Here is a 53,402-nt window from a genome sequence, read left to right as displayed (position 1 = left end):
GAGGAAAAACATAAGTCCTTGTGTCCCCTTCGTCTAGAGGCCTAGGACACCGCCCTTTCACGGCGGTAACAGGGGTTCGAATCCCCTAGGGGATACCACCTCAACTAAGGTTAATCGCTAACGTTAGTTGAAGACAATAAACCATCGAAAGATGGTTTTTTTGTATCTATTATTTTATCGTGCCACAAGCCACAAGCCACAAGCCACAAGCCACAAGCCACAAGCCACAAGCCACAAGCCACAAGCCACAAGCCACAAGCCACAAGCCACAAGCCACAAGCCACACAAGCCACAACGTTTATTGGTTTCCTCTATTTCTATTGGGTTTAGACTTGCTTGCTGCATATTAGGGATAAAGTCTTGGAAAGATGTCTCGCTGTTAGTATGCAACAACACTATTTAGGACGGGGCAGAACAAAATAAAAAGGCGACTTAATGTCGCCTTTAAAATCAGTTCATTAAGTTACAACTCGACACTATTCAACCCCTAAAAATCCGCCAGTTTGGTGAGCCCATAACTGGGCATAGATACCGCCAGCAGCAATCAGCTCTTGATGGGTTCCTTGCTCGACGATACGTCCTTGATCGAGCACGATTAATCTGTCCATTGCGGCAATAGTCGATAATCGATGGGCGATTGCAATCACGGTTTTGCCCTGCATCAATTCGTATAAGCTTTCTTGAATCGCAGCTTCAACTTCAGAGTCCAAGGCGGAAGTGGCCTCATCAAGCAGTAAAATCGGCGCATTTTTTAATAGCACCCTAGCAATCGCGATACGTTGTCTTTGTCCGCCAGAGAGTTTCACGCCGCGTTCACCGACTTGTGCATCTAAACCATGATTGCCATTAGGGTCGGTTAGTTCATTAATAAAATCATGGGCCTGAGCTTGTTTAATCGCATGTTCGAGTTGGATTTCGCTCGCCCCTGGATTGCCGTACAGAATATTTTCACGAATCGTGCGGTGCAGTAGGGAAGTGTCTTGGGTGACCATACCAATCTGTGAACGTAGCGAATCCTGTTTGACGGACTTAATGTCTTGTCCATCGATACAAATTTGGCCTTTCTCAACATCGTAAAAGCGCATTAACAGATTGACTAAGGTAGACTTACCCGCGCCCGAGCGGCCAACTAGACCGACTTTTTCGCCCGCTTTGATCGTGAGGTTGAGTTCGTCGATTACGCCAGTATTTTCACCATAATGAAAGCTCACCTGATTAAAATCGATCCGACCTTGTTCCACTACTAAGGTGTTTGCATCTGGCGAGTCTTGAATGAGTGTCGTCTTGGAAAGGGTGTTCATCCCATCGGTGACTGTACCAATATTTTCAAATAATGAACTGATTTCCCACATGATCCACTGAGACATCCCATTGAGGCGCAGCGCTAAACTCACGGCAATTGCAATTGCACCCACCGAGATGGCATTGTCACTCCAGAGCGCGATTGATACGGCGGCAATGCTGAACGCGAGTAAGTAGTTAATGATTTGTACACTGACGCTGATCCCTGTGACGAGGCGCATCTGGCGATAAACCGTGTCGAGGAAACTGCGCATACTCGCTTTAGCGTAATCAGCTTCTTTATCCGTATGGGCGAAGAGTTTCACCGTGGTGATATTGGTGTAACTATCAACAATTCGGCCAGTCATCGTCGAGCGGGCATCGGCCTGTTCGGTTGAGACCGTTTTAAGCCGCGGCACAAAGTACCATTGCAGACCAATATAGAGCGCTAGCCAAATCAACATCGGGACCACTAGGCGCACATCGGCACTGGCCACCATCACCAGCATGGAGGTGAAGTACACTAAAATGTATACCAGTACATCGAGGAGTTTCATCACGGTTTCACGCACCGCAAGGGAGGTTTGCATCACCTTAGTGGCAATACGGCCAGCAAAGTCATTCTGATAGAAGGAGACGCTTTGCTTGAGCAGATAGCGGTGCGCAAGCCAGCGGATCGACATGGGATAATTACCCAGCAAGGTTTGATGCATGATCAGTGCATGAAATAGCACTAACAATGGCATCACCACTAGGACCATTACACCCATTAATATCAGCGTAGAACCTTCATCCTGATAGAGCGTCTCTGGGCTTTTTTTCACTAACCAATCGACTAATTGTCCCATAAAGCCAAAGAGTGAAACTTCGAGCATGGCGATGAAGGCTGTCAGCACTGACATTAATATCAGCGGTAATTCATAACCCTTAGTGTAGTGGCGGCAAAACGCATACACCCCTGTGGGCGGCTTGGTTGGTTCGCCATCCGGTAGGGCTTCCACCCAAGATTCAAATCGTTTAAACATGAATTGACTCTATTTTATTGAAAATAAGTAAATGGGGAAAAACGTCGAGGTGTCTAGCATATAGGATCTTGCACTTTAAAAGCACGCGATGATCCAGTTCCGTTTTCCGCGAGTGTGCTAGCATAGGGTGACGTACAGTAACCGACAAGTACAAAATTGTGAATAAGAGTGTCGGATAGCCAAATGAAGCAAACAGCCGTGAGCCAAAACTCAGCCCCAAAACCGCCATACGAGCCAGCATCAAGCGACTCGCAGGATTGCCAAATATCCGCTGGGATTTGCCGTGAAGCGCGCATGAGCCGTGATCCACGTTTTGACGGTAAATTCTTTGTGGGCGTGCTAAGTACGGGAATTTATTGCCGAACAGTGTGCCCAGCAGTGGCGCCGAAGGAAGAAAATGTGCGTTATTTTGACTCGGTCATTAAAGCTGCTCAGGCGGGACTTAGACCTTGTCTGCGTTGCCGCCCCGACAGTGCTCCAGGCTCAAATCCGTGGAAAGGCACAGGCACAACCTTAGACAGAGCTATAGGCTTGATTGAAGCTGGCGCCTTATCTGGCGAGCATGGATTAACGGTCGAGGCCTTGGCGGACAAATTGGGGATCAGCAGTCGTTATCTAAATAAGTTATTTACCGCTGGATTTGGCACTTCACCGAAGCAATTTGCCCTCTATCGTCAGTTAATGTTCGCAAAACAGTTGTTGCATCAGACGCAGCTGCCCATCACTCAGGTTGCGCTTGCTGCAGGCTTTAACAGTATTCGCCGTTTCAACGAGGCATTTCAGCAGTCGCTGCAATTAACGCCCACGCAGTTAAGAAAATCCAGTCTGAAGTCGACTGCCAAGTTAGAGGAAGGGGAGAGAACTAATAAGGCTAGTCCGCAGGAGATGCCAGCGCACAGTTTGAGTCTATATCAGTATTACCGACCGCCGCTCGATTGGCCGGCGCAGTTAGCCTTTTATCGCCTGCGCGCCGTGGCGGGAATGGAGTGGTTTAGTGAGGGGGCAAATCATGACTCCAACGACATGATGCCCCAAGATACACTTGAGTATGGTCGCACCCTGCAACTTGAGGATATCCGCGCAGTGGTGCGTATCGCCCATGAGGCACATTTGCATCGCTTTAAAATCACGCTGACATTAACGCCCGACTCGCCCTTGGCGGGCCTACAAAAACTCATCACCCAAGTGCGGCGCATTTTAGATCTCGATGCCGATATGCAGCTAATTGAGCATAAGCTACAGCGTTTGACCGATCTTAAGTTAATCCCTAAATCAGGTCTTAGGATCCCGGGAGCAGGATCTTTATTTGAGGCGGGTTGCCGAGCCGTTTTAGGTCAGCAGGTGAGCGTAGTGCAGGCCACTAAGTTACTCAATTTATTGGTCGAAGCCTATGGTGAACGCTTTAGCTTAAACGGGCAAGAGTATCGCTTGTTCCCTACACCGCAGGTGATCCGTCATGCCTGCCTCGATAAGCTTAAAATGCCTGGCGCGCGCAAACTGGCGCTCAATGCGCTTGCAGCGTTTATCTGTGAGCACCCAGAAGCCACAGCTGATGATTGGATTAGGGTAAAAGGCATTGGCCCCTGGACCATTGCCTATGCCAAATTACGTGGGCTTGGCGATCCAAATATCTTCCTGCACACGGATTTAATTGTGAAAAAGCAATTACTGGCGACTATGGGTGAGCAGACAGGGTTGGATACTGAAGCGCAAAAACAACTGGATTATTCAGCGATTGTTGAGCGGGTAAGTGCGGATATCGCCCCTTGGGGGAGTTATTTGACCTTCCTGCTGTGGTCCAATGCATAGGGCATTACAGGCCATGTTTATTGATTCAGTACCGAGGCTCTATATGAGAGCCACTATTTGAAACACAGTACGAAAACACTGTACTAAAGCCGTTGACGAGAACCACTATGAGCCCGAATTTATCGCAACTGATTAGCGCCCCAACGGCCAAAGATTATCAGCCCTGCGCTGTCGATATCTTAAGTACTCCTGTGGGCGTACTACAACTTAATGCCAATGCCTACGGATTGAGCCATTTAACTGTTGTGGGGTCTAGTCGTACCGAGATCCCCCTAAAGGTCGCAAGTGATGACGAACTCGCGCGGGCTAAAAGTCATATTGATCAGGCAAAGGCGCAGCTTCTGGATTATTTTCGCGGTGAGCTAACCCAGTTCCACTTAAGCTTAGCGCCCAAGGGAACCGAATTTCAGCAGCAGGTGTGGCAGGCCTTGGTGCAGGTCGGTTATGGCCAGAGTTGCAGTTATGGCGAGATTGCCCAGCGTATCGCAAGACCCAAAGCCGTTCGGGCAGTTGGCGCGGCCAATGGCGCCAATCCCATCGCGATTATTGTGCCCTGTCACCGTATCATTGGTAAAAATGGCCAATTAACGGGTTATGCCTATGGACTTACGATGAAACAGCAACTGTTAATGCTGGAATCGACAAGCAAGGGCGCGCATTTTACGTTAGAATAGCGGTCATATTTGTTATTGATGAGCCATGTAATTTTTTATGACCCAAGCTTCTTCCGCCGTTGCCAGCTTTGCCGAACTTGGCATTATTGCCCCCTTATGTAATCGACTCTCTGAGCTGGGTTATGTTTTTCCCACTCCGATACAAGCGGCTACCATTCCTGCCGTACTCAGTGGACAGGACGTGTTAGCAGGGGCGAATACAGGTTCTGGAAAAACCGCTGCTTTTGCAGTGCCGTTATTGCAGCGATTGAGTGAAGCGAAAAGTGCTGATAAGTCGGCAGGCCAAGTGCGTTGTTTGGTGCTCGTGCCTACGCGCGAATTGGCGCAACAAGTCGCCGACAGCTTTTTATCCTATGCATCCCATTTTAATGGCCAACTTAAGATAGTTGCGGCCTTTGGTGGCGTGTCTGTCAATCTGCAAATGCAAAGTTTACGCGCTGGCGCCGATGTGTTGGTCGCAACTCCTGGGCGTTTACTGGATTTATTAGCCAGCAATGCGCTTAAGTTAAATCGCGTCTCGGCCTTAGTGCTGGATGAAGCGGACCGCATGTTAAGCATTGGATTTACTGATGAATTAAATCAAGTGCTTGAGGCGCTCCCTGCCAAAAAACAAACCTTACTGTTTTCGGCGACATTCCCCGAAGAAGTTCGCGCGCTAACGACCCAATTACTCCATCAACCGCTTGAGTTTCATCTGCAAAGTGAGCAAGAAAGCACCATTGTTCAGCGTGTGATAACCGTTAACCGCGAACAAAAAACAGCGTTATTGGCCCATTTGATTAAACAGCATCAATGGTCACAGGCGTTAATTTTTGTCAGTGCTAAAAATACCTGTAACCACCTCGCGCAAAAGTTGTCAAAACGGGGAATTAGCGCCGAAGTCTTTCATGGCGATAAAGCTCAAGGTGCGCGGACTCGCGTCCTTGATGGGTTTAAAAATGGTGACATTAGTGTGCTGGTTGCGACGGATATCGCAGCCCGTGGTATTGATATTGATAAACTCCCCGTCGTGATTAACTTTGATTTACCAAGAAGTCCAGCCGATTATATGCACCGTATTGGTCGTAGCGGTCGTGCGGGCGAGGCGGGCCTCGCGGTGACTTTAATTTCCCATGAGGAATATCACCACTTTGGTGTGATTGAAAAGAAAAACAAAATCAAACTAGTGCGTGAACAAATCCCCGGATTTGAAGCCAATGCTGAAATACCGCTGGATGTGTTAGCGCAGGAAAAACCTCAGGCCAAGCCCGAAGGCTCTGGCAAGAAAAAGCGTAAACAGTTACCCGTGGCGAATGTTGAGTTTTGGGGTAAAAAGTCTTAATTCCTCAGGTGTGAGTTATGCTTAGCATATCTTCAGGTTGTTTCGAATTGGTTTGGTAGAGGCAGTATGCAGCATTTATTTTGGTTAGTTGAAGGTAAAATCGCGGGCCGCAGTGGTCCCAATAAGGACCCTTGGGATTTAGCAGAGCTTAAAGCATCGGGGATCCGCGCCGTGTTATCCGTTAATGGCGGAGAAGGCTGCGAGCCCGGTAGTTTTCAGCACCATGGTTTGCGTTATGAATGTATCCCGTTTTCCAGAAACGTGCCGCCACAGGAAGGGGATATCGCCATTTGTGTCGCCCAACTACCCAGAGCGCTAGCCTTTATTCAACAATGTGAAGCCGATGATTTACCCGTGTTAATCCATTGCCGTTCGGGAAAAGATCGTACCGGGCTCATTATGGCTTATTACCTCATGGTTAATGGTGCTGCGCCGTTGCATGCCGTTAGCCAAGTGCGCAGCATTCGCGACATTGCTTTTAGCGCTGAGGGGTGGGATCAGTTTGCCTTCGATGTGCTCTATGCTTTGCAGGATTAGTCCTTGAGAAGGGAAGATTGTTCCAAAGATAAAGTAATTGGCTGATTTGATCACATTTGACCTTAGTCATCACTTTTAAGGCATGTTAAGGTTAATATACTGGCAGTTTAATTTGAGTGAGCGCTTAGTTTTATCATGAAAAGTAAGGCAAATCAGTCACAAGGGCTACTCCTTTTTCGGTTATCTCAACATCAGGTATTTGCCTTAGGCACGCTCAAAATTCGTGAATTAGTGCCTTACACGCCGTTGAGTAAGATCCCTAAATCTCATCCGACAATCATGGGTGCCGCGACCATTCGTGGTCATACCATCCCGGTGGTGGATATGGCGGCTGCCATTGGTTATCGGCCAATCAGTGATGAAGAACGTAAACATTGCTATATCATCATTACTGATTGCCAGCGCATGATTATCGGCTTTTTAGTGCGCGCCATTGATAAGATTATTGAGTGCAATTGGCGTGACATTGAAGCGCCATCGGCAAATTTAGGGAGAAATGCCTTTTTAACTGGGGTGACGCGCTACGATAATCAGTTAGTGCAGTTACTTGACGTGGAGCTGTTACTGTCTAAGGTGTTCCCCGATGCACCCGAGGCCAATCGAGCAATCCTAACGGATGTGCAGCGGGAGAAGTTAAAACCCATGCGGATTCTGTTGGTCGATGATTCTAAGGTGGCCCGCAAGCAACTTTCCGATGCGCTCGATAGTATTAATATTCCCTATTTCGTGACCCCTGATGGAAGAGAAGCGCTCTCTATTATGGAGCAGGCGGCTGCCGAGCGTCACCCGATTGATATTTTAGTTAGTGACATCGAAATGCCGGGGCTCGATGGCTATGAGCTGGCATTTGAAGTCCGAGATAATCCACTGTTGGCTAATGCTTATATTATTCTCCATACCTCGTTGTCCAGCGAAATCAGCGTCAGCCAAGCCCATCAAGTGGGGGCAAATGAGGCGCTGACTAAGTTTGATGCCCATGAGCTTGTGGAAGCCATGCTACGGGGGGCTGATTTAGCGGCTAAGCGGTTAAATTAGAGCGTGTTGGATTTTTGTAAGGGTTTTGCAGGGACTGGGTAATTTAATTCGCTTATTTCCCTGCAAAGCTAGACAAGTTCCATCACATCCTATAAAACCTTATTTGCCTCAATTTTGAAGGTGTGGGATGGGGAAACTCAGCCGAAATATAATAACGATAGGTTAAGTAATGAAACAAGAATCATCTTTTTTAGCCAAGTTGGCTAATAGCAGTTTGGTGCTGCAAATTCTCGTCGGGATTATCGCTGGTGTCGCTTTAGCCAGTTTTTCACATGAATGGGCCAAACAAGTCGCTTTTTTAGGTAGTTTATTTGTTGGTGCATTAAAAGCGATAGCGCCTATTCTAGTCTTTATTCTCGTGGCATCCTCCATTGCGAATCAAAAGAAAAATACTCAAACGAATATGCGCCCAATCGTGGTGTTGTACTTATTGGGTACCTTTGCTGCGGCATTAACCGCAGTGATTTTAAGTATGATGTTCCCGACTAATCTGGTGTTAGTTGCGGGTGTTGAAGGCACCAGTCCGCCACAGGGAATTGGTGAGGTGATTAACACCCTGTTGTTTAAACTGGTTGATAATCCCGTGAATGCCCTGATGACGGGGAACTACATAGGTATTTTGGCTTGGGGCGTGGGTCTTGGCTTAGCCTTACATCATTCGAGTGATTCAACCAAACAAGTGTTTGCGGATGTGAGCCATGGTATTTCGCAAATGGTGCATTTTATCATTCGGTTAGCGCCTATTGGTATTTTTGGTCTAGTTGCTGCCACATTTGCTGAAACCGGTTTTGCGGCAATTGCGGGCTACGCTCAGTTATTAGCCGTATTGCTCGGTGCGATGGCTATTATCGCCTTAATTATTAACCCGCTGATTGTTTACGTTAAAATCAAACGTAATCCCTATCCACTTGTGATCCGCTGTCTGCGTGAGAGTGGTGTGACGGCATTTTTCACCCGCTCAAGTGCGGCCAATATTCCAGTGAATATGGCATTGTGTGAAAAGTTAAATCTGCACGAAGATACTTATTCAGTCTCTATTCCGTTAGGGGCAACCATCAATATGGGCGGCGCTGCGATTACGATTACCGTACTGACTTTAGCTGCGGCACATACTTTGGGGATTCAAGTTGATCTGCTGACTGCCTTGCTGCTTAGCGTGGTAGCTGCGATTTCTGCCTGTGGCGCATCCGGTGTGGCGGGTGGTTCGTTACTACTTATTCCGCTTGCTTGTAGCTTGTTTGGCATTTCTAACGATGTGGCGATGCAAGTGGTTGCTGTTGGTTTTATTATCGGCGTGATCCAAGATGCTGCCGAAACGGCACTGAATAGCTCTACGGACGTGATTTTTACCGCTGCTGCTTGTGAAGCCGCTGAAAACAAAGCTAAACTTGGATAAAGTGTGCTGTTGTTAGTGTAGAAGAAAGTATCATAGGAGCAGTCACTTCGGTGGCTGCTTTTTTATGGGAGTAGTTATGATCCTTTTCGATTTTAAAGAGTTAAATGCGGCAAAGTCTTGGTATGGTGTTAATGATACAGTGATGGGCGGTTTGTCACGCAGTAAGCTCGCCATCTCTCCGTTAGGCTATGGGATGTTTAGCGGCCATGTGTCACTCGCCAATGGTGGCGGGTTTGCCTCGGTGCGCTGTGAGTTTGAACCCAAAAATGTGAGTGAATTCACTGGGATTTATCTCGAACTCGACCGTGATAGAAGCAAGCACTACAAAGTGAATCTCAAAGATGCCGACACGCCGCAGAGTACGGTTTATCAAGCGCCGATGCCCGATGCTAAGCATCAGTCTTTTGGCGTTAATGGTGGCAGTATTATTCACTGGCAACGTATTGAAATCCCCTTTACGGCGTTTCATCCCCAGTGCCGTGGCAAGCCGATTGAGCGTGTTGAGATTGATTTGAGCCGTCTCACAAGTATTGGGCTAGTGATTGGTGCGCAGCAAAGTGGTGATTTTGCATTAAAAATTAAATCAATAGGCTGTTATTGAGTCATAAGGGGATAAGCTAATGCTTGTCCCCTTAATCTACTGTTACACGCTCAACTCAGCGCGATTTAGGCTCCCACAATCCCTAGGGGCTTAGCATGTTCCCATGCGCCGCGGGTAAAGTCGGGGAAGTTTACTGAGTTACTGCGGTTATTGAGTGATTGTTCACTTAAAATATTGACCACAGACCAAGCCGCACCATCATAGACATCCTGATCGAGTGCCTCGCCGTTACGTAGGCAATAGATCATTCGCCAAAGCATCACAAAATCCATGCCGCCGTGACCGCCGTTGATTTCGGCTTCTTTACCAATACGTTGCCACAGTGGGTGATCGTATTTGTCATACCACTTTTGCATGTCCATATCCCACTCGTGGTAACTCTGACCAAAACCCCCATTTTCGATTGCGATACGATTAGGGAAGCCAGCAAACACACCGTTAGTGCCTTGGATTAGATTATGGCGACTGTAGGGTCTTGGGGTGGTGGTATCGTGTTGAACCATAATGGTTCTGCCTTTCACGGTTTTAATCAGGCTAGTGCTCATATCGCCATTAATGTATTTGAGCTGATTACGTTCATGATCGGCGGGAAATTCTCGCTTAGCATATAAAGCACGACCTAAAGCTGGCGAACTCATGGAGGTCAGGTAATCGAATCTGTCACCACGGTTGATATTCATATACTGGGAAATAGGCCCTAAACCGTGAGTGGGATATAAATTACCATTGCGTTTAGTATGCCAATAAGTGCGCCATGAGCCGGTTTTATGATCAATTTCTTTCATTTGCCAGCGCAGTTCATGGATATAAGCGGCTTCGCCGTGGAGTAATTCGCCAAATAAGCCTTGGCGCACCATGTTAAGCACCATCAGTTCTTCACGACCGTAATTGACGTTTTCCATCATCATGCAGTTTTTCTGGGTACGCTCGGCGGTATCGATGATTTGCCAGCACTCTTCGACTGTGAGGGCGAGTGGTACTTCAACAAAGGCGTGTTTACCACTTTCCATAGTGTCGATAGCCATTGGAGCATGCCATTCCCACGGAGTGGAAATAATCACAATATCGATGTCATCACGGTTTAATAGCTCGCGATAGCTCAGATCATTGCCGGTATAGATCGCAGGTTTTGGCCGTTTTTGTTTAACGATATGCTCAACCGCTCTATCAATAACCGCTTGGTGCGTATCGCAAATGGCTTTTAGCTCCACGCCGTCTAAGTGACAAAACTGTTCGACATGGCTAAATCCACGCTCTCCCACACCGATAAAACCAACTCTAACCATCTCCATTTTAGGGGCAATGAGTCCAATAACTGATTTCCCGCGACTGGGTTTCGGGGCAACGTTACTGGCGGTAGCATCGAGGGCAATATTGGCCGTAACAAGGCCGGCAGTGACCGCGCCAGCGGCTTTCAGAAAATGGCGGCGATGAATATTGTGCATAGGCTTCCTGCTTTATTGTTGTTTATTTGTAGGGCGATTTTAATCCATCTTGTTATATCAGAATCTCACTGTAAGTGGACATTAAAAGATGTAACAAGCTCATTCATACGTAATTAAATAAACCGTATTGCAACAGGTTATTTATCTTTACTTTAGCGATAGGTAAATAGTGATAAAGATCGCGTTTTTATTTTCTAATTAAGCTACACTGCCCATTAATTAATCAAGCTAAATTATCTTTTAGTTTTTAAATGTTTAGCAAATTAAATTTAACCAAAAAATTACATTTTTTGGTGAGTTTGACGTAATTTGCGACTCGGGGGAGTAAAGCGGTAAATGGGTTCTATGCTTAATGTACTACCACAACTGACGTTCACTTTAGGTGATTGGGTATTGCATAAGGATATCAGGATGTCTGGGATTGAAAAACGCCGTCGCCTACATTGGCGGGAGACAGATATGCAAAATCGTGAAATTATTGGTCGTTGGTTAGATGAGCGTCCACTGCTAGGTGACAAAATTACGCTCTATAAAGAAGCAGATAAATATTATTTAGAAACTTGGTTCAGTGATGGCTGCCATAGCTTAGATGAAGTCAATTTAACTGATACACCACAGGGCAAAAAAGTAGAAGATGTAGGCGGTAATTTCTTCGGTGAGTATTTTATGGTAACGCCTAATATGCAACTGCAATTTTGCAACGAACAGGGCAGTTATTTTCAAGTAGATAAATTAGTTGCGGATATTGATTTTAATCAGCGCGTTGCTTAAAACGGTTGTGATTTTTTAATGGCAACTGAGTTGGGCGAATAATATTCCCTCTCAAGCTTATCCCTGTGTAGCGGGATGGTCAGGTTTGGTTAAAACAGAGGTCGCTTAACGCGACCTCTTGTATTTTTGCCGATTATTCATTGAAAGGATGCTGACTGAAAAAATGCATCCTTTTACCCGAATACGGATGGGTAAAGCTCAAGCTTTGGGCATGGAGACACAGTCTCGGTCTGGCCTTGATCACCTCAGCATTACCATAAAATTCATCCCCTAAAATGGGATGCCCAAGGGCGAGCATATGTACCCTAAGCTGGTGGGTTCGGCCCGTTTCTGGGGTTAATTCCACTAAGGTGCTGTTTTCGCGTCTTTCGAGCACTCGGTAATGGGTAAGAGCACTTTTCGCGCCAGCCGTCCCCGCCGCTTGCGTCTTTTGATAGGGGGGGTGCTCGGGATCGGGGGCGATAGCTAAATCAATCATACCTGCATCCAGCTCGACCAGTCCCATGACCTCGGCAATATACACTTTCTCACTTTGTCGATCTTGAAACTGGGTTTTTAAGTGGGATTCGGCTTTTTTATTGCGCGCAAAAACCATAATTCCTGAGGTGGCGCAGTCGAGTCTGTGCACCAGAATCGTTTCAGGATAAAGACGTTGCAGCCGAGTGAGGGCACAATCGAAGGTATGTGCGGCTCTGCCGGGATTAGACAATAAGCCCGAAGGTTTATTAATAATGATCACATCTCTATCTTGATAGCGAAGATCTAACCAAGGGACTGAAGGGGGCTGGTAATCAAATATCTGCATCGTATCCTCATCGTTTGCGCGGCCATACTAGCAAAATATCAGTTACTAAGCAGTATATTCTCAAACAGTGTATTGAGGAGTTGGCATTAAAACTGCGCTAACCATAATCTAAACTTTATCCCCCAGGTAGATGTTACTCCTGAGGTAACGTAACGAATATTTCCTTGCGTATCGATAACATAAATGGCTGGAAATGCCATCGCGCCCCAGAGAGCACTCTGCGTTCCACTATCATCATTAAGTACCGGAAAGTGATATTGATGTTCATCCATAAAGGTTTGAATCTCACTATCACTACCTGAAGCAACGGCGACTGAAATCACCCGATGATTTTGGCTGATGGTCTCAACCATAGGCGATGTTACGCGGCATACTGGGCACCAGGTTCCCCAGAAATAGACTAATGTTGGCTCAGTTTGGGCTGTATTAAGTGCAAACTTGCCGCCATCAATGGTAATACCGCTTAATACTGGCGCTTGGCCTGTGACCATATCCCGTTGTAAATAGAGGCTTACCCCATAGAGCAGTAGCGCCATAATGGTTAAATCCCTAAGCTGCTTTAGCCAAAATCGAGGGCTTTGCAGTTTTTGTTTCCATCCCTTTGGATGAGGTGATTGCTCCCTTGAGCTTGCTCTTATCACTGAGATGGTCTCCTCGGGATTATTCGGGTAAATAGTCACTCGGAGTTTTACGGCTCCAAATACGGGTATAGGCCATCAACTGGGGGTAGAAGGTACGAAAGGCGGTTTCTGTCTCAATCTGCATTTGGGCTAAAATTTTATCCGCACCGTTAAATAAGGCACTGTGCGGATGACCTTTGGCCCTTTGGGTTAATGCCTGTTGAATGCCTTTAGGCGTGGCGTAGCCGTTTAACCAATCTTGACGGCGCATATCGGCGATAATGTCTAGGCATGGCTGAGGGTGATACACATCGCTTTGCGCGGCAAATTCTGCCAATTCGCTATAGGCTTTTTGGCTAAAATCAGGCAGTGACAGATGATGATATTCTTCCCAGTTGAAGGCTAAATAATAATCGAAACTGATGAACATCAAATCTGCTGCTATGCTTGTTAACTGTTTAGGAAACAATGCGATGAGTTCTTGAGTCAACTCATGGGTCGCGCAGAGCTGATTGATTTCATGGTTTAACCACAGTCCTTGGCGTAGTGCTTGTGGGGCATTGTCTATCGACGCGGTAATAAAATTGCCTGCTAGATTGGCACCAAGGTGGGTTTTACTGATATCAGCCAGATGTAAGTGTGTAAGAATGTTCATTTTTTGTGCTTGGTTAATCGCGTTGGTTCACGTTATCATGGGCAGGCGCGCTGAGGAAAGTGCAAATAGGCAAAAATCGTGTGCTTTTGTAAGGTAGTGCTAGATTCAGCATTTCTAACAGGAGTGTAAATGCTGATGCTAAAGACAGAAAATGCGCTAATCAACTAACCTGTTAAGGATCATGGACGATGTGGAACTGGTTCATCAAAATGCTTGGTAAAGACGAGCGTCCCAAACGTAAAAAAATGCTGGTTGATATTCCCTATGAGCAACATAGTTTCAGCATCGATCATTTTGCCCGCACTCGGGCTAAATATGATGTAGATGACGCATTGAGCTCAAATACGCTCAATGAGCAGGATGCAGTGACCGATATGGATATCGTGAACAAGTAATCTTGATCTTATTGGCCTCTAACCATAGACTAGCCGCCGTTCTAAGCTATCTAGAGGCCTTTGCATGCGCGTAACAGACTTTTCTTTCGATCTTCCCGACGAACTTATCGCTCGTTATCCCATGGCGCAACGTACGGCGTCACGTCTGTTAACCTTAGATGGCAATACTGGCACGCTCGCCGATAAACAGTTTACCGATCTGCTGGAGATGATTAATCCCGGCGATTTAATGGTATTTAACAATACCCGGGTGATCCCTGCACGTTTATTTGGCCAAAAGGCCAGTGGTGGTAAACTCGAGATTTTAGTTGAGCGTATGCTCGACGATAAGCGTATCCTCGCCCATGTGCGCAGCTCTAAATCCCCGAAAGTAGATAGCATTATTCATCTCGACGGCGGTTATGAGATGAAGATGGCTGCGCGCCATGACGCCTTATTTGAACTCGAACTCTTATCCGATCTCACAATTTTAGAAGTGCTCGAAGCAGTAGGGCATATGCCATTGCCTCCTTATATCGACCGTCCCGATGAGGATGCCGATAAAGAGCGCTATCAAACCGTGTATAACCAGAACCCCGGTGCGGTTGCCGCGCCTACGGCGGGTCTACACTTTGATGATGTCATGCTTGAGGCATTAAAAGCCAAGGGCGTAAATATCGCCTTTGTGACTCTGCATGTCGGTGCCGGCACCTTCCAACCTGTGCGCGTCGATAATGTGCTCGAGCACAAAATGCATTCCGAGTGGGCCAATGTGCCGCAGGATGTGGTGGATTTAATTGCCCAAACGAAAGAGGCAGGCAAGCGTGTGGTTGCTGTGGGCACGACGTCTGTACGTTCACTGGAGAGTGCGGCCCGAGCAAGTGAAGGCGAACTTAAAGCCTTTAGCGGTGATACCGATATTTTTATCTACCCTGGGTATCAGTTCCAAATCGTCGATGCCATGATCACTAACTTTCACCTGCCGGAATCGACGCTCATCATGTTGGTTAGTGCCTTTGCGGGTTTTGATCATGTTATGGCGGCGTATCAACACGCAATCACGCAAAAATATCGCTTCTTTAGCTATGGCGATGCCATGTTTGTGACGAAAAAAGCTCACTAGACCAAGATTTTGTTTTAAAATAGCCGCCCACATTGAGTTTGGGCGGGTATTTTTTCAGCCAAAGGTTGAACCTTTTTGAACTGTCCCTATCTCTATTGTTAATCAAAATGGCGCTTGCCATTAAAAATGTAGTCAGACTGTTTATCTGGCGAGGTGAATGATGAAATTTGAACTTGACACTACCGACGGCCGTGCGCGCCGTGGTCGCTTGATTTTTGAACGTGGTACAGTGGAAACCCCAGCATTTATGCCTGTAGGGACTTACGGTACGGTAAAAGGGATGACGCCAGAAGAAGTGCGTGCTACTGGCGCCGATATTCTGCTCGGTAACACTTTCCACCTGTGGTTACGCCCTGGCGAAGAAATCATGCGTAAGCATGGTGACCTTCACGATTTTATGAATTGGCAGCGTCCTATTCTGACCGATTCGGGCGGTTTCCAAGTGTTCAGTTTGGGTGATATTCGTAAAATTACCGAAGAGGGTGTGCATTTCCGCTCGCCAATTAACGGCGAGAAAATCTTCTTAGATCCTGAAAAATCAATGCAAATTCAACATGCATTGGGCAGTGATGTGGTAATGATTTTTGACGAATGTACTCCGTATCCAGCAACCGAAGATGAAGCGCGCAAGTCTATGCAGATGTCACTGCGTTGGGCTAAGCGTTCACGCGACGAGTTTGACCGCCTGGAAAACCCCAATTCATTATTTGGGATTATCCAAGGCAGTGTTTATGAAGATTTACGCGACGAGAGCTTAAAAGGCTTAGTCGAAATTGGTTTCGACGGTTATGCCGTCGGTGGTTTGGCCGTAGGTGAGCCTAAGGAAGACATGCACCGCATTCTTGAGCATGTCTGTCCACAAATTCCTGCTGACAAGCCGCGCTATCTGATGGGGGTCGGTAAGCCAGAGGATTTAGTTGAAGGTGTGCGTCGTGGTATCGACATGTTTGACTGTGTGATGCCAACCCGTAACGCCCGCAACGGCCATCTGTTTACCAGTGAAGGTGTCATCAAGATCCGCAACGCGCGTCATCGTGATGACACTTCACCGCTCGATCCTAAGTGTGATTGTTATACCTGTAAAAACTATTCACGGGCATACCTTTACCATTTAGATCGTTGTAATGAGATTCTGGGGGCGCGTTTAAACACCATTCACAACTTGAGATACTATCAAATGTTAATGGAAGGTTTGCGCGGTGCGATTGAGACGGGTACATTAGACGCCTTTGTGAAGGACTTCTATACCAGTCAAGGTCGCGAAGTACCAGAGTTAGTCGATTGATTTTTTGCTAATAAGAAGAGAAAACTATGTTCATTTCAAATGCATATGCAAATGCTGGTGGCGCTCCACAGAGTGGTGGCACTATGGAATTGATTTTCATGCTGGTGATTTTCGGCCTGATTTTCTATTTCATGATTTTCCGTCCGCAATCGAAGCGTGTTAAAGAGCACAAAAACCTGATGTCATCACTTGGAAAAGGTGATGAAGTGCTGACCAGCGGCGGCATTTTAGGCAAGATTGCGAAGATCAGCGATGACAATGACTACGTGTTACTGAGCTTGAACGACACGACTCAAATTACAATTAAAAAAGATTACATTGCAGCTGTATTGCCTAAGGGCTCTATCCAGTCGTTGTAAGCCAAGAGGGCTCAGGCGTGTTAAATAAATACCCAATGTGGAAGAACATTATGGTGGTGCTTATCATCGCCATAGGTTGTTTCTATGCCGTACCTAACCTGTTCGGTGAAGATCATGCGGTGCAAGTAGTGGCGACTCGAGGTGCTGAAGTCACGGCATCTACCCAAGCCAGAGTGAACGAGCTGTTAGCCAGTAAGGGCATTGCGGTAAAGCGTTCTGAGCTTGAAAAAGGCCAATTGTTGGTTCGCGTACAAAACGCGGATCAACAGTTGTTGGCCAAGGAAACTATCGCCGAAGACTTAGGTGATAAGTTTACCGTAGCACTTAACCTTGCCCCTGCAACACCTAAATGGCTCGAGTCTATGGGTGGTAGCCCAATGAAACTCGGTTTGGACCTTCGTGGTGGTGTGCACTTCCTGATGGAAGTGGACATGGGCGAAGCCATTCGTAAGATGGAAGAAGCCAAAGTGGCTGATTTCCGTTCGCAATTACGTGAAGAAAAAATCCGTTACGCGGGCATTCGTATAAATGCCCAAGGTATCGAGATTAAATTCCGTGATGCTGAAAGTTTAGCCAGTGCAGAACGTTTCTTAAAATCTCGCAGCAACGATATGGTGTTCACCGATGTGAGCAAGGGTGAAGATTTTGCCCTGCAAGCTGTGATGAGCGAAATCTATCTCAAGCAGATTAAAGAAGAAGCACTGCAGCAAAACATTACCACTATCCGTAACCGTGTAAACGAGTTAGGGGTATCAGAGCCTGTGGTACAACGCCAAGGTGCTGAGCGTATTATCGTTGAGTTACCAGGTGTACAAGATACTGCTCGCGCCAAGGAAATTTTAGGTGCAACCGCATCGATTGAATTCCATATGGTGGACGATAAGGCTGACCCTAATGCGGCGCAATCTGGCCGTGTACCCGCGGGTTCTGAGGTGTATCAACGCCGTGAAGGCGGTCAAGTGGTGCTGAAGAAGGAAGTGATGCTAACGGGTGATCATATCACTGGCGCACAACCTAGCTTTGACCAATATAGCCGTCCACAGGTAAGCATTAACCTCGACGCTAAAGGCGGTACCATTTTTTCTAACGTGACTAAGGACAATATCGGTAAGCCGATGGCGACCTTATTCATTGAATATAAAGACAGTGGTGAACGTAACGCCGATGGCAGCGTCAAAATGCTGAAAATCCAAGAAGTGATTTCAGTAGCGACGATTCAAGCACGTTTAGGCCGCAACTTTGTGATCACTGGGTTAAGCCACGGTGAAGCACAAAACCTCGCGTTATTGCTACGTGCAGGTGCTTTGATCGCGCCAGTATCGATTGTGGAAGAGCGTACCATTGGTCCAAGCCTAGGTGCGGAAAACATCGAAAGCGGTATGCAAGCCATGATCTGGGGTATGGCAGTCGTGCTTATCTTCATGTTGGTTTACTACCGCAGTTTTGGCTTTATCGCCAACTTGGCCCTAACGGCAAACCTAGTGATGGTGGTTGGGGTGATGTCTATGATCCCTGGCGCCGTGTTAACCCTGCCAGGTATTGCGGGTATGGTGTTAACTGTGGGTATGGCGGTTGACGGTAACGTACTGATTTACGAGCGTATTCGTGAGGAGTTACGTGCAGGTCGCAGTGTGCAGCAGGCCATTCACGAAGGTTACGGCAACGCATTCTCTACTATCGCCGACGCTAACATTACTACCTTCATAACAGCATTGATCCTGTTCGCCGTAGGTACGGGCGCGATCAAAGGCTTCGCTGTGACCCTGATGATCGGTATTGCGACATCAATGTTTACCGCTATCGTGGGAACCCGCGCAATCGTTAACGCGATGTGGGGCGGTAAGCGCGTGAAGACGCTGTCTATCTAAGGGGAAGCGATAATGTTAGAAATTTTATCTTTAAAACGTACGGTTAACTTCCTCCGTCATGCGCTGCCTATCAGTATTATGTCGGCCATTTTGGTATTGGGTTCGCTTGTTTCTCTGGCGACTAAGGGTATCAACTGGGGCTTAGACTTTACTGGCGGTACTGTGGTTGAGATGGAGTTCACTCAACCTGTTGATTTGAATGTGTTGCGTACAAAACTGTCATCGCCTGAATTAGATGGCGCGATTGTGCAAAACTTTGGTTCAAGTCGCGACGTGTTAGTTCGTCTGTCGGTGAAAGAAGGCGTGAGCAGCGATGCCCAGGTTAAATCTGTAATGACAGCTGCCCAGCAAGTGGATGCAGGCGTTCAACAAAAACGGGTTGAATTCGTCGGTCCTCAGGTGGGTAAAGAACTGGCTGAGCAGGGCGGTTTAGCCGTGTTAGTTGCACTAATCTGTATCATGATCTACGTGTCGTTTCGTTTCGAATGGCGTTTGGCTGCGGGTTCAGTCGCGGCATTGGCCCATGACGTGATTGTGACCTTAGGAGTGTTTTCAGTATTTCAACTGGAGTTTGACCTAACAGTATTAGCCGGTCTGTTAACCGTTGTGGGTTACTCACTGAACGATACCATTGTGGTATTTGACCGTATCCGTGAAAACTTCCTCAAGATGCGTAAGAGCGATCCTGAAGAAGTCGTGAACGTTTCAATTACCCAAACCATGAGCCGTACCATTATCACGACGGGTACGACGCTGGTGACAGTTGTTGCGCTGTTCCTGAAGGGCGGCACCATGATCCATGGCTTTGCGACCGCACTGTTACTGGGTATTTTCGTTGGTACTTACTCTTCTATCTATGTGGCGAGTTTCTTAGCGATCAAACTCGGCATTTGCCGTGAGCATATGATGCCAGTTGAGATAGAGAAAGAAGGTGCAGATCAACCACCGATGATGCCGTAAATGGGTCTCAAATTAATCTATTTTAGATACCAATATTGTTGATAAAAATGCCACTTTTAAAGTGGCATTTTTTTCGCCGTGATTACTCGCTTTCGATAATCTGCTATCAAACTCACAACTTTATAGTGACTAATGCTGTAAAACGTAAATGTTAAATTGATTAACAACTGGCGTAAAAAACAGCACTCGACAGGCTCAGTTATTTCACTGTAGGATGTCGGCTGCCGCTATTTTTAAAAGATAAATGCAGTAGGAAGTCGCATGGAAGAACGTAAAACATTAATTGCTGGTGGAAACCTATTACAGGCCCATACATGGAAGGGATTATTAGAAGCCTGCGGTATTCATGTGGAGTTGCGTGGAGAGGCCTTGTTGGGTGGCGTCGGTGAGTTACCTGCCAATCTTCACAATGTTGAGCTTTGGGTTCGAGAGTCGCAGCTGGCTAACGCACAAGCGCAATTAAGCGGCTTGGATGTGGTTAGTCCCCAATGGCAATGTGTACAGTGCCATGAGATGAATGAGGGCAGCTTCGAATTGTGTTGGCATTGTAGTGCTGAGCGTAGCGAGAGCCATAATTAATTTACTCATCAATCCATCTATCGTCGGGATCCATATTCCCGACCATCATTGCATATTTTTATTTAGATAAAAATTTTCTAACTTATTCATATTATTAAGTATTTATTGTTGAGTATCGTGTTAATCTACGCTGACTTATCATTTAGTTAGTACGATAAGATATGCCTGCATTATTCTGTCAGATAATGCGCTTATTCATAATGTTGAGTTAACGCTGTTTATAATCAGAGCCTTGATTTTTATATAGACCAAAACAGATGTTAACCCTGTGCATGAAAATAATTGAAGTTTGTTTTTACTCCATATTTATTAGGCTTATACGATGCAATATTTCCCGTTATTTATTGATACCGTTAATCTGAATGTGCTGCTTGTTGGGGCAGGGGATGTAGCGAGTCGTAAACTTGCCTTGCTGACGCGTACCGAAGCGAATATCCATGTTATTGCGCCAGAGGTAAATTCTGAGGTTCAAGCCTATGCTGATAAGGGACGGATATTATTGTCACAACGATCAGTCGTGCAGGCTGATATTCAAAATTACGATCTTATTTATCTCGCAACGGCCAACGATAAACTCAATAGTGAATTAGCGACCTTAGCCACTGAGCGTGGCATATGGGTCAATGCCGTGGACAATCCCGCTTTTTGCCGTTTTATTACGCCGTCCATCGTGGATAGAGGGCGCCTTGTTGTGGCGATCAGTACGGCAGGGGCCGCGCCTGTATTTGCCCGTACCATCCGAGCGAGATTAGAAGCCAGTCTACCGCAATCCTTGAAACCGCTATTTGACTTTGTGGCCGACAAACGTCTCGAAGTACAACAACGCCTCACCAAAACCGCGACACGTCGATTATTTTGGGAACGTTTTTTCGATACCAATGGTGATAGGTTTGATGCACGTACGCTAGAGCATTACCAAAATGCTTTTAACCATATCGTCAGCCGTGGAGAAATCCTGTTATTGGATGAGGCTACACCCGTCGAGTTATTGCCGCTGGCGGCCATGCCGTTACTGCAACGCCTTGACTGGATTTATAGCCAAGAGACCTTAACGGATGAATTATCAGAATTCGTTCGCCGTGATGCTAACCGCGGCGGATTACTCGCTCTGAGCGAAATAACTCACGAATATGAGCAGGGCACAAGAATGCTGATTGTTGCCGATACTCAGAAAATTAATCAGCTAAAGGCCCACTTTCCTGTCGCGAAGCATTTACGCCCCGGGGCGATTTAGTCTTCTTTATCGTAGTTTGTTTGAGCTGACGGCGAGTCTTAGGTAGACTCGCCGTTATTTTTTATCATTAAGCTTAGGATGTACTATGGCGCTTAAAGCGACCGTGTTTAAGGTCAATCTTCAGATCGCCGATATGGACCGGGGATATTATCAAGATCATCAACTGACGTTAGCGCAGCATCCTTCGGAAACCGATGGCCGCATGATGGTGCGTTTGCTGGCATTTATCCTCAATGCTTCCGAGACCTTAAGTTTTACTAAGGGATTGTGCGTCGACGATGAACCCGAACTGTGGGATAAGAGTCTCTCAGGGGAAGTAAACCTGTGGATTGAGTTTGGCCAAGCCGATGAGAAGTGGCTGCGTAAGGCGAGCGGCCGCGCGAAAGCGGTGCAGCTGTTTACCTACGGCGGACGTAGTGTTCCTATTTGGTGGAAACAGAATCAAGCAGCATTAGAGCGCTATAAAAATTTAAAAGTATGGAATATTGCCGAAGAGTCAGTGACGGCGATGGAGGCCTTAGTGAGCCGCACTATGTCGCTGCAAGCGTCTATCAGTGAAGGGCAAGTCTGGCTATCTGACAATGAGCATAGTCTGCTTATCGAACCAGAGATGCTTAAGGATTATCAATAATAAAAGAGCCTGCGATTGCAGGCTCTTGTGTTAATTCGCTGTGATTATTGGAATTTCAATTCCCAGCTATCGATATAGCCTACGTCACCACGGCCGCTATCTACCGCTTTAAGTTTCCACACACCGCTTGACTCAACGCCAGTCATATCCACTGTGTAGCTCTTATTGATATTGTCAGTGCCAGAACCTGTTCTATTGTGCAATGTTGAAGTTTGACCACTTGGGCTGATCAATTGCACTTTTAAGTCACCAATGTAAGGGTGAACAATATTCACCACTGCAGTCACAGTGCCTGAGTTACCCGTGCGGGTCACTGTAATTGGGCTAGTGATCCCTGCTGTTTTATTATCAGGAATATTGTAGTTATCGGTGTTGGTGTAGCTTGCTGGCGTGGTAGGAGTACCACCACCGCTTTGGGCTGTGTAGCTTGCGGTTAACGATACACCGCTAAAGGCTGAATAGCCTTTTACCATCGCGTAGTAAGTACCAGATTGAACGTTGCTGATTGGGCAAGATTCACTGTTACCACCTTTGTATGGACGGCAATCGTAGTTTGAGGTCGTTGGCGCTGCGCCGTACTGTACGTACAGATCCGCATCACCCGTGCCACCGTTCATCACAAAACCTAAGTTAGTTGCACCCTGTGGTACTTCAAAAGAGAAATGCAGTTCTTCACTGGCGGCGCCGCTTAGACCTGTTTTTGGCACACCGTTCACTAACACGCTGTCAGTTGGTGTAGGGTCAACCGGATCCGTAGGACCATTACAGGACGCATCTAAGAAGGTTTTCGCTGCAACGGCATTGACCAGACCATAACCATAGTAATCATCACGGCCAGCTGTGCCTAAGTCTTCAGCCGTTTGCTTGAGTGCGTTACGCACCTGAGCAGCGCTACATTCTGGGTGATAGCTCCACACTAAGGTTGCCACGCCTGACACATGTGGAGTCGCCATCGATGTACCGTTGTAGTACTCGTAGTCTTTATTACCTTGGTTGCTTACGGTAACGGTTGCACCTAACTGGTTACGCAGTGCTAGACCGGTTGCACGGTCAACAGATACTGACACCATGTTGATTTCGCTGTTAGCATCGACCAAGAAGGGGTTTTGTAGTCCAGGTAAGGCGGTGTTACTGTACACGATAACAGCGCTAGCGCCCGCATTCTTACAGGCTTTTACCGCATTGATTTCTGGATAAGAAGTGCCTTGGTTACCCACTCGCTCAACTAGACAGACTTTGTTGGTCATATTGCCGCAGTTGAAGGTTGAGCCGCTAACCGTACATTCGGCTAAGGTTGCGGTTGCCGTGCCATTGTATGGATTGGGCGCATAGTTAGTGCCTGATGGCGTAAAGCGATTGTGTGGCACAACGCCGGAGTTAAAGTATGACTGACCACCGATAGTAATATCGGCTAAACGTCCTTCACCGCGTGTAACGGTAGAGAGAATGGCTTCACCAGGACCCGAGATCTCGACTTGGTTGGTGTATTGCGAGAAGGCTGAGTGGTCTTTGTGATTATCAACAGACGCTACTGACATTACCGCATCGTACGAAGCGGGGTAGCTATGGGTATTGTTACCATCGTTACCCGCGGCTGCAATCAAGAGTACGCCGTTATTGTAGTGGGCGGCTAAGGCATTGCGCTCGGTTGTACTTGAGCCTGCGCCACCTAAACTCATGGTGACCACATTGGCGCCATTATTAACACAGGTATCGACCGCCGATACGAGTGAAGATGAGTAACCCCAGCCAGCTTCATTAAATACTTTAATCACATGGATATTGGCATTTTGATTTGGCATCACGCCAATAACGCCGTCGTTGTTGGCGATCGCCGCGATAGTACCAGCAACGTGAGTACCATGGGCATTGTTATTGCCAGGTTCAAACCAATTACCGGTGCCGGAGTTATTGGTACCTGTGACATTGTTACCGCTTAAGTCGCTGTGACCACGGTCATAACCTGAGTCGATAATACAGATGGTGCGGTTACCCGCTTGGCTATCGCTTAATTGGGTCGCACCCACAAAGGTTTGCCCCCAAGGAGTTGTTTCACTTAAAAAGCGGCGTGGCATGTCTTCTTCCACATATTCCACATCGGCGCGGGCTCTTAATGCCTTAATGCCATTGTTATCCAGCTTAACTGAGTAGCTGTTACTGCGGCCAATACGCTTCATTTCTTTGGCTTGCGCCTTGTTCAGCACACTGTGCTGGGCGCTAATTTCAGCCACTTGAGGCTGGTAGTTCATGGTGGTGGGTAATTGGTCGCTGACTTGAGCACTATCGACAGACATCAGAGCGGGGGCATCGGCATTTTTAAATTTAACGATATAGCGCTTAGGCAAAGGAGAGGTCTGTGCTTGCATCGCCGCGTTGAAACCCGGTACGTCGGGGGCAGCATGAACACTTGCTGAAATTGCAATAGCTAAGCTGGATAAACTCAGGGCTATCTTAGTGGTTCGATTGATTGTCATGTTTTTCTTCCATGTTCAATTTAGGGTTAATCATTATTATTTTGTGCTTTTAAAGAATAACTACGACTCAGACGCTACTCAGTTAGTGAATTTATCTTTCGCGTAAGCATTTGTAAATTAAATGTTAATAGTATGGCGGTTTGTAAAATTGCCTGAGGTAATAAGCGGATTTATTGAATAAATAATCAATTGTTACAACTTGTAACGAATGTGTTGGCACTATTTATGTTTATTTATGTGGAAAAGGTGAATAAGTAAAAGTGAATTCTAGCGGCTTTAACAGCGAAGAATGGGTTAGTGTAATTGTATATATTGCTGAAATTTAAAGTTATAATTTTTTGGAATTAAAAGGTGAGAAATCTATAGTATTTTTCAGTGTTTGATATTGAGTTTAATTCAAGTGATTGATTATGCAATTTTATTGAGTTAATGCGTCGGTGGTTTGGCATTTGCCAATTTATTGGCTTTTATGCATGAGCGCAACAGGATAATCGACTAGTGAGTGGTGGGTGAGATACATGAATCTCGGCAGAAATATAAAAAAGCGCCAACTGGCGCTTTTCCATCGTGAATCGAAACAGCAAATTACTCTGTTTTAGGCTGAGCGTCGGCTAAGGTCTGATAACCGCCACCGTTATAGGTTTGAGTGTAACCCGCCGCGACTAAGGCCTCTGTCGCGATACTGCTGCGTCGACCGCTGCGGCAATACAACACCACTGGCGCATCTTTGGCTATACCGCGTTTAGCGAATTCTGCGGCGACTTGCTCAAAGGGAATATTAACCGCATTGGCTAAATGGCCCGCGGCAAATTCCTCAGGGGTGCGAACATCAAGCACCATAGCCCCAGCAGCGATTTTCTCCCATGCTACTTGAGGCTGTTGATCTGCCGCATTTGCTGCATGAGGTACTATGGAGAGTGACAAAAGACTCAATAGGGCTACTCCAAGTAATTTTTTACTGCCAAACAGTAACTTGTTAAACACTGACTTTCTCCTTTGCAAATCTGCATTAACGTTGTTTAGCGATTTCAGCTTCGGATTTGACGCCGAGTTTGCGTAATACCATTGCCGCTGGGCAAAAACCCGTGAAAGCGCTTTGGAATAGGTTAGCGCCTACGAAGGCGGTTAACCACAAAAAGTTATGGTGAACAAAAGCGGTTAATACCAAAGACAGTAACACCATAAATCCGGCAAAGGCCATAATGCTGCGTTCGAGTGACATAGCTTGCTCCTAGCGGCAGCGCGATGGCTGCCTATTGTGGGTTAATCGGCTGTTTGAGTTAAGTTTATGCGATTTTTCATCGCCGCGTAGTAAAGCACAGGGATCACGATTAGGGTCAGTAAGGTCGAGATAAAAATCCCGAAAATCAGACTGATCGCAAGCCCATTGAAAATCGGATCATCCAAAATAAACAGGGCGCCGATCATGGCCGCCAAAGCGGTCAGCATAATCGGTTTGGCTCGCACCGCACCCGAGTGGATCACTGCGCGCTCAAAGGGCACACCTGAGGCGGTTTCCTGATTGATAAAATCCACTAATAATATCGAGTTACGGACAATAATCCCCGCTAAGGCAATCATGCCAATCATCGAGGTGGCGGTAAATTGTGCGCCAAGCAGGGCATGGCCCGGCATCACTCCAATCACCGTCAGTGGGATGGGCGCCATAATGATTAGCGGCACGAGATAGGATCTAAATTGGGCGACGACCAATAAGTAAATTGCAATCATGCCCACGGCATAGGCGATACCCATATCTCTAAAAGTTTCATAGGTGATCTTCCATTCCCCGTCCCAAAGTACGGCCACTGAGTCTAAGCCTGTTGGTTGGTGGATATAATGCTGATCGAAACCTAAGCCACCGTCGCCGTCGATTTTGCCCGCCATGTCGAACATGCCATAGAGCGGACTGTCGAGCGGGCCTGCCATATCGGCAACCACCATCACCATAGGGATCATATTCTTATGGATAATAGGGGCATCGATTTTACCGCGCTTGATGGTCACCAGCTCAGACACGGGCACGGATTGCCCAGTTTGGCTTTGTAACTTCATGTTTAGCACTTGCTCTAAATCGATTTTCGCCCCTTCTTGCAGTTGCAGGCGGATAGGCACGGGGTGTTTTTGCTGAGCAATATGCAAGTAGCTTACATCCTTACCGCCCACTGAGGTCGCAATTAAATCAACGATATTGCTATAGGGCACCGCCATCAGGCTAGCTTTAGAGCGGTCGATCATCACCTGCCATTTTTGCTGTGCTGCGGGTAAGAAGATATCAATATCGACCACATCTTTGGTTTCACGGAACAGTGACTGCAGATCATAAGCTGCTTGTTCACGAATCGCAGGGCTTGGGCCATAGACTTCGGCCACAATCGGCGACCAGACTGGTGGGCCTGGTGGCACTTCAACCACTTTTATATTGGCTTGATATGGCGCACCAATTTGCTGTAGTTCCTCTCTCACTGAGAGTGCAATGCTGTGACTGTCGCGTTTGCGATGCTTTTTATCGACTAGATTGACCTGTATGTCGCCAAGCTCTTGGCTGTGACGCAGAAAATAGTGGCGCACTAAGCCGTTAAAGTTCATTGGCGCATTGGTGCCAGCATACAGCTGCAAATGTTCCACCTCGGGTACTGTGGCAAGGTAACGACTTAAATCCTGAAGCACGCGCTGGGTTTGTTCCACTGGCGTGCCTTCTGGCATGTCCACCATCACTTGGAACTCTGACTTATTATCGAAGGGCAGCATCTTTAATACCACGAGCTGACCTACGGGCAAGGCCACGGCGATACCGATCAATACAAATACACCCGCAGCGAGTCCAATCCGTGCTTTACGGGCGCCTTTACCTAATAGGAAGGGGCCAATTAGACGGGTAAACAGGCGCACCATTTTACTTTCATTTATCACGGCATCGTCGCTGTGGACAGTTTCGATCGCTGGGCCACTATGGTGCTTGAGCAGCTTACGGCTTAGCCATGGCGTGACCACAAAGGCAACCACAAGGGAGATCAGCATGCCCATACTGGCGTTGATGGGAATCGGGCTCATGTATGGGCCCATTAGTCCTGACACAAATGCCATGGGCAGCAGAGCGGCGATAACCGTAAAGGTGGCGAGAATCGTCGGGCCGCCGACTTCATCCACCGCAACGGGGATGAGTTCACTAAAGGATTTTTTACCCAGCGCCATATGCCTGTGAATGTTTTCCACTACCACAATGGCATCGTCGACCAAGATCCCGATGGAGAAAATCAGCGCGAAGAGTGACACTCGGTTGAGGGTAAATCCCCACGCCCATGAGGCGAATAGAGTGATCGCCAAGGTGATAATAATGGCGACACCGACCACTAAGGACTCGCGGGCGCCCATGGTTAAAAATACCAATACGACAACGGCGCTGGTGGCAAAAATCAGCTTAAGAATAAGGGTGTTAGATTTATCTGCCGCCGTCTCACCATAGTTGCGCGAAACAGTCACTTCGACATTGCTGGGGATCAACACATTCTTGACCTTAGCAATGCGATCAATCGTTGCATCGGCGATATCGACAGCGTTTTGCCCCGGTTGCTTACCTATGGCAATCGTCACCGCAGGGTAAATATCTGTCTTGTCACTGTGCCAAACGCTTTGAGTGGGAATATCACTCTTTAAACTGATGTCGGCGATATCGGCCAAATAAACAGGGGTAGGCTTTCCGTTTTTATCCTGCGAAATACTCACAACGAGCTGTTTTACATCGTCTATTGTTTGTAAAAATTGCCCAGCCTGAACCTTAATCTCTTGATTACCTTGTACTAAAGACGCAGGCATCGAGATGTGATTATTGTCATTTAGGCTTTGTCTCAACTTGTCGTAGGTGAGATTAAAGCTATTCATTTTGGCGGGATCGATGCGTACATTGGCCACTATCTCATGTTGGCCGACGGTGTATATCTCCCGCGTGCCAGGGATACGCTTGATTTCGGTTTCTAACCCTTGCGCAACATGGGTCAATTGTTCGGCCGAGACCAGTTTGTCCTTGGACCAGAGTGTTAGGCTGACAATCGGCACATCATCGATACCGCGTGGTTTAATCAATGGCTCGCCAACACCCGCGCCCTGCGGCAGTTTATCCATATTGGAATAAATCTGGTTGTAGAGACTCACTATGGCATCATTGCGGGTTACGCCGACTTTAAAGATCACAATGATCATCGCGCCATCGGGTTGGGAGAAAGAATAGAGCGTGTCTATCCCTTTGATTTCAGAGATCACTTGCTCGGCGGGCAGGGTGACTAAGTTTTCAACTTCGGCCGGAGTGGCGCCAGGAAAGGGGATAAAGACGTCGGCAAAGGTAACGTCAATCTGCGGTTCTTCTTCCTTTGGGGTCACTAAAATAGCAAATAAGCCGAGCAATAAGCCTAAAAGTGCCAGCAGCGGTGTGATGGCACTGTTTTGGAAGGCGGCCGCAATCCGACCCGAAATACCAAGTGTCATCGGAGATTCATTAGCGTGTTTCATTCAACAACCTCATCAAGTTGATATCGCTAGGGAATTTATTGCTTTTGCTCAAGCAACACTTGGTAAGCATCCATGGCGACAATATCTCCGGATTTAAGTCCTGCGAGTATTTCCACTTCACCATTGACAGGTTCTGATACTCGTACCTGAGTGAGCACAAATTGCTCGCCTTTTTTCAGGTAAACGCTACTGAGTTCATTCATAGTGATTAGCGCTGAGGTCGGTAGCTGGATTTTTTCTCGCTCGCCATTTTTAAACAGCGCCTTGGCCCAAGTTCCGGGTTGCAGGTTAGGTTCATCCTTTGGCAGGTTAATCCGCACTTGATAGCTATGGCTCACGGGATCGGCAAAGCTAAAGATGGTGAGGTCCTTAGAGAGGATTTCACGACCATCATTTAAGCGTACTAAAAATTCTGGGGCGCTTTTTAGCTGTTGAATATAGCGTTGTGGCACTTGGGTGATAGCGCGCATTTGGCTTGGTGAAAATCCAGAGAGTAGCGGCTGACCGACAATCACGGTTTCACCTAATTCGACTAAACGCTCGGTAACAATCCCGCTAAATGGGGCCGATACCACAGTATATTTGAGAGACTCAGTCGCCTTGATAACCCGCGCCTTAGCCGCACTCACGGCTTGTTCGGCAGCTTTAGCATTGGCGGTTGCTTCATCCATAGCGCCTTTTGAAATCGCGCCTTGGGGAAAGAGTTCTTTGTAGCGTTTATATTGTGCCTGCGCCTCCACATTTAGTGCGGTGGCTTTGGCGAGATCGGCTTCATAGCTTGCGAGTTCAGCGCCTTGCTCTTTACTGGTGATCTCGAGTAAGGCTGCGCCTTCTGGTACCACATCATTGACATCGTAGTTGAGTTTGACGATACGCCCTGAGGTTTGCGCTGATACCGTGGCAGCTTTTACCGCCTCAATATTGGCATCTAAAGTCACCCAATTCGCGTAGGGTTTGCTCATCACTTCGAGAGTTTCTAAAGAAGATGCCTGCGTCGTGAAGGTAGAAAATGCTAATAATGTGAACAGAGTTCGTGATATTGCTGCCATAACAAATCATCCCAAAAGTAATTCATGAGTAAATTCTAATGGAGTTGGTTTCAATAGGCAATCAATATTTATTAGAAAAATTTAATGTAATCGATTTCACTAATATAGGGGAAAGGCGAATGCGTTTTCCCTTACATCAATCGCCATCGTCATCATTTTTAAGCCGCAATCAGAGCGGCTTAAATATCAGTCGTTTAAATAATAGGTCAGCGTAGAAACAATGCGAATTTGTTTTATATAAGGCGTGCTGCTGTCACGGTCGGAAATCGTGAACTGGCCTTGGCTGGCACTCTTAATCTTACCCAGACGCGATTGTGAGTCCTTAGCAAACTTTTCGGCCACTTCCCGCGCATTTTGCGTTGCTTCTTGCACCATGGTCGGTTTGACATCATTGAGCGCCGTAAATAAAAACTCAGTGCGGTTTTCATAGTCTTGGCTGGCGATAGCAATGCCTTCTTTAACTAAGTTTATCATTTGCTTACGGGTGCTTAGCATGAGATCAATTTGTGAGGTATAGACAGAGAGATTAATCTTAGCCGAGTAACGATACCTGACATTGGGGTCGACATAGCCTTGGGCCTGACGGTCTTCGATGGATGGCAATGACACTGTAATCTCACTGTCGCTAAATCCACTTTCTTTAAGGAAGGCGATAACTCTGTCGGTTTTTTGCTGAACAGTTTCATAAAGCTTAGGGAGGTTGTTGTCGACTTCGGTGAAGTTAATCGGCCAGATAGCGATATTGGCTTTGACTTCTTTTTCGGCCAAGCCTTTAACCGTGACTGTGCGCTCTAAGGCTTTCATCTCTAATAATGCTGAGCTGGCGCTTTGTCCAACATAAACCATGCCTGCACATAAAAAACCACCGAGCACGATGGCGGGAAGTAGATAATTGCGTTGCATAACAGACTCTCTTGATAGAATTCCTTCAGATACCTTACTTCAATTAGCTAGCTTTGTGCATAGGCAAATGCCTAACACATTCAACTTTATACTAAATGCTCAGGTGTTATTCAGGATTAGCGTCATGCTGTTGTAAAAGTGGCTTGTAAGTTAACCTGTTAGCTCATGGGTGGGATTGCACTAGGTTGCCACAATTCGACTTTATTACCATCGGGGTCAATAAACCAGCCGAAACGGCCGAATTCAGAGTCTTCAATATCGCCGATTTGCTCGCCGCCACCCTGCGTGACTTGAAGTAGGGCTTGCTCAAGATCGTCCACGATAAAGTTCACCATAAAGCTTTTATTAGTGGGGGCAAAATAGGTCGTGTTATCGTCAAACGGTGTCCATACATGGTAACTCGGGATGGATTTATCACTATGATAGAACGCCGCGCCTCCCCAGTTTTCAATAGGGATCTCAAGGTGAGTTTTATACCAGGTTGCTAAGGCAACGGGATCGGTACTTTTGAAGAAAATACCACCAAGTCCAATGACTTTTGCCATAAGGGTTATAGAGTGAGAGGAATATGGATTAACTTTAGGCAATAAATACGCAAGATACAAAAAAGCCGCAAAAATGCGGCTTTTTTGTGTTCGAAACAGCTTAGAACTGGTAGCTGTACTGTACTGAGTAGTACATACCGCTTGATTCAGTTACCGCGTTCACAGAGCCTGTGATTGCGCTGTTTTCAATCAGGTGAACTTCTTCACCCTTAATAAAGGCAATACCAAAGTCAAGGGTGTTTTGTGGATTGATGTGGTAGCTCATACCTGCTGTGTACCAGTTACGGTCAGAGTCTGGGAATGAAATCGAACTAATCTCGTCTACAACGCCTTGGTCATGCATATAACCCGCACGAACGGTGAATTGTTCGTTGATGGTGTAAGTACCACCTAAGCTGAATAACCATGAATCTTTCCATTGGTATTCTTTAAGGGCGATATCACCTACGCTTTTAGTGGCGTTTACAGCTGCAATTGTTGCTGTACCGTCTTTAGCTGTGATTTGATCAAAGTTGCCCCACTTACTGTATTGCGCGGTATAGTGCAGCGCAAATTTAGGCGTAATTTGATGGAAGCCCGCAACTTGGAAAATATCTGCTAGCGGCACATCTAAACTATCAAAACTGGTCGTAACAGGAACCGGACCCACACCAGGTATTGTTGTTGAGGTGATGGTGTTGATATCCCCTTCAACATTGACCGTTGGGCTGAAACGGTAGCTGATACCGAAGCGGTTATCTTTATCTAACTCAACTGTGGCACCCACGATACCACCAAATGCCCAGCCGTCTGCGTCTACGTCAACCAGAGGTGTTGCGCCCGCGTTACGGGTTAAACGACCCTCACCATAGACGGCATCTACACCCGCACCGATGCTGAACATATCGTTGATGCGGTAAGACACGCTGGCGTTAAAGTTGACCGTTGTTACTTCTGTTTCACCAAGCAGGTCGAAAGGCGCAGCAGGCTTGTTTTTAGACAAAGAGCTTGCGTCAGTACCTGTACCAAAGTTAGAGAATGCGGCAAAACCCACGGCGAATTTATCGTCGATAGGGTGGATGTAGAAAATGTTTGGGATAACTTTAGAGCTACCCGCATCATCGATGCTGCCTAAATCAACGGCACCACCTGCAAAATTAACGTCTTTAACGTCAACAGTAATATCGGCATAGGTTAAGCCGAAAGAGATCGCATCTTTATCAAATAATGCCATCGCTGCGGGGTTACGCGATAATACGGAAGCGTTGTCAGCAATAACAGCGTCACCAGCAAAAGCACGACCCATACCCGTGGCCGATTGACTGTTTAATTGGAAACCCGAAGCGAAAGTCTGTGAGCTCGCCAATGCAACAGCAACAGCAAGCAACGTCTTGTTGAATGATTTCATTATTATTCTCTCATTATTTTGATATTGGATTTTGTTCGGTCCTAGTTACCAGAACAACGCGCAAATCCTTTTATAGTCTTCGGCATGTTAGGGATTGTGTGTAATCTCAACAAGTCCGACCAGATTTGAAATTTGTTAAATTTCAGTTAATTAAAACTAAGTTGTACTTTAGCTTGAACGAATGGTCTGGCCAGATGCTTGGTATCTATGGCTTTTAATTGGTGAGGTGGTTTTAATTGAGGTTAATACTTTGTAATGAGGCGAAGGTTAATAAAATTATACAAATTGTAAAAAGCGTACACTTGTACGCTTTTTACAAGAAGAAGCGATATTCGGCGGTTATAACGCTGACTTAAATTGCTCAAATTCGGCGGTGATTTCATCGTTTGGTCGAGTGAATTTACTCACAATCACACCGGCGATAATGGCAAACATAAATCCGGGCAAAATTTCATATAAGTCAAAAATGCCGCCAGAAAGTTGCTTCCAAAACACCACGGTTAACGCACCGACGATAATCGTTGCGATAGCGCCATTACGGCTATAGTGCTTCCAAAACAGCGACAAAAGCACAACTGGGCCGAAGGCCGCACCAAATCCAGCCCACGCATAACTCACCAGGTTTAATACACTACTTTCAGGATTCAAGGCGATAACACCGGCAATCACTGCAATTGCAAGTACGCCCATGCGACCAACCATCATAAGTTCACGGTCATCTGCTTTAGGGCGTAACCATTTGCGGTAAAAGTCTTCGGTAATTACACTCGAGCACACCAATAATTGAGAATCAATGGTACTCATAATGGCCGATAAAATGGCCGCAATCAGTAAGCCTCCTATCCAAGGATTAAATGCCGCCTGAGCTAAGTGAATGAAGACAGTTTCGGCATTTGCGAGTGGTTCATTGGCAAAATACAATGATCCCGCCAAGCCTGTCGCTAGGGCACCGAGCAGGGATAAAATCATCCAGCTCATGGCAATACGGCGTGATGTGGGCAAAGCATCGACAGTGCCGATAGCCATAAAGCGCGACAATATATGTGGCTGACCAAAATAACCCAGACCCCAAGCCAAGAGCGATAACAACCCAATCACAGTGGTTTTATCGCTGATCAATGCCAGCATCGCAGGGTCTATAGATTCAATTCCGGCATGACTTTCGGGATTAGAAAATACCGCAAACGGGATGATCAGCAGGGCAATCAACATTAAACTGCCCTGAAAGAAGTCGGTCCAACTCACGGCAAAAAAACCGCCAATAAAGGTATAACCTACGATAATGGCTGAGCCTATTACCAAGGCTACGTTGTAATCTAAGCCAAAGACCTTTTCAAATAGAATGGCGCCGCCCACCATGCCAGAGGAGGCATAGAAGGTAAAAAACACCAGAATAGTGACCGCTGAAACCAGCTTGAGATAGCCCTGTTTATCGTGAAACCGTTTCTCGAAAAAGTCGGGTAGGGTGAGAGCGTTATCTGCTAATTGGGTATAAATGCGTAAGCGTTTTGCTACAAATAACCAGTTCAGCCAAGCACCTATCACTAAGCCAATACCAATCCACGCTTCACCTAAACCACCTAAATATACCGCGCCGGGTAAGCCTAACAGTAACCAACCTGACATATCGGAGGCGCCAACGCTGAGTGCGGTTACGGCGGGGCCCATTTTGCGGCCACCTAAAATATAATCATCCACAGTATCGGTAGCACGGTAAGCCCAAAATCCGATGCCCATCATCAATACTAAATAGCCAACAAATGTGATTAAAATTGGGGTTTCAATCGTCATATTGTTTTTATCCCATCTTGTTATTATTAAAAGTGGCAAGCATGCTACCAGATGTTTGAGCAAGAGCCCATTAGTAGATGGAGATGTGATCGAAATCCGACCTCCGATCGTGAAAAAATATCGGAGGTGGATTTAAGAAAGGTTTATATATTAGTTAGTTAGATAAAGGTATTGTTGATTTCGTCTTTTACAAAGCTAAGGTCTGCTTGATCCTCACCCACAAGCAAAATATAAGCATCGCGGGTTTCAAATCCCATTCCTTTATATTTACCATCGGCAAAGGTGTTATCCAGCACCATACGTTTTTCAATCGGCACAATAAACAGTGTGACTTTGCCTTTTTCTGCTTGTAAAACTAAATGCAGACTCTTAACACCTTGAAAATCACAGTAAGAGGTGTAGTAAACTTTGCCTGGTTGTTCGATAAATTTTGCATTTTGAAGGTTTTTCATCGAGGCAAGCTGCGCATTCACTTGGCTGAAATTGACATTCTGATCAACCTGCAACGCCACTCCTTCATGGTAGACATGGGCTAATGCATGCTCAGCTAAATCCACCGGACCTAAACGTAGCAGGCTAAAACTGATGCCCACGATAAAGGCTATAGAGGCAGCCATCGCCACTAAAAAGCCCGTTTGACGGCGCTGTTTGTGGTGTTGTTGTAGTTGTTGGCGTAGGATGAGTTTATCGGCTAAGTCTTCCGGTACTTCCACTTTTAAGGCTTGGTTGAGTTTAGCATCGAAGCGTTTAAGCTCAGAAACAAGGGCCTGATGCTCAGGTTTGGCACGCATTTGCTCAAGAAACTCTGGGTCTTGATTATGAGGATCTTCATAAGCTTGACGTCTAAATTTAAGCTCATCCATTGGATTGACCTCTTACCTCTGTTTTCTCAAGTAATTCTTTCAATTGGTTCCTCGCCCGAAATAAGCGCGTCATTACTGTGTTACGATTCAGTTCCAACAGTTCGGCGATTTCATCCCCACTAAAACCACCAATCAATTGCAGTAGTAATGGCTCTCGATATTCGATATCCAACTTAGCGATTTGCCTTCTCAACCAGTACTGCTCGGTTTGCTCTTCAGTGCTGGAGGCAATATGATCTTCTAAGCTGTCTTGCTCGACATCGGCGTAATCAAATTGTTTGCGCTCGAATCGACGGGCATTTTCACGTCTTAAAATCGTGATTAGCCAAGCCTTCGCCGCTTTATCATCCTGAAGGGAATCTAAAGAGCGCCACGCCCGCAAGAAGGTTTCTTGGGTTATATCTTCAGCAACCGGCTTATCACCGCACAACCAAAAGGCATAACGGAAAATATCGGCGTGCAGCGCCTTGACTAGGCTGTTGTATCGTCGTTGTTTACTCAGCATGTCAGAAGAGACCGCAGGCTCAACGGATTTCTTTCGCCAGTTAGTAAACATTTTTTTGATTTTTTCTTTTTATTTTACGATTCAAAATATTACACCTTATTCATTCGAGTAAGCCGTCGCGCCGTTTAGGATTAGCCGTTTGGATTTAGCGGCCATAATGGCGTAGATGGCTGTACCATGGTTTTTAGATTGCCGCTTTTTACCGCGCTTAACAATGCTTTTACCGCGTCAGCCAGTTGTGTACCGCTATTGGCTTTTCCGCCGTAGGCCAATGCTTGTAATTGGCGAATCGCCTCTGCTAATTCATTCGATTGCGCGGCAATTTTATCGAGCGTCATAGGGCGAGCGGCCTGCTCACTAAAGTATTGCTGTAATTGCTGCAAAATATCGCTGACATGACCTCTAGCGCAGGCCTGCTCCAAGCCTTTAAGACCATTGCCAAGGACGAGTGGTTGAGGTTGAACCTGAGTGTTAACACGCGTTTGGCGCTTAAGTGCACGGCGCCAAGCAACCAAGGTCACGCCCCATGCAATCAATGTTACTAGCCATAGCAGGGCAAACAGATTGGCGCTCCAACTACCTTCATTGCGGGTGCTGGTATTTGCTTGCCAGTTGGGTTCGATGGGCGTATCGACCACGGCGCCACCTTTTACTTCAATAGTGCGAGCGGGCAGGGTCGCGATTTCTTGGCGTTTAAGATGTGGATTCCACCAAGGTACTTTCACTTCAGGTAAGGTAAAAGTGCCTGCTTTACTGGGCACAATCGCTGAGGTAATACTGTATTGGGACACTATCTGCGCGTCACGCACAAAGCTCTGGCGCTGGGGTTTTTCGGGATAGGATTTGAGCTCTGGCGGCAGCCCTTGCACAATATCCGGTAGACTATTCTCATCGGCATTGGATGCCAACAATGTGATTGTGCGGGTAATGGGACTACCAACAGTAAACTCTTTTACATCCTCAGGAAAACTCTCTTTTAATACTACCAAGTCGGCTACAAGCCATTGCCCAAGGAAGCTTGCTGGGGCCGGATTTACTTGAATGCTTAAGGACGGCGCACCTGCTTGCATAGGACGGCTTTCATTAAAGCCAAACATGCCACCGCGGCGTTGTGATTCTACTAATACATCACCAGAAAAGGTGGCGCCTTTAATGTTCACTTGGCCGGGCAAATCGGGAATGATGCCATAGGTGCGCTCAATGACGCGGTAACGACGGCCATCGATGATCTCCGATCCGTCTTTATCTTCGCCAATTTGCTTAATCTGCGCGCCTTCGATAACGGGGGCATTGAGTACACCGCGTTGTAGTTCGACCGCAAGGTAGAGCTTCACTTTATAGGTGATAAGCTGGCCGACGTAGGCCTCATCACTCGATACCTTAGCATCGATAAACAGATTCTTAGCCTGCTCAGGTTGCGCACCGGCTTCGACTACTTTGAGGGGAATTTCGGCGGAGCTGACGCCATCAATACTAAAAGATGGAATGGTCAGTTGACCCTTATGCTTTGGCGCTAGCAGCACTTGCCAGCGGGTTTCTTTAACCGCGTCAAAGTTCATGATCTGAGTGCTGCGGCTCACGCTGGTGCGACCCACAATAAAATCCTTTAGCAGGATGGAGGTGTCGAGTTTACCTGTGTCGACCTCATCGTCGGCACTGACATTGAGCACAAAGTACTCTCCCTCCATTACTGGATTGCGATCGACCGACGCCTCGAGTTTGCTCAGGGCAAAGGCGGGATTGATAACCGCGATGCAAAGAATGAGGAGGATAAAAAATTGTCTGATTACCACTGTTCGTTATCCCTTGATATTTGGCCATTTTGACGGCGTTTTTGATATTCGAGTTGCATCTTGTTTCGCAGCAACACCTGCGGATCTTCACTCACGCCTCGCAGGGCTCGCTGCATCTCCGCGGGCAAAGGTTCACTGTTACTGGGCGGGGCTTCTAGTGTTTCACTGATGGCGGTTTCAGTGTCTTTATCTGCCTGCGACTGTTTCTCTTTATCCGCTTTTTGCGCTAGGGCTTGTTGTTCTTGCTCAGTGTTGGACTTATCATCCGCGACCTTTGCCTGCATTTGGGCTTCGTTGCTGGCTTGCTCTTCTGCATTATCTTCAGCATTGTTATCGGCGCTATTTTGCTGATTGGCTTCTTGCTGTGCCTGCTGTTGTTCATTTTTAGCTTCTTGCTGATCTCGTTGTGCTTTATCAGCATCTTGCTGTTTATCCTGCGCGCCTGGCTCAGCATTATCCTGCTGCTCGGATGAAGTGTCTTGATCCTGCGACGGTTTTTCGTCCGCTTGGTCGGCATTATTTTGCTGTTGGGACTGTTGCTCTTGAGACTGCTCTTGAGCTTGGTCGTTTTGCGAGGATTGCTGATCTTGCTGCTGGTTTTGTCCTTGCGGCTGATCGTTTTGGTTCTGTCCCTGTTGGTTTTGGTCGCCCTGAGACTGCGGATCTTGGTTGTCAGCATTTTGCTGGGATTGTTGCTGATCCAGCAGTTTTTCCGCTAACTCAAGGTTGGCCTTGGCCTGTGGGAAATCGGGTTGCTTGTCGAGCGCTGCTTGGTACCGTTCTTTAGCTTTATCGGGTTTGCCCATTTGCATCAGCGCGTTGCCTTGGTTATAAAGCCCATTCGCTGAATTATCTTGCTCAAAGGTTTTTAGCGCTTGTTCGAAATTGCCTGCCTTATATTGTGCAGCGCCTTGCCATTGGGGCGTCTCGAATTTTTGAGCGGCATTGGCATAGTCCTCGGCTTGGTAAGCCTGCATCGCTTGCTGCTCTTGGGTGTGCCAGAGCGAATCCCAGGCGCTGGCGTGGGCGTTTTGCGGCAATGCGCCGAATAATAAACCAGTTAATCCCATCAACAGCCAGTTGGCGAGCATACCTTGCTTAAAGCTCAGCAGGGCAGGAATGAGTAAGAATAAGGCGAGGTAAGGGCCGAGATCCTGCCAGGTTTCACCATCGAGATCCGTGGCTTTGGCATCACCACTATCGCTTAACCAATGTTGAAGTTGGACAAGATCCTCACCATCGGCGCGATTGGGGATCATTGTGCCATTATGGTTATCGGCTAATTTTTGCAGCAAGCCAAAGTCGGTTTTCGCGACGACAACCTCATTACTGCTATCTCGTTGTAGTTGACCATCGGGTAAGCGAATTGGTGCGCCTTGGGGGCTACCAAATCCCATAATCGCGAGGCGATATTGGCTGCCTGATAAGGCTGAGTTGGCCTCATCGAATTGTTTAGGCGTGATGCCATCCGTCATCACAATAATATCGCCACGAAGATGTCCACCCTGTGCCAGCAGGTTTTTGGCTTGGGTTAATGCTGCGGCTAAGTTTGACCCTAGCACGGGCATTATCTCAGGGCTTAAGGTGGGTAATAAATTGAGTAGTGTGCCCGTATCGCGGGTTAAGGGGCTTATGGTAAAGGCATCGCCGGCGAAGGCGATGAGCCCGGTTTCCCCTTCTTTTAGGCCGCGTAATAAATCCGTCGCCCTAAACTTGGCTTGGGTTAAACGGTTAGGTGCCAAATCGGTGGCAAACATGGAGACGGACATATCCATCACCAGCACTCGGCCTTGCTCCGCGGCGAAGACGGGCAAAGATTGTTTATTGAGGGCGGGTCCCGCTAACGCTAACACGGCGATAAACCAAGAAAAGGCCAAGATATACAGCGGCCTGCGGGACTTTTGCGAACCTTCTGTGACTAACATTTTGGCCAAATGTGGCGCAATATAACGATTCCATGCACTGTTAGTTGCATGCTGGCGCCAAAGCGTCCATAAAATAATCCCTAACGGCAATAGGGCGAGTAACCATTCAGGACGAATAAAATGCAGGCTCATTAACGGACATTCCCCCGCGGTGAGGCGGATAAAACAAGGGTTTTAGCGCGAGTAAAAAACGGTAACTGCGCTAGTGCAATCCAGAGACTGGTGAGAAGTGCTAATGCGAGCGGCCAGTAAAATAGCTCCGCTTGAGGGCGATAACTGAGTTGATCGCGGCTAACGGGTTCAAGTTTATCGATTTCTTGATAAATCTGCTCTAACTCCTGACTATTACGGGCGCGGAAATAGCGGCCGTGGGTGACATCGGCAATCTGCTGCAGTTGGTTTTCATCCAAATCCATTGACGGATTGACGCGCTCACGACCAAAGAGGGTGCGTCTTTCCATGACATCGGCGCCCACGCCAACGGTATAAATCGTCACTTTACGATTGGCGGCAATTTGGGCCGCTTGCTCAGGATCGATATTGCCGGCGTTGTTTGAACCGTCAGTCAATAAAATCAATACTCTGTTACTCTCATCCATTTTATCGAAACGTTTTACCGCGAGTGCAATCGATTCGCCGATCGCCGTTTGTTTACCAACGAGGCCGATTTGGGCCTCTTTTAAAAACTGGGCAACGGAACGTCTATCTTGAGTCAGTGGTGCCTGTAAATAGGCGTGATCGGCAAATAGAATCAAACCGATACGATCGCCTTTGCGGCGTTCAATAAACTCACTGACCACGTGTTGGATGAGGGTAAAACGGTCGACCACTTTGCCGTCGATCACCATATCTTCAATCTGCATACTGCCGGATAAATCCACCGCCAGCATGAGATCGCGACCTTGGCTAGGGAGCTCAATTGGATCACCAAGCCATTGTGGACGGGCGATAGCAAGCACTAACAAGCACCACATTAACCAATAGCGTTTACGGCTTTGACGGTTGTGGCTAGTGATATTGGCCTTGCCCGTTTGACTAATACCGGGCAGTTGCAGGCGCGCACCTTCGGCATGTACTGATTGCCGACGCCAAAAAATAAAAGGTAAAGGCAGTAAAATCAATGCAAAAGGCCAGGCTAAAGTTAACATTGCTCCTCCGCAGGCTTTGCTGGAGCCGGTGTTAATGCTGCTGACGTAGCCGGGTTTGGCTTTGTAGCCGCGTGCATTATCGGTGCGCTTAATTTGGCTTTTGAGGCAAACCAGCTGCGGGCGAGGGCCTGTAACTCACGGGCCTCGTCAGCGCTTAGTGGTTTAGCCTGATGACGCTTTTCCAATAAGGGTCCAATGCGGCCGCGCTGTTTTGCGAGCAAATGGCTATCTAACCAAGTTGCCCAAGCGGGGCCATCGAGTTTTGCTATTTCTTCTCTTGGTAAGTAACTCAGTGCAGTTCGTTTTAATAGCTGATTGACTTCCGAGGCGTACTGGCTTGAATTGGGGTCAAGTACTGCAAACAAACCTTGGGCGGTTTTTTTCGGCGCGAAGTAAGCGGCGCGTTTTTTAAGCCAAAGGATTGCGCTGATGATTAGTACCAGTAGGATAGCAAGTACTAACCAATAGCCTACGGCCCATGGCCAAGCGCCAATGGGATCGGGGAGAATAATATCCTGCAAATCCGCCAACATGGGATTTGGCGTTACAGCCTTATCCGAGGCTGGCGGTAAAGTTTGTGGGTTCACGCTTTGGACTCACTTATTCTTTCTGTTCATTGTCAACTGAATTGCTTCTCTGCCATGTGGTTACTGCAGTAATGCTAATTGCTCTGCAAGCGGTAAGCCTGCATCGATAAATTGGGTGTGTACCCTAAGCTTTTGCATCATGGTAATAAAGTCATTCTGTTGCTGGTGTTGCAGCGCAAGCCACGCCTGATAGCTATGGCGAGTCAACACTAAGTCTTGCTCCCCATCTCGGACGGGTAAACTGAACTGTTTAGGCAAATTCAGGTTACCTTGCCTCAAAGGGTCTGTTATCAAATACGCGCCAATATCACAGTGGCGTTTGAGTTCTGTCAGCGGCGCGATACATTGCGGCGTAAAATGGCTGCCATCGGTGATGATCCAAATTAATGAGCCCGGTTTAGCGATGCGTTGTAACCGCTGGCAGGCGCGCAGGATATGATCAGGATCGCGCGGATGACTGCCGAGCTGATTGAGTTGCTGCTCGTGCACTCGGCGCAGGCCTGAAATGAGCTGCAATATCCCTTGGCGGCGACTGCGGGGTTTTAATTCAAGGTGCTCCGATTCGCAGGCGATTAAGGCGCCGAGTCGGTCGCCGTGGTTAATTGCGTTCCAGCCAAGCGTGGTAGCCAGATGCCCCGCTTGAACCGACTGTAACAGCAAACTCGAGCCAAAATACAGACTCTGGCTTAAATCGAGCAGCAGCAGAATAGGGCGCTCGCGCTCTTCGATAAAGAGTTTGGTGTGGGTTTGCCCAGTGCGGGCGGTGACGCGCCAATCTATGGTGCGGACATCATCACCTTGCTGATAATGGCGCACTTCGGCAAATTCCATCCCGCGGCCTTTGATTAGACTGCTGCGATGACCTGCCAGATTGGCGCGTGCTCGGCTGTGACGCTCTGGGATCGCCCGAGCTATGGTCTGGCAGGCGAGCAGTTCCTTCTCGGTTAAATGCAACCCGTCGGCAAACAAGGGCAAACCATTAAGAGGTAAGCCATGTTGTGCAACATCATTATATAGGGATGCGTTTAGCGCACTGTTATTCATTCAAAGTCACTCATTTAAAGCCATTTATTTAACTTAACGTTAGTTTGTTCGCCACCTGAACACATAGCTATGGGACTGTTTTATGGCGTTCAGTTCTAAGGCACGGCGACTTGAGTCAAAATATGGTTAATCACTTGGTCGCGGCTGACCCCTTCGGCCTGCGCTTGATAGCTCAGCAGCAGTCTGTGCCTTAATACATTGGGCGCAACAGCTTGAATATCCTCGGGAGAGACAAAATCGCGCTCGTGTAACCAGGCTCTGGCGCGGGCGCAGCGTTCAAGCGAAATCGTCGCACGAGGACTCACACCGTACTCTAACCATTTGGTCAGTTCGTCGCTGTAACGCGCGGGTTGGCGGGTTGCCATAATAATTTCGACTATGTATTTCTCTAGCGGCTCAGCTAGATAGATTTCCATTGCTTCATCACGGGCGGCAAAAATATCCGCTTGAGCAATCGGCTCAGTGGTTGGCAACTCGTGGGTGAGTGCTTCCTTACGGGATTGACGCAAGATTTCGATCTCGGTGTCGCCACTTGGGTAATCCAAATTCAGGTGCATTAAAAAACGGTCGAGCTGAGCTTCGGGCAGCGGATAAGTGCCTTCGTTTTCCAAGGGGTTTTGCGTTGCCATCACTAAAAATAACGGTGGCAATTGATAACTATTTTTTCCCACGGTCACTTGACCTTCCGCCATGGCCTCTAATAACGCCGACTGCACTTTAGCGGGGGCGCGGTTGATTTCATCGGCGAGGATCAGGTTATGGAAAATTGGACCAGCTTCAAATTCAAAGGTACCGGTTTGGGAGCGATAGATATCCGTTCCTGTTAAGTCGGCAGGCAGCAAGTCAGGGGTAAATTGGATCCGGTGAAAATCGCCTTCAACTCCGTCGCAAAGGGCTTTAACCGCGCGGGTTTTGGCAAGTCCTGGTGGACCTTCTACTAATAAATGGCCATTGGCGATGAGGGCAATGAGCAGATTTTCGGTCAGCACTGGCTGCCCTAAAACAACCTTATTTAGGTAAGTGCGTAATGCATGGAAGCGACTCAAAGGCATGATGCTACTCGTTTTTAGGTTGAAAATATCAATTGAAAATACGTGTGTGGGCTTAAGACAACGAATATGGTAAAGAATTCCCTAAGGGTTTGGCTAGTGTTAAAAAAACAAACAGGTGTTTAAAACTTGCTGACAAGAAGTTAGAATCAGATCACACTTTAATGGTCAGACCTGTTATTAGGCTTTTTTGGTGCCAAACAGCAGGGCAAACATGGAAATCGATAGCGCCGCCTGAAATCTCTCAGCGATAGCGCACATAAAGAGGGTGACAAATGAGTGATAGACAACAGGTAACTAATGCAAAGGGTGAGCGTATCGCTATTGTGGCGGGCTTAAGAACGCCATTTGCGAAACAGGCGACCGCATTCCACGGAGTATCGGCGCTCGATATGGGTAAAATGGTGGTTAACGAACTGCTTGTTCGTAGCGAACTGGATCCTAAATTGATTGAGCAACTCGTGTATGGTCAGGTGGTACAAATGCCTGCGGCACCGAATATTGCCCGTGAAATCGTATTAGGAACGGGTATGAATGTCTCAACCGATGCCTATAGCGTGACCCGTGCCTGTGCGACCAGTTTTCAATCTGCGGTGAATGTGGCCGAGTCAATTATGACGGGCAATATCGACATCGGGATTGCCGGCGGTGCCGACTCTTCTTCTGTATTACCTATTGGTGTGTCTAAAAAGCTCGCCCATGCCTTAGTCGATCTGAATAAAGCCCGCAGTTTTGGCCAAAAATTACAGATTTTCCGCCGTCTAGGCATTAAAGATTTATTGCCAGTACCACCTGCCGTTGCCGAGTATTCAACTGGATTGTCCATGGGACAAACCGCAGAGCAAATGGCCAAGACTTACAATATTAGCCGCGCCGATCAAGATGCGCTGGCGCACCGCTCCCACACGCTGGCGAGTGAAACTTGGGCTTCAGGCCATTTACGTGACGAAGTGATGGTGGCCCATGTTCCACCCTACAAACAGTTTATTGAGCGCGATAATAATATTCGTGAAAACTCCGATTTAGCCTCTTACGCCAAACTGCGTCCCGCTTTCGATAAAAAGCATGGCAGTGTGACGGCCGCTAACAGTACGCCGCTGACCGATGGCGCCTCGGCGATCATTTTGATGAGTGAAGGCCGTGCTAAAGCTTTAGGTTATCAACCAATTGGTTACATTAAGAGCTACGCATTTACCGCCATTGATGTATGGCAAGACATGCTCATGGGCCCATCCTATGCAACGCCATTGGCATTAAAGCGCGCTGGCATGGAATTAGAGGATTTAACCCTCATCGAAATGCATGAAGCTTTTGCAGCGCAAACCCTAGCGAATATGCAGATGTTTGCCTCAAAGAAATTTGCCGAAGAAAAACTTGGCCGCAACCGCGCCATTGGCGACATCGATATGAGCAAATTTAACGTGCTCGGTGGTTCTTTAGCCTATGGCCATCCATTTGCGGCTACAGGTACGCGTTTAATCACTCAGGTTTGTCGTGAACTTAAACGTCGTGGCGGCGGAACGGGCCTGGCAACTGCCTGTGCTGCGGGTGGTCTTGGTGCTGCAATGATTGTGGAAGTGGAGTAATGGCGATGGAAAAGACATTTAATTTAACCCGCCGTGAAGACGGTATCGCCATTCTAACGATGGACGTACCCGGCGAAACCATGAATACCCTCAAGGCAGAGTTTGGCCCTGAGATCAGTGAGATCCTGTCTGAGATTAAACGTGATAGTAGTATCCGTGGCCTAGTGCTGATTTCGGGCAAAAAAGATTCATTTGTTGCCGGTGCTGATATCTCTATGCTCGATGCTTGCCAAACGGCGGGCGATGCCAAAGCCTTATCCCAGCAAGGGCATGTGGTGTTTAACGAGTTAGAAGCCTTGAATATCCCTGTGGTTGCAGCTATTCATGGCGCCTGTTTAGGAGGCGGTTTAGAGCTTGCGCTTGCCTGTCATCAACGTGTATGCAGTGATGATGGCAAGACCATGCTGGGCGTACCCGAAGTGCAACTCGGTTTATTACCCGGTGGTGGTGGTACTCAGCGTTTGCCTCGTTTAGTGGGGATCACCACTGCGCTAGATATGATGTTGACGGGTAAACAAATTCGTCCGAAACAAGCGTTAAAGATGGGTTTAGTTAACGATGTGGTGCCACAGACTATTTTACTGCAAACCGCAGTGGAGATGGCGCTCGCGGGTAAAAAAACAGCTAAGCCAGTTAAAAAATCACTAGTAAACCAATTGCTTGAAGGTACTGGCTTTGGTCGCAACATTATTTTTGATCAAGCCGCTAAGCAAGTCGCTAAGAAAACCCAAGGGAACTACCCCGCGCCTGCAAAAATTATTGATTGCGTGCGTCAAGGTATGGCGAAGGGAATGCAAAAAGGGCTTGAGGTAGAAGCCAGCCATTTTGCTGAACTGGTGGTGTCGAAAGAATCTGAAGCGCTGCGCAGTATTTTCTTTGCAACCACAGAGATGAAGAAAGAAACCGGCGCCGAAGGGGCTACGCCACGTAAAGTCAAAAAAGCCGTGATCTTAGGGGGCGGTTTGATGGGCGGTGGTATTGCTTCGGTAACGACGACTAAGGCTAAAATCCCTGCGCGGGTAAAAGACATTAACGAAAAGGGCTTAAGCAACGCGCTTTCCTACGCCTATAAGTTATTGGATAAAGGCGTTAAACGTCGTCATATGACGCCAGCTGCACGCGACAATTTAATGGCGCTGATGACTACAACCACTGAGTATAAAGGCGTTAAAGATGCCGACATCGTTGTGGAAGCGGTATTTGAGGATTTAGCGCTCAAACATCAAATGGTAAAAGACATTGAGCGTGAATGCGGTGAGCACACGATTTTTGCGTCTAACACCTCATCGTTACCCATTGGTCAAATTGCACAAGCGGCTAGCCGTCCTGAAAATGTGATTGGCTTACATTACTTCTCGCCAGTAGAAAAAATGCCGCTGGTGGAAGTGATTGCCCACGCCAAAACCTCCCCAGAAACCATTGCCACCACGGTTGCCTTTGCCCGTAAACAGGGTAAAACACCAATCGTAGTACAAGATGGTGCGGGGTTTTATGTTAACCGCATCCTCGCGCTTTATATGAACGAAGCCGCACAATTGCTGCTAGAAGGGCAAAGTGTTGAACATCTCGATAAAGCGTTAGTGAAGTTTGGTTTCCCCGTTGGCCCTATCACTTTGCTTGATGAAGTCGGTATTGATGTGGGCGCTAAAATCGCTCCCATTCTTGAAAAAGAGCTTGGCGAACGTTTTAAAGCCCCAGCTGCTTTCGACAAGCTGTTAAGCGACGATAGAAAGGGCCGTAAAAACGGCAAAGGTTTTTATCAGTATGGTGTTGCCAGCAAGAAAAAAGCCGTCGATGAAAGTGTGTATGGCGTATTAGGCATCAAGCCTGGTGTCGATAAAGAAATGAGCGCGGTAGCGGAACGCTGTGTAGTGCAAATGCTGAATGAAGCTGTGCGCTGCTTAGATGAAGGCATTATTGCCTCACCGCGCGATGGTGATATTGGCGCCATCTTTGGTATTGGTTTCCCACCATTCTTAGGTGGCCCATTCCATTATATCGATACTTTAGGCGCGGATAACTTAGTCAAAATACTTGAACGTTATCAAACGCAATATGGCGATCGATTTGAGCCTTGCCCACGCCTTAAGGCGATGGCGGCAGAAAAAGCTCGCTTCTTCTAATACTTAGATGTTTTGGTTAAAAAAGCGGCAATGCTATGCCGCTTTTTTATTGCCTCAAGGCTAAGTTTTGCCTAAAAAACGTTCACATTTATTGGGGGGATCTTGTATTATGGCGTCCTATTACGGCAGTTGTGCTGTTATACCGTATGTGCATATCTGATGTTGATTAATGCTTATAAGTAGCCTCGCTCGGAGTCCATTTGTATAGCAAACTGCTATTTTTTGATTTGCACATAATGACTTAGTCGATTAAAGAGGTTGCTGTGGGATTGATGTTTTATATAGTTGCTGCCTTGTCGGTGAGTTGTTCGTGGTGTTTTGGGATTGCGGCTTTTAGAGCTGGGTTAACGGTAAGCTATTGGGCTGTAATGGGATTTATACTAGGGCCCTTAGCATTTCCACTCTTTTCCTCCCATAAGCGTATTGCACTAAGAAGAGTGTGTCAGAGTTCTGACGGAAGTCTAACCGCTTAATATAGATATGATTTGTCGTAAATGTGACTAATAAAAAAGGAGCTTGATGCTCCTTTTTTATTGGTCTAGGCCGCGCGCTAGCTGAGTAGCTCTAGACTATCTAAACGATAATGTTTCCACATTTAGATGGAATTAATTCCACCAACCCTTTGCTGGGATCACTTCAAGGTGGTTTAAGCCTTCTGGTAATTTTACTTTTTTACGAACAGGCTTTGCGAAACCAAGTGCTTTTTTGATTGAATTTAACATATCTCTCTCCTTAGTTCAGAAGATTAGGCAAGATCAATATTTATGAATTTGACATTTGGAGCACCTGCAAGCTGAACAGGCTTGAATTTGACATTTGGGGCACCTGCAAGCTCAACAGGCTTGAATTTCACATTGGGGGCACCAGCGAGTTCAACAGGCTTGAATTTCACATTGGGGGCACCAGCAAGTTCAATAGGCTTGAACTTCACATTTGGAGCTCCAGCGAGTTCAATAGGCTTGAATTTCACATTGGGGGCACCAGCGAGTTCAACAGGCTTGAATTTCACATTGGGGGCACCTGCAAGTTCAACAGGCTTGAATATGACATTTGGGGCACCTGCAAGTTCAATAGGCTTGAATTTCACATTGGGGGCACCAGCAAGTTCAATAGGCTTGAATTTCACATTTGGAGCTCCAGTGAGTTCAACAGGCTTGAATTTCACATTGGGGGCACCTGCAAGTTCAACAGGCTTGAATTTGACATTTGGGGCACCTGCAAGCTCAACAGGCTTGAATTTCACATTGGGGGCACCAGCGAGTTCAACAGGCTTGAATTTCACATTGGGGGCACCAGCAAGTTCAATAGGCTTGAACTTCACATTTGGAGCTCCAGCGAGTTCAATAGGCTTGAATTTCACATTGGGGGCACCAGCGAGTTCAACAGGCTTGAATTTCACATTGGGGGCACCTGCAAGTTCAACAGGTTTGAATTTCAAATTGAGGGCACCATCAAGTTCAATAGGTTTGAACTTCACATTTGGAGCTCCAGCGAGTTCAACAGATTTAAACTTCACATTTGGAGCACCTTCCAGTGCATTAGCGTTTGAAACCAAGCCAATAGTAGATAGAAATGCTGCAGTTAGAATTCCTTTCATCGTTTTATCTCTCAGGGTAGTTGATAATATTTTATTTTTTGACACTGGGCATCTAATTGCAGATGTTGTGCCAATGTTTCAAACTACCGACAGAGAGATAATTAGATGATCAAATAATGTTGTGGTGGGGCATGAATTTACTCCGGTCATCTTGCAGCAATTGAGTAAACTCGGTCTCATTAATCGCTTTGCTAAAGATATAACCTTGTATTTCTTCACAGTTTAGGGCGCGTAGGATATTTAGCTGTGCTGCTTGTTCAACACCTTCTCCAACCACGGATAGTCCCATATTATGAGCAATGGTGATAATAGAATCGACCATCTTCAAATCACGATCTGACTTATCAATATCATCGACAAAGGCTTTATCGATTTTTAGCGTATGGATAGGGAATCGTTTTAAGTAAGAAAGTGACGAATAGCCAGTACCAAAGTCATCTAATGCTAGATTGACACCCATTTTCGTCAGTTGCTGCATAACGGTAATGGCCATTTCCGGTTGTTTAATCACCGTCCCTTCGGTGATTTCGAGTTCAAGATGTGCTGCTGGCAATTGTGTTAATCGTAAAATAGATTCAATTCGTTGTTGCAGATCGGGTAGTGCAAACTGACGTGACGATAAATTGACGGCGACTCTCCCTTTGAACAGGCCCAGTTCACGCCATTTTTGGGCGGCAAAACAGGCTTTTCTGAGTACAATTTCACCAATTTCAATAATGAGGCCATTTTCTTCTGCAAGAGGAATAAAATCATTCGGTGGAATAAGTCCTAAGATTGGATGATTTAATCTAACTAAGGCTTCCATTCCGGTAACATGACCATGCTTTAGATCAACTTTAGGCTGGTAATACACCTCAAATAAATCATCTTTTAAACCTTCTCTGATAAGATTTTCAATTTCTAACTGCTTAATCGCATGTTGGTTAAGAGATTCTGAGTAGAATTGGTAACAATTACCGCCAGCCGATTTTGCATGGTACATGGCAATATCCGCCTTTCTCAGTAATGCTTGCTCACTCTGCTCATCCTCTGGATAAAGTACAATCCCGATACTTGCACCCAAAACAAGTTGCTCATTACCTATTTCATATACAGCTTTAAAAGCATCTATAATTCGTCCCGCAATTGCGGCGCAGGAACTTATATCAGAGGTTTTATCGAGCACAATGGCAAATTCATCTCCACCTAAACGATAGATGCTCGTGTTTTTCGGTACGGAGGATTTTATTCTGACAGATACCAGTTTAAGTAATTGATCGCCAATTTGATGACCTAATGAGTCATTAATACGCTTAAAATTATCTAAATCGAGTACCATTAATGCATGATTAATTTCTTTATTGACTAAGTTCCCTAATGTGACTTGTAAGTTTGAACGGTTTGGCAGGCCAGTCAGTAAATCATTGTTGGTGAGTTTTCGAAGCTCTTCTTCCTGCTGTTTACGTCTCGATATGTCGGAGAAAACACCTACATAGTGTGATAGTTCGCCTGACTCATCGTAAATCGCGTCTATGGTGAGCTCCATATGGAAATGGCTTTTATCACCACGACTAGCTTCGACTTCACTCGCCCATCGACCTTGCTGCTTCAGCATACTGCGGATCTGATTTGAGAAGGACTCTGGATATAACTCAAAGGTAAGCAAGTTACCAATAAAATCAGTTCGATTTCGCTGTGAAATTCTACAACATGCTTCGTTGACCTCGACAAAACGATACTCGCTGTCGAGAATAAACATGCCTTCTGAAATATTTTCGATGGCTTTTTCGAACAGTTTTAATTGTTCTTCTTTTTGTTTAAATTGACTGATATTTTTAATAGTGCCAGTCATTCGAAGGGCATTATCTTTATCATCCCTTTCTACAATTTTGGCACTATCTAAAATCCAGATCCAACTATCATCTTTACCCTTAACTCTATATGCCGCTTCAAAGTGATCTGTCTCACCATAGAAATGTTTATTCAGTGCTTCTCTGACGCGCTCCTGATCCATGGGATGAATATTACTTTCTTCATCATTATTACCTGAACGGTGGCCATCCCTTGGGAACTCTAATGCACCCCAAATATTCGAGCGGAAAATATTACCCGTTTCTATATCCCAGTCCCACATTTCATCGCCACTTCCCCAGAGAGAAAGCTTTAGGCGCTCCTCACTTAAAGCTATTTGTCGCTGGACTTCTCGTTTGCGCAATATAGATTTTGTTACACCCCATATAATAAAAATAAAAATAATAGCATAAACAGATTTTGCCTGTATTGATAACCACCATGGGGGGGTTATAAGTATGTTGATGCTTTTTATCTTTCCTGGTGTTTTTGTAATAGGACTTATGCCGTAGACATTAAAAATATATTTTCCTGGGGAAAGGTTAGTATAGGTTGCGGAGTTGTTTCCTTTGTCTGCAATCCAGTCATTGGATAATTCATCTAATTGATAGTAATAGTCAATATTTGTACTGGCAGAACGAGGAGAGTTAAACTTTAATGTAAATGGATAATCAGAATACTTTAATTCTATTTCTTGTGATTTTGCTATTGCTTTGGTTAAACGACCATTGCCAACTTTTTGAACCTCATTAAAAACATAAAGTTCGCTTATGACAGTTTCAATATCGTCATTATGTAGATTTTTTTCTATTACACCGATATTAACTTGGCTTAATCCACTTATTCCACCAAAGTAGAAGAAATCGCCTATCGCAACAGCGCTTTGTGTATTGTACTCATCTTGAGCTCCAAAATCCGTGTCAAGGAAGTAAACACTATTGTCAGTTTTTATAATAATCTCTTTTATTGACGATGCTGCAATATCATTCGAAGCATTTACCGATATTGAGTAAACAGGATTTTTAGTCTCTATGCTTAAAGAAATATCTTCAGTTTGATGGTTATAAGTATAGATTGCAGATTTTGTTCCAAAATAAGTGATATTGTTTTTATTCGCGATGCTGTAAACAATTTCATTTGGAAAAATTAACTTTTCTTGTCCATTTTTTATATCTATCAAACCGGCTTGTGTTGCTAATATGTGATGGTCGCTAGCTATAGACTTTATCTCAAAAATAGGCATTTTTTGAGAAAGACGAAGTGTATTGATTGTTTTTTTGCTTTTTATATCCAACTCTTTTAGTTCAAAGTTATTTGTTCCATATACTATCTTGTTGTTTTTAATATTGGAAATAGAGACAATTTCGTCATCTGATAATTTAACTGGTACTTTATCTTTTAGTTCGATATAAAATAAACCGTTTTTACCGCCAAAATAAATTTCATTATCACTAATTGAAACGCTGGTAATATTTTCTGTGTTTGTTCGTATTGTACTTGTTTTTTTACTTAAAGTGTCAATTATACTAATAGTATTTGTATTCGTTGCTATAGCTAAATAACGTTCATTATCATATGAAACATTCCATACACTTTCATTGATGCTATCAATATGTGAAATAGTGTTTTCTTTTATTCCAATGAACTGAATTCCTTGATTAACACTTGCTAGGAAAAGGTAGTTTTCTCCTTGATATAGTAAGTGAGGAGGTTGTAATAATGTTTGTGAAAGAATACCTATTAAATCTGATGTGAGAGAGGATAGATCTAGATGGTATATATTGTTTTTTTGTAAATAGGTAATTTTTTCGTTGTTTATTGCTATGTTGTCAATATGGATGTTTGTTATTTTTTCAAGTGTTTTATTGAACTCATTATATTTGTATATTTCATTTTTTGTAAAGATGTAAGGTGTTTTGTTGATGTTTGCAATGTCAATAACATTGCTAGATAATTTTGTTATTTCGTTGTTATATGATAAAAGTGTTGTGCCATTATGATTTTTTAGTAAATAGCCATTATTTATTTTGATAATCTTCTTTATACTGTCAAATTCATTGTTTGAGATTCTATTAGTTATACTAAGAGTATTTTTATCTATTTCAATTATTTCTTTGTCAGTACCAATGATAATGATGTTTTTTACTTGGGTAAGTGACCACACAGGAATGTTTAAGTTTTTTACTTTTTCAAATTTATCAGTATCTTCATTATAAATATTAAGTCCATTATCTGTTCCAATGAGTAGTCTTTTACCATCAAAAATGATACTTTGAATAAAAGAACTGCTTAATCCTGAACTATCATTT

At 46.1% G+C, this 53,402-nt stretch carries 43 protein-coding genes and 1 tRNA gene (1 of these 44 cut by a window edge); 20 read left to right on the top strand and 24 right to left on the bottom strand.

Going from position 1 to position 53,402, the window contains the following annotated elements:
- Positions 1–22 precede the first annotated feature (22 nt).
- Positions 23–98: transfer RNA gene (locus HG547_RS11850), tRNA-Glu, on the top strand.
- A 378-nt stretch (positions 99–476) separates the two neighbouring features.
- Here HG547_RS11850 and HG547_RS11845 read toward each other — a convergent pair.
- Positions 477–2,306: an ABC transporter ATP-binding protein gene (locus HG547_RS11845; RefSeq protein ID WP_169547935.1), complete on the bottom strand. Its 1,830-nt coding sequence runs from the start codon at positions 2,304–2,306 to the stop codon at positions 477–479.
- A gap of 183 nt (positions 2,307–2,489) precedes the next feature.
- Between HG547_RS11845 and HG547_RS11840 the strand changes: the two genes are divergently transcribed.
- The 7 genes from HG547_RS11840 to HG547_RS11810 all read left to right on the top strand — a co-directional run bounded on the left by HG547_RS11840 (position 2,490) and on the right by HG547_RS11810 (position 9,679).
- Positions 2,490–4,115: an AlkA N-terminal domain-containing protein gene (locus HG547_RS11840; protein WP_169547934.1), complete on the top strand. Its 1,626-nt coding sequence runs from the start codon at positions 2,490–2,492 to the stop codon at positions 4,113–4,115.
- Between the two features lie 107 nt (positions 4,116–4,222).
- The gene (locus HG547_RS11835; protein ID WP_088585356.1) at positions 4,223–4,789 is read left to right on the top strand and encodes a methylated-DNA--[protein]-cysteine S-methyltransferase; all 567 of its coding nucleotides are present in this window, start codon (positions 4,223–4,225) and stop codon (positions 4,787–4,789) included.
- Positions 4,790–4,826: 37 nt separating this feature from the next.
- Positions 4,827–6,110: a DEAD/DEAH box helicase gene (locus HG547_RS11830; RefSeq protein ID WP_169547933.1), complete on the top strand. Its 1,284-nt coding sequence runs from the start codon at positions 4,827–4,829 to the stop codon at positions 6,108–6,110.
- Between the two features lie 66 nt (positions 6,111–6,176).
- Positions 6,177–6,647, top strand: a complete 471-nt coding sequence (locus tag HG547_RS11825) for a dual specificity protein phosphatase family protein (RefSeq protein WP_037420279.1) — start codon at positions 6,177–6,179, stop codon at positions 6,645–6,647.
- Between the two features lie 135 nt (positions 6,648–6,782).
- Positions 6,783–7,682: a chemotaxis protein CheV gene (locus HG547_RS11820; protein WP_169547932.1), complete on the top strand. Its 900-nt coding sequence runs from the start codon at positions 6,783–6,785 to the stop codon at positions 7,680–7,682.
- 169 nt (positions 7,683–7,851) lie between these two features.
- Complete coding sequence (gene sstT, locus HG547_RS11815; RefSeq protein WP_037420273.1) at positions 7,852–9,078, top strand: serine/threonine transporter SstT; 1,227 nt, start codon at positions 7,852–7,854, stop codon at positions 9,076–9,078.
- A 76-nt stretch (positions 9,079–9,154) separates the two neighbouring features.
- Positions 9,155–9,679 (top strand): CIA30 family protein, encoded by a 525-nt coding sequence (locus tag HG547_RS11810; RefSeq protein ID WP_169547931.1) that lies wholly within the window; start codon positions 9,155–9,157, stop codon positions 9,677–9,679.
- A gap of 65 nt (positions 9,680–9,744) precedes the next feature.
- Here HG547_RS11810 and HG547_RS11805 read toward each other — a convergent pair whose 3' ends face one another.
- A complete protein-coding gene (locus HG547_RS11805; RefSeq protein WP_169547930.1) occupies positions 9,745–11,124 on the bottom strand; it encodes a Gfo/Idh/MocA family oxidoreductase in 1,380 nt (459 codons plus the stop codon).
- Between the two features lie 336 nt (positions 11,125–11,460).
- On the opposite strand from HG547_RS11805, the gene HG547_RS11800 reads away from it, so the two are divergent.
- A complete protein-coding gene (locus HG547_RS11800; RefSeq protein WP_169547929.1) occupies positions 11,461–11,895 on the top strand; it encodes a hypothetical protein in 435 nt (144 codons plus the stop codon).
- A gap of 133 nt (positions 11,896–12,028) precedes the next feature.
- On the opposite strand, the gene HG547_RS11795 is transcribed toward HG547_RS11800, so the two are convergent.
- From HG547_RS11795 to HG547_RS11785, 3 genes are all read right to left on the bottom strand, one after another.
- A complete protein-coding gene (locus HG547_RS11795; RefSeq protein ID WP_169547928.1) occupies positions 12,029–12,700 on the bottom strand; it encodes an RluA family pseudouridine synthase in 672 nt (223 codons plus the stop codon).
- An 86-nt stretch (positions 12,701–12,786) separates the two neighbouring features.
- Positions 12,787–13,236, bottom strand: coding sequence for a protein disulfide oxidoreductase (locus HG547_RS11790; protein WP_169547940.1), 450 nt, complete (start codon positions 13,234–13,236; stop codon positions 12,787–12,789).
- A 124-nt stretch (positions 13,237–13,360) separates the two neighbouring features.
- A complete protein-coding gene (locus HG547_RS11785) occupies positions 13,361–13,975 on the bottom strand; it encodes an acyl carrier protein phosphodiesterase (RefSeq protein WP_169547927.1) in 615 nt (204 codons plus the stop codon).
- 188 nt (positions 13,976–14,163) lie between these two features.
- On the opposite strand from HG547_RS11785, the gene HG547_RS11780 reads away from it, so the two are divergent.
- The 9 genes from HG547_RS11780 to HG547_RS11740 all read left to right on the top strand — a co-directional run bounded on the left by HG547_RS11780 (position 14,164) and on the right by HG547_RS11740 (position 22,388).
- The gene (locus HG547_RS11780; protein WP_037420254.1) at positions 14,164–14,370 is read left to right on the top strand and encodes a hypothetical protein; all 207 of its coding nucleotides are present in this window, start codon (positions 14,164–14,166) and stop codon (positions 14,368–14,370) included.
- A 64-nt stretch (positions 14,371–14,434) separates the two neighbouring features.
- The gene (gene queA / locus HG547_RS11775; protein ID WP_169547926.1) at positions 14,435–15,472 is read left to right on the top strand and encodes a tRNA preQ1(34) S-adenosylmethionine ribosyltransferase-isomerase QueA; all 1,038 of its coding nucleotides are present in this window, start codon (positions 14,435–14,437) and stop codon (positions 15,470–15,472) included.
- 160 nt (positions 15,473–15,632) lie between these two features.
- Positions 15,633–16,757, top strand: coding sequence for a tRNA guanosine(34) transglycosylase Tgt (gene tgt / locus HG547_RS11770; protein ID WP_011622165.1), 1,125 nt, complete (start codon positions 15,633–15,635; stop codon positions 16,755–16,757).
- 26 nt (positions 16,758–16,783) lie between these two features.
- Positions 16,784–17,116 carry a preprotein translocase subunit YajC gene (gene yajC / locus HG547_RS11765; RefSeq protein WP_069455263.1) on the top strand — a complete coding sequence of 111 codons (333 nt, stop codon included), beginning with the start codon at positions 16,784–16,786 and terminating at the stop codon, positions 17,114–17,116.
- Between the two features lie 17 nt (positions 17,117–17,133).
- Positions 17,134–18,984 carry a protein translocase subunit SecD gene (gene secD, locus HG547_RS11760; RefSeq protein ID WP_169547925.1) on the top strand — a complete coding sequence of 617 codons (1,851 nt, stop codon included), beginning with the start codon at positions 17,134–17,136 and terminating at the stop codon, positions 18,982–18,984.
- 12 nt (positions 18,985–18,996) lie between these two features.
- Positions 18,997–19,944 carry a protein translocase subunit SecF gene (secF, locus tag HG547_RS11755; RefSeq protein ID WP_169547924.1) on the top strand — a complete coding sequence of 316 codons (948 nt, stop codon included), beginning with the start codon at positions 18,997–18,999 and terminating at the stop codon, positions 19,942–19,944.
- Between the two features lie 261 nt (positions 19,945–20,205).
- Positions 20,206–20,523, top strand: a complete 318-nt coding sequence (locus HG547_RS11750) for a DUF2007 domain-containing protein (protein WP_037420242.1) — start codon at positions 20,206–20,208, stop codon at positions 20,521–20,523.
- Positions 20,524–20,845: 322 nt separating this feature from the next.
- Positions 20,846–21,757 (top strand): bifunctional precorrin-2 dehydrogenase/sirohydrochlorin ferrochelatase, encoded by a 912-nt coding sequence (locus tag HG547_RS11745; RefSeq protein WP_055648740.1) that lies wholly within the window; start codon positions 20,846–20,848, stop codon positions 21,755–21,757.
- Between the two features lie 85 nt (positions 21,758–21,842).
- Entirely contained in the window at positions 21,843–22,388 is a 546-nt protein-coding gene (locus tag HG547_RS11740; RefSeq protein WP_037420235.1) for a YaeQ family protein, read from the top strand.
- Positions 22,389–22,432: 44 nt separating this feature from the next.
- Here HG547_RS11740 and HG547_RS11735 read toward each other — a convergent pair whose 3' ends face one another.
- From HG547_RS11735 to HG547_RS11655, 17 genes are all read right to left on the bottom strand, one after another.
- A complete protein-coding gene (locus tag HG547_RS11735) occupies positions 22,433–24,862 on the bottom strand; it encodes a S8 family serine peptidase (protein WP_169547923.1) in 2,430 nt (809 codons plus the stop codon).
- Positions 24,863–25,447: 585 nt separating this feature from the next.
- The gene (locus HG547_RS11730; protein ID WP_037428230.1) at positions 25,448–25,846 is read right to left on the bottom strand and encodes a rhodanese-like domain-containing protein; all 399 of its coding nucleotides are present in this window, start codon (positions 25,844–25,846) and stop codon (positions 25,448–25,450) included.
- Between the two features lie 25 nt (positions 25,847–25,871).
- The gene (locus HG547_RS11725; RefSeq protein WP_037420227.1) at positions 25,872–26,084 is read right to left on the bottom strand and encodes a DUF2892 domain-containing protein; all 213 of its coding nucleotides are present in this window, start codon (positions 26,082–26,084) and stop codon (positions 25,872–25,874) included.
- A gap of 41 nt (positions 26,085–26,125) precedes the next feature.
- Positions 26,126–29,368, bottom strand: a complete 3,243-nt coding sequence (locus HG547_RS11720; RefSeq protein WP_169547922.1) for an efflux RND transporter permease subunit — start codon at positions 29,366–29,368, stop codon at positions 26,126–26,128.
- 35 nt (positions 29,369–29,403) lie between these two features.
- Positions 29,404–30,417, bottom strand: coding sequence for an efflux RND transporter periplasmic adaptor subunit (locus HG547_RS11715; RefSeq protein ID WP_099458386.1), 1,014 nt, complete (start codon positions 30,415–30,417; stop codon positions 29,404–29,406).
- A 186-nt stretch (positions 30,418–30,603) separates the two neighbouring features.
- The gene (locus tag HG547_RS11710; RefSeq protein WP_069455255.1) at positions 30,604–31,320 is read right to left on the bottom strand and encodes an SIMPL domain-containing protein; all 717 of its coding nucleotides are present in this window, start codon (positions 31,318–31,320) and stop codon (positions 30,604–30,606) included.
- 158 nt (positions 31,321–31,478) lie between these two features.
- The gene (locus HG547_RS11705) at positions 31,479–31,865 is read right to left on the bottom strand and encodes a VOC family protein (protein WP_037428235.1); all 387 of its coding nucleotides are present in this window, start codon (positions 31,863–31,865) and stop codon (positions 31,479–31,481) included.
- A 100-nt stretch (positions 31,866–31,965) separates the two neighbouring features.
- Positions 31,966–33,252: an OmpP1/FadL family transporter gene (locus HG547_RS11700; RefSeq protein ID WP_169547921.1), complete on the bottom strand. Its 1,287-nt coding sequence runs from the start codon at positions 33,250–33,252 to the stop codon at positions 31,966–31,968.
- Between the two features lie 339 nt (positions 33,253–33,591).
- A complete protein-coding gene (gene putP, locus HG547_RS11695; protein ID WP_169547920.1) occupies positions 33,592–35,043 on the bottom strand; it encodes a sodium/proline symporter PutP in 1,452 nt (483 codons plus the stop codon).
- A 158-nt stretch (positions 35,044–35,201) separates the two neighbouring features.
- Positions 35,202–35,906, bottom strand: coding sequence for a DUF3379 domain-containing protein (locus tag HG547_RS11690; RefSeq protein ID WP_037420207.1), 705 nt, complete (start codon positions 35,904–35,906; stop codon positions 35,202–35,204).
- Positions 35,899–36,462, bottom strand: coding sequence for a sigma-70 family RNA polymerase sigma factor (locus HG547_RS11685; protein ID WP_037420204.1), 564 nt, complete (start codon positions 36,460–36,462; stop codon positions 35,899–35,901). The genes HG547_RS11690 and HG547_RS11685 overlap by 8 nt, the downstream gene beginning before the upstream one ends.
- A gap of 80 nt (positions 36,463–36,542) precedes the next feature.
- On the bottom strand, positions 36,543–38,204 hold the full coding sequence (locus HG547_RS11680) for a BatD family protein (protein ID WP_169547919.1): 1,662 nt from the start codon (positions 38,202–38,204) through the stop codon (positions 36,543–36,545).
- The gene (locus HG547_RS11675) at positions 38,198–40,261 is read right to left on the bottom strand and encodes a VWA domain-containing protein (protein WP_169547918.1); all 2,064 of its coding nucleotides are present in this window, start codon (positions 40,259–40,261) and stop codon (positions 38,198–38,200) included. The genes HG547_RS11680 and HG547_RS11675 overlap by 7 nt, the downstream gene beginning before the upstream one ends.
- Entirely contained in the window at positions 40,261–41,277 is a 1,017-nt protein-coding gene (locus HG547_RS11670; protein WP_169547917.1) for a VWA domain-containing protein, read from the bottom strand. Before HG547_RS11670 ends, HG547_RS11675 begins: the two co-directional genes overlap by 1 nt.
- A complete protein-coding gene (locus tag HG547_RS11665; protein WP_169547916.1) occupies positions 41,271–41,864 on the bottom strand; it encodes a DUF4381 domain-containing protein in 594 nt (197 codons plus the stop codon). Before HG547_RS11665 ends, HG547_RS11670 begins: the two co-directional genes overlap by 7 nt.
- Before the next feature lie 60 nt (positions 41,865–41,924).
- The gene (locus HG547_RS11660; RefSeq protein ID WP_169547915.1) at positions 41,925–42,908 is read right to left on the bottom strand and encodes a DUF58 domain-containing protein; all 984 of its coding nucleotides are present in this window, start codon (positions 42,906–42,908) and stop codon (positions 41,925–41,927) included.
- A gap of 95 nt (positions 42,909–43,003) precedes the next feature.
- The gene (locus HG547_RS11655; protein WP_099458378.1) at positions 43,004–43,960 is read right to left on the bottom strand and encodes a MoxR family ATPase; all 957 of its coding nucleotides are present in this window, start codon (positions 43,958–43,960) and stop codon (positions 43,004–43,006) included.
- A 272-nt stretch (positions 43,961–44,232) separates the two neighbouring features.
- On the opposite strand from HG547_RS11655, the gene fadI reads away from it, so the two are divergent.
- A complete protein-coding gene (gene fadI / locus HG547_RS11650; RefSeq protein ID WP_169547914.1) occupies positions 44,233–45,543 on the top strand; it encodes an acetyl-CoA C-acyltransferase FadI in 1,311 nt (436 codons plus the stop codon).
- A gap of 5 nt (positions 45,544–45,548) precedes the next feature.
- On the top strand, positions 45,549–47,666 hold the full coding sequence (fadJ, locus tag HG547_RS11645) for a fatty acid oxidation complex subunit alpha FadJ (protein ID WP_037420294.1): 2,118 nt from the start codon (positions 45,549–45,551) through the stop codon (positions 47,664–47,666).
- A gap of 745 nt (positions 47,667–48,411) precedes the next feature.
- Here fadJ and HG547_RS11640 read toward each other — a convergent pair.
- Together HG547_RS11640 and HG547_RS11635 are read right to left on the bottom strand one after the other, a co-directional pair.
- Positions 48,412–49,263: a hypothetical protein gene (locus HG547_RS11640; protein ID WP_248278738.1), complete on the bottom strand. Its 852-nt coding sequence runs from the start codon at positions 49,261–49,263 to the stop codon at positions 48,412–48,414.
- A 109-nt stretch (positions 49,264–49,372) separates the two neighbouring features.
- On the bottom strand, positions 49,373–53,402 hold the 3' portion of the coding sequence (locus HG547_RS11635; protein ID WP_169547913.1) for an EAL domain-containing protein. It continues 254 nt past the right edge of the window; only the last 4,030 of its 4,284 coding nucleotides appear in the window; the start codon falls outside the window, past its right edge — the gene reads right to left on this strand; its stop codon occupies positions 49,373–49,375.

The organism is Shewanella sp. DNRA4 (assembly GCF_012843185.1).
In the GTDB taxonomy this organism is placed as follows: domain Bacteria; phylum Pseudomonadota; class Gammaproteobacteria; order Enterobacterales; family Shewanellaceae; genus Shewanella; species Shewanella xiamenensis.
Note: the sequence above shows the minus strand (reverse complement) of the source record. Positions and strands in the feature narration are given on the sequence as shown.

Excerpts from the sequence above, each read along its gene's own strand:
- HG547_RS11845 (WP_169547935.1), bottom strand. The coding sequence starts at position 2,306 with ATGTTTAAACGATTTGAATCTTGGGTGGAAGCCCTACCGGATGGCGAA.
- HG547_RS11840 (WP_169547934.1), top strand. The coding sequence starts at position 2,490 with ATGAAGCAAACAGCCGTGAGCCAAAACTCAGCCCCAAAACCGCCATAC.
- HG547_RS11835 (WP_088585356.1), top strand. The coding sequence starts at position 4,223 with ATGAGCCCGAATTTATCGCAACTGATTAGCGCCCCAACGGCCAAAGAT.
- HG547_RS11830 (WP_169547933.1), top strand. The coding sequence starts at position 4,827 with ATGACCCAAGCTTCTTCCGCCGTTGCCAGCTTTGCCGAACTTGGCATT.
- HG547_RS11825 (WP_037420279.1), top strand. The coding sequence starts at position 6,177 with ATGCAGCATTTATTTTGGTTAGTTGAAGGTAAAATCGCGGGCCGCAGT.
- HG547_RS11820 (WP_169547932.1), top strand. The coding sequence starts at position 6,783 with ATGAAAAGTAAGGCAAATCAGTCACAAGGGCTACTCCTTTTTCGGTTA.
- sstT (WP_037420273.1), top strand. The coding sequence starts at position 7,852 with ATGAAACAAGAATCATCTTTTTTAGCCAAGTTGGCTAATAGCAGTTTG.
- HG547_RS11810 (WP_169547931.1), top strand. The coding sequence starts at position 9,155 with ATGATCCTTTTCGATTTTAAAGAGTTAAATGCGGCAAAGTCTTGGTAT.
- HG547_RS11805 (WP_169547930.1), bottom strand. The coding sequence starts at position 11,124 with ATGCACAATATTCATCGCCGCCATTTTCTGAAAGCCGCTGGCGCGGTC.
- HG547_RS11800 (WP_169547929.1), top strand. The coding sequence starts at position 11,461 with ATGGGTTCTATGCTTAATGTACTACCACAACTGACGTTCACTTTAGGT.
- HG547_RS11795 (WP_169547928.1), bottom strand. The coding sequence starts at position 12,700 with ATGCAGATATTTGATTACCAGCCCCCTTCAGTCCCTTGGTTAGATCTT.
- HG547_RS11790 (WP_169547940.1), bottom strand. The coding sequence starts at position 13,236 with ATGGCGCTACTGCTCTATGGGGTAAGCCTCTATTTACAACGGGATATG.
- HG547_RS11785 (WP_169547927.1), bottom strand. The coding sequence starts at position 13,975 with ATGAACATTCTTACACACTTACATCTGGCTGATATCAGTAAAACCCAC.
- HG547_RS11780 (WP_037420254.1), top strand. The coding sequence starts at position 14,164 with ATGTGGAACTGGTTCATCAAAATGCTTGGTAAAGACGAGCGTCCCAAA.
- queA (WP_169547926.1), top strand. The coding sequence starts at position 14,435 with ATGCGCGTAACAGACTTTTCTTTCGATCTTCCCGACGAACTTATCGCT.
- tgt (WP_011622165.1), top strand. The coding sequence starts at position 15,633 with ATGAAATTTGAACTTGACACTACCGACGGCCGTGCGCGCCGTGGTCGC.
- yajC (WP_069455263.1), top strand. The coding sequence starts at position 16,784 with ATGTTCATTTCAAATGCATATGCAAATGCTGGTGGCGCTCCACAGAGT.
- secF (WP_169547924.1), top strand. The coding sequence starts at position 18,997 with ATGTTAGAAATTTTATCTTTAAAACGTACGGTTAACTTCCTCCGTCAT.
- HG547_RS11750 (WP_037420242.1), top strand. The coding sequence starts at position 20,206 with ATGGAAGAACGTAAAACATTAATTGCTGGTGGAAACCTATTACAGGCC.
- HG547_RS11745 (WP_055648740.1), top strand. The coding sequence starts at position 20,846 with ATGCAATATTTCCCGTTATTTATTGATACCGTTAATCTGAATGTGCTG.
- HG547_RS11740 (WP_037420235.1), top strand. The coding sequence starts at position 21,843 with ATGGCGCTTAAAGCGACCGTGTTTAAGGTCAATCTTCAGATCGCCGAT.
- HG547_RS11735 (WP_169547923.1), bottom strand. The coding sequence starts at position 24,862 with ATGACAATCAATCGAACCACTAAGATAGCCCTGAGTTTATCCAGCTTA.
- HG547_RS11725 (WP_037420227.1), bottom strand. The coding sequence starts at position 26,084 with ATGTCACTCGAACGCAGCATTATGGCCTTTGCCGGATTTATGGTGTTA.
- HG547_RS11720 (WP_169547922.1), bottom strand. The coding sequence starts at position 29,368 with ATGAAACACGCTAATGAATCTCCGATGACACTTGGTATTTCGGGTCGG.
- HG547_RS11715 (WP_099458386.1), bottom strand. The coding sequence starts at position 30,417 with ATGGCAGCAATATCACGAACTCTGTTCACATTATTAGCATTTTCTACC.
- HG547_RS11710 (WP_069455255.1), bottom strand. The coding sequence starts at position 31,320 with ATGCAACGCAATTATCTACTTCCCGCCATCGTGCTCGGTGGTTTTTTA.
- HG547_RS11705 (WP_037428235.1), bottom strand. The coding sequence starts at position 31,865 with ATGGCAAAAGTCATTGGACTTGGTGGTATTTTCTTCAAAAGTACCGAT.
- HG547_RS11700 (WP_169547921.1), bottom strand. The coding sequence starts at position 33,252 with ATGAAATCATTCAACAAGACGTTGCTTGCTGTTGCTGTTGCATTGGCG.
- putP (WP_169547920.1), bottom strand. The coding sequence starts at position 35,043 with ATGACGATTGAAACCCCAATTTTAATCACATTTGTTGGCTATTTAGTA.
- HG547_RS11690 (WP_037420207.1), bottom strand. The coding sequence starts at position 35,906 with ATGGATGAGCTTAAATTTAGACGTCAAGCTTATGAAGATCCTCATAAT.
- HG547_RS11685 (WP_037420204.1), bottom strand. The coding sequence starts at position 36,462 with ATGTTTACTAACTGGCGAAAGAAATCCGTTGAGCCTGCGGTCTCTTCT.
- HG547_RS11675 (WP_169547918.1), bottom strand. The coding sequence starts at position 40,261 with ATGAGCCTGCATTTTATTCGTCCTGAATGGTTACTCGCCCTATTGCCG.
- HG547_RS11670 (WP_169547917.1), bottom strand. The coding sequence starts at position 41,277 with ATGTTAACTTTAGCCTGGCCTTTTGCATTGATTTTACTGCCTTTACCT.
- HG547_RS11660 (WP_169547915.1), bottom strand. The coding sequence starts at position 42,908 with ATGAATAACAGTGCGCTAAACGCATCCCTATATAATGATGTTGCACAA.
- HG547_RS11655 (WP_099458378.1), bottom strand. The coding sequence starts at position 43,960 with ATGCCTTTGAGTCGCTTCCATGCATTACGCACTTACCTAAATAAGGTT.
- fadI (WP_169547914.1), top strand. The coding sequence starts at position 44,233 with ATGAGTGATAGACAACAGGTAACTAATGCAAAGGGTGAGCGTATCGCT.
- fadJ (WP_037420294.1), top strand. The coding sequence starts at position 45,549 with ATGGAAAAGACATTTAATTTAACCCGCCGTGAAGACGGTATCGCCATT.
- HG547_RS11640 (WP_248278738.1), bottom strand. The coding sequence starts at position 49,263 with ATGAAAGGAATTCTAACTGCAGCATTTCTATCTACTATTGGCTTGGTT.